The 54,363-nt window shown below is 71.1% G+C and carries 56 protein-coding genes and 2 tRNA genes (1 of these 58 only partly in view); 29 read left to right on the forward strand and 29 right to left on the reverse strand.

Translation table 11 applies throughout. The annotated features are described in order from the left end of the window. The 3 genes from Q0W60_RS01360 to sdhC all read right to left on the reverse strand — a co-directional run. The coding region (locus Q0W60_RS01360) for an FAD-binding protein (RefSeq protein ID WP_297691792.1) at positions 1-988 on the reverse strand (988 nt) is incomplete at its 3' end. Between the two features lie 7 nt (positions 989-995). After that, entirely contained in the window at positions 996-1,382 is a 387-nt protein-coding gene (sdhD, locus tag Q0W60_RS01365; protein WP_297691795.1) for a succinate dehydrogenase, hydrophobic membrane anchor protein, read from the reverse strand. Continuing rightward, the gene (gene sdhC / locus Q0W60_RS01370) at positions 1,382-1,795 is read right to left on the reverse strand and encodes a succinate dehydrogenase, cytochrome b556 subunit (RefSeq protein WP_297691797.1); all 414 of its coding nucleotides are present in this window, start codon (positions 1,793-1,795) and stop codon (positions 1,382-1,384) included. The genes sdhD and sdhC overlap by 1 nt, the downstream gene beginning before the upstream one ends. 171 nt (positions 1,796-1,966) lie before the next feature. Between sdhC and Q0W60_RS01375 the strand changes: the two genes are divergently transcribed. After that, the gene (locus Q0W60_RS01375; RefSeq protein WP_297691799.1) at positions 1,967-2,875 is read left to right on the forward strand and encodes a LysR substrate-binding domain-containing protein; all 909 of its coding nucleotides are present in this window, start codon (positions 1,967-1,969) and stop codon (positions 2,873-2,875) included. On the opposite strand, the gene Q0W60_RS01380 is transcribed toward Q0W60_RS01375, so the two are convergent. After that, positions 2,872-3,165, reverse strand: coding sequence for a hypothetical protein (locus Q0W60_RS01380; protein ID WP_297691801.1), 294 nt, complete (start codon positions 3,163-3,165; stop codon positions 2,872-2,874). The genes Q0W60_RS01375 and Q0W60_RS01380 overlap by 4 nt on opposite strands. Before the next feature lie 109 nt (positions 3,166-3,274). Beyond that, the gene (gene zapE / locus Q0W60_RS01385; RefSeq protein WP_297691803.1) at positions 3,275-4,399 is read right to left on the reverse strand and encodes a cell division protein ZapE; all 1,125 of its coding nucleotides are present in this window, start codon (positions 4,397-4,399) and stop codon (positions 3,275-3,277) included. 89 nt (positions 4,400-4,488) lie between these two features. Here zapE and Q0W60_RS01390 point away from each other — a divergent pair, with 89 nt between their 5' ends. After that, complete coding sequence (locus Q0W60_RS01390) at positions 4,489-4,935, forward strand: hypothetical protein (RefSeq protein WP_297691805.1); 447 nt, start codon at positions 4,489-4,491, stop codon at positions 4,933-4,935. A 1-nt stretch (position 4,936) separates the two neighbouring features. Here Q0W60_RS01390 and Q0W60_RS01395 read toward each other — a convergent pair whose 3' ends face one another. Beyond that, the gene (locus tag Q0W60_RS01395) at positions 4,937-6,433 is read right to left on the reverse strand and encodes a CoA-acylating methylmalonate-semialdehyde dehydrogenase (RefSeq protein WP_297691806.1); all 1,497 of its coding nucleotides are present in this window, start codon (positions 6,431-6,433) and stop codon (positions 4,937-4,939) included. Positions 6,434-6,511: 78 nt separating this feature from the next. Here Q0W60_RS01395 and Q0W60_RS01400 point away from each other — a divergent pair, with 78 nt between their 5' ends. From Q0W60_RS01400 to trxA, 7 genes are all read left to right on the forward strand, one after another. After that, positions 6,512-7,384, forward strand: coding sequence for a 1-acyl-sn-glycerol-3-phosphate acyltransferase (locus tag Q0W60_RS01400; RefSeq protein WP_297691808.1), 873 nt, complete (start codon positions 6,512-6,514; stop codon positions 7,382-7,384). Continuing rightward, on the forward strand, positions 7,381-7,836 hold the full coding sequence (gene tsaE / locus Q0W60_RS01405) for a tRNA (adenosine(37)-N6)-threonylcarbamoyltransferase complex ATPase subunit type 1 TsaE (protein ID WP_297691810.1): 456 nt from the start codon (positions 7,381-7,383) through the stop codon (positions 7,834-7,836). The genes Q0W60_RS01400 and tsaE overlap by 4 nt, the downstream gene beginning before the upstream one ends. Further along, the gene (amgK, locus tag Q0W60_RS01410) at positions 7,784-8,911 is read left to right on the forward strand and encodes an N-acetylmuramate/N-acetylglucosamine kinase AmgK (protein WP_297691812.1); all 1,128 of its coding nucleotides are present in this window, start codon (positions 7,784-7,786) and stop codon (positions 8,909-8,911) included. The genes tsaE and amgK overlap by 53 nt, the downstream gene beginning before the upstream one ends. After that, positions 8,908-9,633 carry a nucleotidyltransferase family protein gene (locus tag Q0W60_RS01415; RefSeq protein WP_297691814.1) on the forward strand — a complete coding sequence of 242 codons (726 nt, stop codon included), beginning with the start codon at positions 8,908-8,910 and terminating at the stop codon, positions 9,631-9,633. Before amgK ends, Q0W60_RS01415 begins: the two co-directional genes overlap by 4 nt. Next, on the forward strand, positions 9,630-12,632 hold the full coding sequence (gene addB, locus Q0W60_RS01420; RefSeq protein ID WP_297691816.1) for a double-strand break repair protein AddB: 3,003 nt from the start codon (positions 9,630-9,632) through the stop codon (positions 12,630-12,632). Before Q0W60_RS01415 ends, addB begins: the two co-directional genes overlap by 4 nt. 14 nt (positions 12,633-12,646) lie before the next feature. Continuing rightward, positions 12,647-16,117 (forward strand): double-strand break repair helicase AddA, encoded by a 3,471-nt coding sequence (gene addA, locus Q0W60_RS01425; protein ID WP_297691951.1) that lies wholly within the window; start codon positions 12,647-12,649, stop codon positions 16,115-16,117. Between the two features lie 87 nt (positions 16,118-16,204). Beyond that, positions 16,205-16,534: a thioredoxin gene (gene trxA, locus Q0W60_RS01430; protein WP_297691818.1), complete on the forward strand. Its 330-nt coding sequence runs from the start codon at positions 16,205-16,207 to the stop codon at positions 16,532-16,534. A 47-nt stretch (positions 16,535-16,581) separates the two neighbouring features. Here the strand turns inward: trxA and Q0W60_RS01435 are convergent, their stop codons facing one another. The 10 genes from Q0W60_RS01435 to aroA form a co-directional block, all read right to left on the reverse strand. Then, complete coding sequence (locus tag Q0W60_RS01435) at positions 16,582-17,898, reverse strand: folylpolyglutamate synthase/dihydrofolate synthase family protein (protein ID WP_297691820.1); 1,317 nt, start codon at positions 17,896-17,898, stop codon at positions 16,582-16,584. Between the two features lie 13 nt (positions 17,899-17,911). Then, positions 17,912-18,838: an acetyl-CoA carboxylase, carboxyltransferase subunit beta gene (gene accD, locus Q0W60_RS01440; protein ID WP_297691822.1), complete on the reverse strand. Its 927-nt coding sequence runs from the start codon at positions 18,836-18,838 to the stop codon at positions 17,912-17,914. A 5-nt stretch (positions 18,839-18,843) separates the two neighbouring features. Further along, positions 18,844-19,674 (reverse strand): tryptophan synthase subunit alpha, encoded by an 831-nt coding sequence (trpA, locus tag Q0W60_RS01445; protein ID WP_297691824.1) that lies wholly within the window; start codon positions 19,672-19,674, stop codon positions 18,844-18,846. Next, complete coding sequence (gene trpB, locus Q0W60_RS01450; RefSeq protein ID WP_297691825.1) at positions 19,671-20,903, reverse strand: tryptophan synthase subunit beta; 1,233 nt, start codon at positions 20,901-20,903, stop codon at positions 19,671-19,673. The genes trpA and trpB overlap by 4 nt, the downstream gene beginning before the upstream one ends. Before the next feature lie 16 nt (positions 20,904-20,919). After that, positions 20,920-21,561 (reverse strand): phosphoribosylanthranilate isomerase, encoded by a 642-nt coding sequence (locus tag Q0W60_RS01455; RefSeq protein ID WP_297691827.1) that lies wholly within the window; start codon positions 21,559-21,561, stop codon positions 20,920-20,922. A gap of 128 nt (positions 21,562-21,689) precedes the next feature. Beyond that, positions 21,690-22,151 carry a large-conductance mechanosensitive channel protein MscL gene (gene mscL / locus Q0W60_RS01460; protein WP_297691953.1) on the reverse strand — a complete coding sequence of 154 codons (462 nt, stop codon included), beginning with the start codon at positions 22,149-22,151 and terminating at the stop codon, positions 21,690-21,692. 29 nt (positions 22,152-22,180) lie between these two features. After that, on the reverse strand, positions 22,181-22,468 hold the full coding sequence (locus Q0W60_RS01465) for an integration host factor subunit beta (RefSeq protein WP_297691829.1): 288 nt from the start codon (positions 22,466-22,468) through the stop codon (positions 22,181-22,183). A 199-nt stretch (positions 22,469-22,667) separates the two neighbouring features. Continuing rightward, positions 22,668-24,377, reverse strand: coding sequence for a 30S ribosomal protein S1 (gene rpsA / locus Q0W60_RS01470; protein ID WP_297691831.1), 1,710 nt, complete (start codon positions 24,375-24,377; stop codon positions 22,668-22,670). A gap of 124 nt (positions 24,378-24,501) precedes the next feature. Beyond that, positions 24,502-25,149, reverse strand: a complete 648-nt coding sequence (gene cmk / locus Q0W60_RS01475; RefSeq protein ID WP_297691833.1) for a (d)CMP kinase — start codon at positions 25,147-25,149, stop codon at positions 24,502-24,504. Then, on the reverse strand, positions 25,150-26,475 hold the full coding sequence (gene aroA, locus Q0W60_RS01480; RefSeq protein ID WP_297691835.1) for a 3-phosphoshikimate 1-carboxyvinyltransferase: 1,326 nt from the start codon (positions 26,473-26,475) through the stop codon (positions 25,150-25,152). Between the two features lie 125 nt (positions 26,476-26,600). Between aroA and Q0W60_RS01485 the strand changes: the two genes are divergently transcribed. Beyond that, on the forward strand, positions 26,601-27,068 hold the full coding sequence (locus Q0W60_RS01485) for a TIGR02300 family protein (RefSeq protein WP_297691837.1): 468 nt from the start codon (positions 26,601-26,603) through the stop codon (positions 27,066-27,068). A 121-nt stretch (positions 27,069-27,189) separates the two neighbouring features. Continuing rightward, positions 27,190-27,265: transfer RNA gene (locus Q0W60_RS01490), tRNA-Ala, on the forward strand. 48 nt (positions 27,266-27,313) lie between these two features. Here Q0W60_RS01490 and Q0W60_RS01495 read toward each other — a convergent pair. Continuing rightward, positions 27,314-28,969, reverse strand: coding sequence for an isovaleryl-CoA dehydrogenase (locus Q0W60_RS01495; RefSeq protein WP_297691839.1), 1,656 nt, complete (start codon positions 28,967-28,969; stop codon positions 27,314-27,316). 142 nt (positions 28,970-29,111) lie between these two features. Between Q0W60_RS01495 and Q0W60_RS01500 the strand changes: the two genes are divergently transcribed. The 7 genes from Q0W60_RS01500 (at position 29,112) to Q0W60_RS01530 (ending at position 35,258) form a co-directional block, all read left to right on the forward strand. Next, a complete protein-coding gene (locus Q0W60_RS01500) occupies positions 29,112-30,866 on the forward strand; it encodes a thiamine pyrophosphate-dependent enzyme (RefSeq protein ID WP_297691841.1) in 1,755 nt (584 codons plus the stop codon). A 9-nt stretch (positions 30,867-30,875) separates the two neighbouring features. Next, positions 30,876-31,940: a glucose 1-dehydrogenase gene (locus tag Q0W60_RS01505; protein ID WP_297691843.1), complete on the forward strand. Its 1,065-nt coding sequence runs from the start codon at positions 30,876-30,878 to the stop codon at positions 31,938-31,940. An 80-nt stretch (positions 31,941-32,020) separates the two neighbouring features. Beyond that, positions 32,021-32,335: a hypothetical protein gene (locus tag Q0W60_RS01510; RefSeq protein ID WP_297691845.1), complete on the forward strand. Its 315-nt coding sequence runs from the start codon at positions 32,021-32,023 to the stop codon at positions 32,333-32,335. Between the two features lie 116 nt (positions 32,336-32,451). After that, positions 32,452-33,045, forward strand: coding sequence for a hypothetical protein (locus Q0W60_RS01515; protein ID WP_297691847.1), 594 nt, complete (start codon positions 32,452-32,454; stop codon positions 33,043-33,045). A 55-nt stretch (positions 33,046-33,100) separates the two neighbouring features. Beyond that, positions 33,101-34,096 (forward strand): glycosyltransferase family 2 protein, encoded by a 996-nt coding sequence (locus tag Q0W60_RS01520; protein ID WP_297691849.1) that lies wholly within the window; start codon positions 33,101-33,103, stop codon positions 34,094-34,096. Next, positions 34,096-34,827 carry a methyltransferase domain-containing protein gene (locus tag Q0W60_RS01525; RefSeq protein WP_297691851.1) on the forward strand — a complete coding sequence of 244 codons (732 nt, stop codon included), beginning with the start codon at positions 34,096-34,098 and terminating at the stop codon, positions 34,825-34,827. The genes Q0W60_RS01520 and Q0W60_RS01525 overlap by 1 nt, the downstream gene beginning before the upstream one ends. Further along, a complete protein-coding gene (locus Q0W60_RS01530; protein ID WP_297691853.1) occupies positions 34,824-35,258 on the forward strand; it encodes a GtrA family protein in 435 nt (144 codons plus the stop codon). Before Q0W60_RS01525 ends, Q0W60_RS01530 begins: the two co-directional genes overlap by 4 nt. A gap of 13 nt (positions 35,259-35,271) precedes the next feature. On the opposite strand, the gene Q0W60_RS01535 is transcribed toward Q0W60_RS01530, so the two are convergent. Continuing rightward, positions 35,272-36,552: a phytanoyl-CoA dioxygenase family protein gene (locus Q0W60_RS01535; protein ID WP_297691855.1), complete on the reverse strand. Its 1,281-nt coding sequence runs from the start codon at positions 36,550-36,552 to the stop codon at positions 35,272-35,274. Positions 36,553-36,751: 199 nt separating this feature from the next. On the opposite strand from Q0W60_RS01535, the gene Q0W60_RS01540 reads away from it, so the two are divergent. Beyond that, complete coding sequence (locus Q0W60_RS01540; RefSeq protein WP_297691857.1) at positions 36,752-37,171, forward strand: Hsp20 family protein; 420 nt, start codon at positions 36,752-36,754, stop codon at positions 37,169-37,171. Positions 37,172-37,283: 112 nt separating this feature from the next. Continuing rightward, on the forward strand, positions 37,284-37,538 hold the full coding sequence (locus Q0W60_RS01545) for a DUF1150 family protein (RefSeq protein WP_297691859.1): 255 nt from the start codon (positions 37,284-37,286) through the stop codon (positions 37,536-37,538). A gap of 86 nt (positions 37,539-37,624) precedes the next feature. On the opposite strand, the gene ptsN is transcribed toward Q0W60_RS01545, so the two are convergent. From ptsN to rpoN, 3 genes are all read right to left on the reverse strand, one after another. Continuing rightward, positions 37,625-38,098, reverse strand: coding sequence for a PTS IIA-like nitrogen regulatory protein PtsN (gene ptsN, locus Q0W60_RS01550; protein ID WP_297691955.1), 474 nt, complete (start codon positions 38,096-38,098; stop codon positions 37,625-37,627). 74 nt (positions 38,099-38,172) lie between these two features. After that, positions 38,173-38,802, reverse strand: coding sequence for a ribosome-associated translation inhibitor RaiA (gene raiA / locus Q0W60_RS01555; RefSeq protein WP_297691861.1), 630 nt, complete (start codon positions 38,800-38,802; stop codon positions 38,173-38,175). A 74-nt stretch (positions 38,803-38,876) separates the two neighbouring features. Further along, positions 38,877-40,367, reverse strand: coding sequence for an RNA polymerase factor sigma-54 (gene rpoN, locus Q0W60_RS01560; protein ID WP_297691863.1), 1,491 nt, complete (start codon positions 40,365-40,367; stop codon positions 38,877-38,879). A 137-nt stretch (positions 40,368-40,504) separates the two neighbouring features. On the opposite strand from rpoN, the gene Q0W60_RS01565 reads away from it, so the two are divergent. The 4 genes from Q0W60_RS01565 to Q0W60_RS01580 all read left to right on the forward strand — a co-directional run bounded on the left by Q0W60_RS01565 (position 40,505) and on the right by Q0W60_RS01580 (position 43,669). Further along, positions 40,505-41,227, forward strand: coding sequence for a YafY family protein (locus tag Q0W60_RS01565; RefSeq protein ID WP_297691865.1), 723 nt, complete (start codon positions 40,505-40,507; stop codon positions 41,225-41,227). Positions 41,228-41,305: 78 nt separating this feature from the next. Next, positions 41,306-42,190 carry a phytanoyl-CoA dioxygenase family protein gene (locus Q0W60_RS01570; protein ID WP_297691868.1) on the forward strand — a complete coding sequence of 295 codons (885 nt, stop codon included), beginning with the start codon at positions 41,306-41,308 and terminating at the stop codon, positions 42,188-42,190. An 11-nt stretch (positions 42,191-42,201) separates the two neighbouring features. Further along, entirely contained in the window at positions 42,202-43,182 is a 981-nt protein-coding gene (locus tag Q0W60_RS01575; RefSeq protein WP_297691870.1) for an aldo/keto reductase, read from the forward strand. A gap of 145 nt (positions 43,183-43,327) precedes the next feature. Beyond that, positions 43,328-43,669: an MliC family protein gene (locus Q0W60_RS01580; protein WP_297691872.1), complete on the forward strand. Its 342-nt coding sequence runs from the start codon at positions 43,328-43,330 to the stop codon at positions 43,667-43,669. A 14-nt stretch (positions 43,670-43,683) separates the two neighbouring features. On the opposite strand, the gene lptB is transcribed toward Q0W60_RS01580, so the two are convergent. The 5 genes from lptB to Q0W60_RS01605 form a co-directional block, all read right to left on the reverse strand. Then, positions 43,684-44,484, reverse strand: coding sequence for an LPS export ABC transporter ATP-binding protein (lptB, locus tag Q0W60_RS01585; RefSeq protein ID WP_297691874.1), 801 nt, complete (start codon positions 44,482-44,484; stop codon positions 43,684-43,686). Next, complete coding sequence (locus tag Q0W60_RS01590) at positions 44,447-45,007, reverse strand: LptA/OstA family protein (RefSeq protein ID WP_297691876.1); 561 nt, start codon at positions 45,005-45,007, stop codon at positions 44,447-44,449. The genes lptB and Q0W60_RS01590 overlap by 38 nt, the downstream gene beginning before the upstream one ends. 20 nt (positions 45,008-45,027) lie before the next feature. Further along, the gene (gene lptC / locus Q0W60_RS01595) at positions 45,028-45,642 is read right to left on the reverse strand and encodes an LPS export ABC transporter periplasmic protein LptC (protein ID WP_297691877.1); all 615 of its coding nucleotides are present in this window, start codon (positions 45,640-45,642) and stop codon (positions 45,028-45,030) included. A 9-nt stretch (positions 45,643-45,651) separates the two neighbouring features. Continuing rightward, complete coding sequence (locus Q0W60_RS01600) at positions 45,652-46,269, reverse strand: ribonuclease D (RefSeq protein ID WP_297691879.1); 618 nt, start codon at positions 46,267-46,269, stop codon at positions 45,652-45,654. Positions 46,270-46,356: 87 nt separating this feature from the next. Then, a tRNA-Leu gene (locus tag Q0W60_RS01605) sits at positions 46,357-46,443 on the reverse strand. Between the two features lie 148 nt (positions 46,444-46,591). On the opposite strand from Q0W60_RS01605, the gene Q0W60_RS01610 reads away from it, so the two are divergent. Continuing rightward, positions 46,592-47,560, forward strand: a complete 969-nt coding sequence (locus tag Q0W60_RS01610; RefSeq protein ID WP_297691881.1) for a complex I NDUFA9 subunit family protein — start codon at positions 46,592-46,594, stop codon at positions 47,558-47,560. A 38-nt stretch (positions 47,561-47,598) separates the two neighbouring features. Here Q0W60_RS01610 and Q0W60_RS01615 read toward each other — a convergent pair whose 3' ends face one another. Both Q0W60_RS01615 and Q0W60_RS01620 read right to left on the reverse strand, forming a co-directional pair. After that, a complete protein-coding gene (locus tag Q0W60_RS01615; RefSeq protein ID WP_297691882.1) occupies positions 47,599-48,399 on the reverse strand; it encodes an undecaprenyl-diphosphate phosphatase in 801 nt (266 codons plus the stop codon). A 93-nt stretch (positions 48,400-48,492) separates the two neighbouring features. After that, complete coding sequence (locus Q0W60_RS01620; RefSeq protein WP_297691884.1) at positions 48,493-49,656, reverse strand: citrate synthase; 1,164 nt, start codon at positions 49,654-49,656, stop codon at positions 48,493-48,495. Positions 49,657-49,735: 79 nt separating this feature from the next. Between Q0W60_RS01620 and Q0W60_RS01625 the strand changes: the two genes are divergently transcribed. From Q0W60_RS01625 to queG, 4 genes are all read left to right on the forward strand, one after another. Beyond that, the gene (locus tag Q0W60_RS01625; protein WP_297691886.1) at positions 49,736-50,833 is read left to right on the forward strand and encodes a citrate synthase/methylcitrate synthase; all 1,098 of its coding nucleotides are present in this window, start codon (positions 49,736-49,738) and stop codon (positions 50,831-50,833) included. A gap of 185 nt (positions 50,834-51,018) precedes the next feature. Then, entirely contained in the window at positions 51,019-51,957 is a 939-nt protein-coding gene (locus Q0W60_RS01630; protein WP_297691888.1) for a cation diffusion facilitator family transporter, read from the forward strand. Positions 51,958-52,022: 65 nt separating this feature from the next. Continuing rightward, positions 52,023-52,709 (forward strand): glutathione S-transferase family protein, encoded by a 687-nt coding sequence (locus Q0W60_RS01635; RefSeq protein WP_297691890.1) that lies wholly within the window; start codon positions 52,023-52,025, stop codon positions 52,707-52,709. After that, the gene (gene queG / locus Q0W60_RS01640) at positions 52,690-53,868 is read left to right on the forward strand and encodes a tRNA epoxyqueuosine(34) reductase QueG (protein ID WP_297691892.1); all 1,179 of its coding nucleotides are present in this window, start codon (positions 52,690-52,692) and stop codon (positions 53,866-53,868) included. Before Q0W60_RS01635 ends, queG begins: the two co-directional genes overlap by 20 nt. Positions 53,869-53,907: 39 nt before the next feature. Here the strand turns inward: queG and rfbC are convergent, their stop codons facing one another. Further along, positions 53,908-54,363: the 3' portion of a dTDP-4-dehydrorhamnose 3,5-epimerase gene (gene rfbC, locus Q0W60_RS01645; RefSeq protein ID WP_297691894.1), read on the reverse strand. 99 nt of this gene lie beyond the right edge of the window; 456 of the gene's 555 nt are visible here — the last part of the coding sequence; its start codon lies beyond the right edge, outside the window; it ends in the stop codon at positions 53,908-53,910.

Genomic DNA, 54,363 nt, shown 5'->3' on the forward strand with positions numbered 1-54,363 from the left:
CGGGCAACCGTTCGTGCAAGACGGCGGGATCGAGGTGATCGAGATGCAGGAAAATGTGATCCTTCTTTGGGCCGACACCGCGGCCCTCGCGGATCTCGATGGTCATGGCGCGGCTGACCATGTCGCGCGGCGCGAGGTCCTTCACCGAGGGGGCATAGCGCTCCATGAACCGCTCGCCCTCGGAGTTGGTGAGGTAACCGCCCTCGCCTCTGGCGCCCTCGGTGATCAGGCAGCCGGCGCCATAGATCCCCGTCGGGTGGAACTGCACGAACTCCATGTCCTGCAGCGGCAGGCCGGCGCGCAGCACCATGCCGTTGCCGTCGCCGGTGCAGGTGTGCGCCGAAGTGCAGGAGAAGTACGCCCGGCCGTAGCCGCCGCTCGCCAGGATGACCAGCTGCGCCTGGAAGCGGTGCAGGGTCCCGTCGTCGAGCTTCCAGGCGGTGACGCCGCGGCAGACGCCTTCGTCCATGATCAGGTCGAGCGCGAAGTACTCGATGAAGAACTCGGTCTCGTGCGCCAGCGACTGGCCGTACATGGTGTGCAGCATGGCGTGGCCGGTGCGGTCGGCCGCCGCGCAGGTCCGCTGGATCGGCGACTCGCCGTAATTGCGGGTCATGCCGCCGAAGGCGCGCTGGTAGATCTTGCCGTCCTCGGTGCGCGAGAAGGGCACGCCCCAGTGCTCCAGCTCGTAGACCGCCGCCGGAGCGTTGCGGACCATGTATTCGATGGCGTCCTGGTCGCCCAGCCAGTCCGAGCCCTTGACGGTGTCGTACATGTGCCAGCGCCAGTCGTCCTCGCCCATGTTGCCGAGGCTGGCGGAGATGCCGCCCTGCGCCGCGACCGTGTGCGAGCGGGTCGGGAAGACCTTGCTGATGCAGGCGGTCTTCAGCCCGGCCTGGGCGCAGCCGAGCGCCGCGCGCAGTCCCGAGCCGCCGGCTCCCACCACGACGACGTCGTACCTGTGATTGATGAACTCGTAGGTCGCCATGGGTCCCTCACGCGCCGCTGAGCGCGACCTTCAGGATGGAGAAGACGGCGAGCGCACCGGCCAGCCCGCAGACGAAGAGGTTGAGGACCAGCAGCGCCGTCTTGCCGACGCCGGTCTCGACATAGTCCTCGATCACCACCCGCAGCCCGGCCTGCATGTGCCAGAAGCTGACCACCAGGGTGAGCGCCATCAGCACGGCGTTCAGCGGCTGGGTGATCCAGGCCACTGCGAAGCCGTAGTCGCCGGCCGCGAGCCTGAGGACCGCGAACACCGCCCACAGGGTCAGCGGCACGAGGGCGATCGCGCCCACCCGCTCGGAAATCCAGTCGCCGACGCCGTGCTTGGCCGATCCCAGTCCGCGGGCGCGCGACAAGGGGGTGCGATAGCTCGACATCAGATCGCTCCGGTCATGGCGGCGATCACCCAGATCGCGATGGACGCGGCGAGCGCGAAGGCGATCACCAGCACCGCCGAGGCGTTGGCCGTCTTGATATCGAAGCCCCGGCCCGTGTCCCACACCAGGTGCCGCACGCCATTCGCGAGATGGTAGAAGAAGCTGACGGTCAGACCGAACATCACCACCAGGCCGATCGGCGAGGCCATGACCGCCTTGAAGGCGGCGTAGGCGTCGGGGCCGCTGGCGAGCGAGATCGCCCACGCCGCAGCGATCAGCGCCGCGACGTAGAGCGCGACGCCAGTGACCCGGTGGGCGATCGAGGCGGCCATGGTGATGTGCCAGCGCCACACCGAGACGAAGGGGGAGAGCGGGCGTTCGCGCCCTGCCTTGGTGGCGTCCGTCATGACCATCGGGCCTCCCGCACCCGCTTGACCCCGGCTTTTAAGCGCAAGCCCCGGGGTGTCAACGAAGCCTCCAGCGCGCCCGTACCATCCTTCGCGAGGACCGAAACGAGACGCCGTTTCCACCTCTCGGACAATGCGTGATTGCTGTAGGTTTCCTTCGCAGATCGCGAAGGCCCCATGCGCTACGACCTCACCGACCTCAGGCTGTTCTGCGACGTCGTCGAAGCCGGCTCGATCACCGGCGGGGCGCATCGCAGCGCGCTCGCGCTCGCCGCCGCCTCGACCCGCATCCGCCGCATGGAGGAGGCGCTCGGCGCGCCGCTGCTGATCCGCTCGCGCCAGGGGATCACTCCCACCGAGGCGGGCCGCACGCTGCTGAGGCATGCGCGCGCCATGCTGGCCCAGAGCGCCCGCCTGCGGGAGGACCTGGGCGCGTTCGCCGGCGGCCTCTCCGGCGAGGTGCGGCTGCTGGCCAACACCAATGCGCTCACCGAATTCCTGCCGGAGGCGCTGTCGTCGTTCCTGGCCGAGCACCCGCAGGTCAGCGTCGACCTGGAGGAGCGGCTGTCGGACGAGATCGTCGGGCTGATCGCGGAGGGCGTCGCCGACGTGGGCATCGTGGCCGGCACGGTCGATATCGGCGCGCTCGCCACCTATCCGTTCCGCTCCGACCGCTTCGTGGTGGTGACGGCGGCGGACCATCCGCTGGCGGCGCGCGGCCGCGTCCCCTTCGCCGAGGTGCTGGACTGCGAGTTCGTTGGGCTCGACCGGGCGAGCTCCCTGCAGCGGTTCCTTGCCGCCCGCGCCGCTCGCGAGGGGCGCCCGCTGCGCCTGCGCGTGCAGCTCCGCTCGTTCGACGCGGTCTGCCGGCTGGTGGAGTGCGGCGTGGGCGTGGGCGTGGTGCCGCAGACCACAGCCGCGCGCGCGGCGAGAACCATGCGGCTGGGCGTCGTCGAGCTCGCCGACGAGTGGGCCGTCCGCGAGTTGAAGATCGTCATCCGCGCCGAGGCGGAGCTCCGCCCCTACGCCCGCCAGCTGGTCGAGAGCTTGAGAGCCTCAGACGCGCATCTCTCACGGCCAGGCTAGCCATAGGCGCCGCGCAGGACCCCGCGCAGCACGGCAATGGCCACCAGCACCGCGAAGCCCGCAGCCATTCGCGCCCCGCCGCGCCGGCCGGCATGGGCGTAACCAACGCCGAACATTCCGGTCAGCACCCAACCGAAGAAGCCGACGGTTGCAAAATTGAGACGGATCGCGTGGCCGAAAAGCTGGAAGAGCCCTCCCCAGGCGAAGAACAGCGCGAGCGAGGTCGCTATGATCAGGGCGCCGATCGTCTTTTGGCTTCGCGTCGCCGGAGCATCCATCTCCGCCTTCATGAGTCGAGCACTCCGGCATCCCATCTGCGCGCGTCCTATTCCGACACCGTTGATATTTGATGGAACGATGAGGCCCGGGACGGTCTCCTCACAGGTCGCAGTCGAAGGGCTACTCGCGATCCTCCAGCCACTCGGCCGAGCGCATCTCCTGCAGGCGCGAGGCGGTGCGCTCGAATTCGAAGGCGCCGTCGCCCGCCGGATAGAGCTGCGAGGGCTGACCATCGGCGAGCACGATCAGCTTCGTTCGCGCCTCGTAGAGCGCATCGATCAGGATCACGAACCGGCGCGCCTCCTCGCGCCGGTTGGACGTGAGCTTGGGCACATCCTCCAGGAAGACGGTGTGGAACGCCTCGGCCAGCGCCACATAGTCGTTGGGGCCCAGCGCGACCGAGCAGAGGCTCGCGAAGCTCGCACGCAGCAGCCCGCCGGCCGCGTGGGGCAGGATCATCTTGCGGCCCAGCACCTCCAGCGTCGCGCCGCTCTCCTCCTCCTTGCCCAGCATGTCGCGCCAGAGCCGATCGAAGCTGCGCTCGTTATCCGGATCGATCGCCGAGAACCAGGCGCCGGCCGCCCTCAGCCGATCGAGCCGGTAGTCGTGACGACCGCCCACCTCCACGATCTCAACCTTGGCCTTCAGGAGCTCGATGAACGGCAGGAAGAGCTGCCGGTTGAGGCCGTTCTTGTAGAGCTCGTCGGGCGGGCGGTTCGAGGTCGCGACCAGGGTCACGCCGGCTTCGAACAGGGCCTCGAACAGGCGGCCCAGGATCATCGCGTCGGCGATGTCGGTGACCTGGAACTCGTCGAAGCAGAGCAGGCGCGCCCGCTCGGCGATCAATGTCGCCACCGGCGGAATCGGATCGTCGCCTTTGGCCTGGCCGAAGCGCGCCCTGCGCTCGGCGGGCGAGCCCTTGCGCCAGGCGTCGATCAGCCTGTGGATTTCGCCCATGAAGACATGGAAGTGGGTTCGTCGCCGCGGCTCTGCGACCGCCGTCTCGAAGAACAGGTCCATGAGCATGGATTTCCCACGCCCTACGGGGCCGAACAGATAAAGCCCCCGCGGCGCCGCCTCCGACTTCCTGAACAGCCGCTTCAGACCCGTGGACGGGGCCGTGGCCTCCGCGAGCTCTCCCTCCAGCCGCAGGAGCGCACGCAAGGCCGCGTCCTGGGCCGCATCAGGCCGGATCTCGCCCGCGGCCAGGCGCTCGTCATAGGCGGCTCGCAGCGCGGACGGCATCGCGATCCCGCCTAGCCGCGCCGCGCCCGTTCGGCAAGGAACAGCGCGGCGCGCGGGGGGTTGAGGCCTCAGGCAGAAGGAGAGGTCCCATGGCCGAAGACGACCGCACCTTTCGCACCTCGACCCCAGCCGCCAACCGCGCCGAGAGGCAGGGCCTGGGCCTGGGCCAGAAGGAGCTGAACGCGCAGCGGGCGGCGAACCCCGACAAGCACGCGACCGACCCGCAGCGCCTGGAGCCGTTCGATCAGAGCCGGGAGGCGACGCCTGGCGACGACGCGGGCGGATCGGCTATCGATGACCGCGACGCCGCGGGGATCGACGACGCCGGCGACCTCGGCGCCAGCACGCCGGCGGGTGTCGACATCCACGATGTGGGCCAGGACGACGATCCCGAGCAGGACTGGGGCGAGGGCGGCGACGAGTCGATGACGCGCTCGGCCAATCACAGCCGCCGCGGCGTCAAGACCGAAGCCGAGCGCGGCCAGGGCCGGCGCACCCGCCAGCTCAACAAGGACATCGTCAGCCGGCGGACCTGAGCTACTGCATCGTCGGGATGACGAAGGCCTGCTCGTCCACGGCGCCTTCGGGCCAGCGGGCGGTGACGGTCTTGGTCTTGGTGTAGAAGCGGACACCTTCCATGCCGTGCTGGTTGATGTCGCCGAACGCCGAGCGCTTCCAGCCGCCGAACGTGTGGTAGGCGACCGGCACCGGGATCGGCACGTTGATGCCGACCATGCCGACGTTCACTCTGGAGGCGAACTCGCGCGCGGCGCGGCCGTTGCGGGTGAAGATGGCCACGCCGTTGCCGTACTGGTGCTCGGAAGGGAGCGCGATAGCCTCTTCCAGGCTGTCGGCGCGGACGATTTGCAGGACCGGGCCGAAGATCTCCTCCTGGTAGGTGCGCATCGAAGGCTTCACGCCGTCGAAGAGCGAGGGGCCGATGAAGAAGCCGTTCTCGTAGCCCTGCAGCTTGAATCCGCGGCCGTCGACCACGAGTTCGGCGCCCTCGTCGACGCCCATCTGGATGTAGTCCTCGATCCGCTTCTTGTGCGCCGCGGTGACCACCGGCCCATACTGCGCCGCCGGATCGGTCGAGAGCCCGACCTTCAGGGTCTCGATCTCGGCCAGAACCCGCTCGCGGATCTCGTCGGCCGCCTTCTGGCCCACCGGCACCACCACCGGCAGCGCCATGCAGCGCTCGCCGGCCGAGCCGTAGGCGGCGCCGACGATGTCCTTGGCAGCCTGCTCGAAGTCGGCGTCCGGCAGCAGGATGCCGTGGTTCTTCGCCCCGCCCATGGCCTGGACGCGCTTCCCGGTCGCGGTTCCGTGGGCGTAGACGTAGGCCGCGATGTCCGAGGAGCCCACGAAGCTCACCGCCTTGATGTCGGGGTGGTTCAGGATGGCGTCCACGGCGGTCTTGTCGCCGTGCACCACATTCAGCACGCCCCGGGGCGCGCCCGCCTCCAGCATCAGCTCCGCCAATCGCACCGGGACGGAGGGGTCCTTCTCGGACGGCTTGAGGATGAAGCTGTTGCCGACGGCGATGGCGACGCCGAACATCCACATCGGGATCATGGCGGGAAAGTTGAACGGCGTGACGCCGGCGACCACGCCCAGCGGCTGGCGCATCGAATAGACGTCGATCCCGGGTCCGGCCCCTTCGGTGTACTCGCCCTTCATGGCGTGCGGGATGCCGCAGGCGAACTCGATGACGTCCAGGCCGCGCTGCACGTCGCCGCGCGCGTCGGCCAGCACCTTGCCGTGCTCGGAGGAGAGCAGCTCCGCCAGCTCCTCCAGGCGGGCTTCCACCAGCCGCTTGAACTCGAACATCACGCGGGCGCGCCGCTGCGGGTTGACCAGCGCCCAGGTCTGCTGGGCGCGCAACGCCGAGGCGACCGCCTTGTCGACCTCGGCGGGGTTGGCGAAGGCGACCCGGGCCTGCGCCTCGCCGGTGTTGGGGTTGAACACCTCGCCGAAGCGACCGCTGCTGCCGGCGACCGAGGCGCCGTCGATGAAATGGGTGATGTCACGCATGGCCGGCGTTTTAGGCCCGCCGGGGGCGGACGGCTAGGGGAGTTGCCCGCCCGGCGCGACACGGCGCATCCTTCCCCCATGACGGCGCTCCCGCACGCCCAGGTCCTGCCCCGCGGCGGCGGCCATGACCACATCGTCGACGTGCTGATCGTCGAGCGGGCCCCGAAACTGTCGGCGACGCCGCTCTGGCCGATCCTCAGACCGCTGCTCTACCGGATGCTCGACTACGCCAAGGCGCGCCGAATGGCCGACGCCATTGCGCCGATGCCAGGACCTCAGGCGTTGGCGCACATATCGGAGCTCCTGAAGCTCGAGACCGCCACGACGGGCCTGAAGCGCATACCGCGCAGGGGGCGCCTCATCGTGGTGTGCAACCACCCGACCGGCATCGCGGACGGAATCGCGGTCTATGACGCTCTGAAGGCGATCCGGCCGGACCTGTGCTTCTACGCCAACTCCGACGCGCACCGCGTTTCGCCGCGGCTGACGGAGGTGCTGATCCCGGTGGAGTGGGTGGAGGCCAAGCGCACGCGCGAGCGCACCCGGCTCACCCTGCAGCTCACCAAGGAGGCGCTCGAGGCCGAGCGTTGCCTGGTCATCTTCCCGTCCGGGCGGCTCGCGCGGCGCGGCGCGGACGGCCGGCTCTCCGATCCGCCGTGGGCGCCGACGGCCATCTCCCTCGCCCGTCGTCACGAGGCGCCGATCGCCCCGATTCACGTGGCCGGGCCGTGGTCGGGCCTGTTCCACCTCTTCGACCGCTTCTCTCCCGAGCTGCGCGACATCACCCTGTTCCACGAACTGCTCAACAAGGAGGGCGGCGCGTTCCGCCTCACCGCGGGGCCGGCGATCCCGCCGGAGGCGCTCTACGGCGAGGCCGCAGAGGTGGTCGAACGGCTGAAGGGCTACGTCGAGCGGGCCCTGCCGCAGCATCCCGGCCAAGCCTTCGCATGAGGCTCGCCGACGAGGCCGCCACGGCCCGGCTGGGCGCCGCGCTCGCCGGCCTGCTCCGGCCCGGAGAGAGCGTCTGCCTGTCGGGTCCGCTGGGCGCCGGCAAGTCGACGCTGGCGCGCGCCCTGGTCCGCGCGCTGACCTCGCCGGCCGAGGAGGTCCCGTCGCCCAGCTTCACCCTGGTGCAGTTCTACGAAGGCCCGCGACTGCGTGTCGCCCATTTCGACCTCTATCGGCTCTCGAACCCGGACGAGGCCTATGAGATCGGTCTGGACGAGGCGCTGGAGGAAGGGGCCGCGATCATCGAGTGGCCGGAGCGGCTGGCGGGCCGCCTGCCCGCCGACCGACTCGATGTAGAGATCGCCTTCGAGGGCGCGGGCCGCCGCGCACGGCTGATCCCGCATGGCGCCTGGGAAGGACGCAAGCTTGAGTTTGGCTCCCGTTCCGCATCGTGACGCCGAGAAGGCCGGCTTCCTGCGGGCCCACGGGTTCGGCGCGGCGGTCCGCGAGCCGTTGAGCGGCGACGCCTCGACGCGCGCCTACGAGCGGCTGCGCCTGCCCACCGGCGCGAGCCTGATCTTCATGGACCAGCCGCCGGCGCTGGAGAGCGCGCCCTGTCCGCCGGACGCCACGCCGGCCGAGCGCACGGCGGCCGGCTACAACGCCCTGGCCCGGCTCGCCGCCGGCCGCGTCGACGCCTTCATCGCCACGGCCGGCTGGCTGCGCGCCCAGGGCCTCTCGGCGCCTGCGGTGCTGGCGTCCGATGCGGCGCGCGGGCTGGCGGTGCTGGAGGATCTCGGCGACGACCTGTTCGCCCGCCTGATCGAGGCCGGCCAGGCCGAGGCGCCGCTCTACGACGACGCCGTCGCAGCGCTCGCCAGGATGCACGCCGTCAGCCCGCCCGACGTGCTCGCCTACGACGGCGCGGTCTGGCCGCTCCTGACCTACGACGAGACGGCGCTCGCCACCGCCGAGCGGCTGTTCGTCGAGTGGCTGCCGAGGCTGAAGCCCGAGATCGCGCTCGGTCCCGACGCGGTCGCCGAGTGGGAGGCGATCTGGGGCCCGATCCGCGCCCGCGGCGCGGCCGGCGCGAGCGTCTTCTGCCATCGCGACTACCACGCCGAGAACCTGATCTGGCTCCCGGATCGGCAAGGCGCGGCCCGCGTCGGCCTGCTCGACTTCCAGGACGCGCTGAGGGCCCATCCGGTATGGGATCTCTCGATGCTGCTGCACGACGCCCGGCGCGATGTCTCGGCGGACCTCGAGACGCACGCGCTCGAGCGCTATTTCCGGCTGCGTCCGGAGGCCGACCGTGCGCAGATGCTGGCCGACTACCACGCGCTGGGGGCGCTCAACATCGTGCGCATCATCGGCATCTTCGCCCGTCTCGTGACACGCGACGGCAAGCCCCGCTACGCCAGCTTCCTGCCGAGGCTCTGGGGCTATCTCGACCGGTGCCTCGCCGATCCGGCCCTCGCCGACCTAAAGGCCTGGCTGGACCGCCACATTCCCGCCGAGGCGCGCGCATGACCTCGGGCCCGAAGACCGCCATGGTGCTGGCCGCGGGGCTCGGCACCCGCATGCGGCCGCTGACCGACCACAAGCCCAAGGCGCTGGTGGAGGTGGCCGGCAAGACGCTGATCGATCACGTCCTCGACCGGCTGCGCGACGCAGGCGTCGAGCGCGCCGTGGTCAACGTGCACCACTTCGCCGAGCAGGTGGAGGCGCACCTCGCCAGGCGCAGCGACCTGGAGCTGCTGATCTCCGACGAGCGGGAACGGCTGCTGGATTCCGGCGGCGGCATTCAGCGCGCCCGGCCGCTGCTGGGCGAGGCCCCCATCTGGGTCGCCAACATCGATTCGCTTTGGCTGGAGGGGGCGACACCCGCTCTGGAGACCGTCAAGCGCGCCTGGGCCCCCAAGGCCATGGACCTGCTGCTGATGGTGGTGCGCCGCGGCCACGGCATCGGCTTCGAAGGGCCGCAGGGCTTCTTCATGGACGCGGCGGGCCGGCTCACCCATTCGACCTCGCCGGAGGTGGTCACCCCGTTCGCCAATGTGGGGGTCGGCATCCTCAAGCCGCAGGTGCTCGATCCCGAGCCTGGGGAGGAGCCGTTCCCCATCCAGCCCGTCTGGCGCCGGCTGCAGGCGCAGGGCCGCCTGCATGGCGCGGCCATGGAGGCGTTCTGGATGCACGTCGGCGATCCCGCCGCGCGCGACGCCGCCGAGGCGAGGCTCAAGGAGCTGACGTGACCGGACCGGGCTTCCTGGACGGGCCCGCGCCGCGCTGGTTCACGATTCCCGCGCATCGCCCGTTCGTGCGCGACCTCGCCCGGGGCCTGCATGAGGCGCTCGCCGCCGAGGGACCGGAGGCGCTGTCCCAGGCGATCGTTCTGGCGCCGACCCGTAGGGGAGCCCGCGCCCTGGCCGACGCCTTCGTGGCGGTCGCCGAGGCCGGCGCGGTCCTGCCGCCGCAAATGCGGCCGCTGGGCGATCTCGACGAGGGCGAGCCGCCGTTCGAGCCGGGCGACATCGCTCTCGACCTCCCGGCGGCCATCGATCCCCTGGCGCGGCGCTTCGAGCTGACCCGGCTGGTGACCGCCGAGGCGCGCCACCTCGGGCGCGAGCTGACCGCCGCCGGCGTCCTGGAGCTGGCCGACGCGCTGGGCGGCCTGTTCGATTCCGCCCAGATCGAGGAGGTCGAGCTGGAAGGTCGGCTGGAGGCCCTGGTCGCCGACGATCTCGCCGAGCACTGGCAGGTCTCGCGGCAGTTCCTCGAAGCGGCGATCGTCGCCTGGCCCAGGCGGCTCGCCGAGCTGGGCCTCGTCGACGTGAGCGCGCGTCGGGTGGCGTTGCTGCGCAGGTTGGCCGAGCGCTGGGCCGAGGCTCCGCCGGAAGGGGTGCTGGTTGCCGCCGGCTCGACCGGCACGGCGCCGGCCACGCGCGAGCTGCTGATCGCCATCGCCAATGCGCCGCGCGGCTGCGTGGTGCTTCCCGGGCTCGACAAGGCGCTCTCCGACGAAGCCTGGGCCGAGGTGGACGTGCAGCATCCGCAAGGAGCGCTGAAGCGTCTGCTGGGCGATGCATGGATGGAACGGCGGCAGGTCGAGGATTGGCCCGCCTCCTTCGGGCTCGATCTCGGCGCGGGCGGCGCGCGCCAGCGGCTGATCAACGAGGCGCTCCGCCCCGCCGGCCGCACGGCGGACTGGCTGCAGGTGATCGAGGGCTTGAAGGCCAAGGATGAAGCCACAGGCCTGGACGGGATCGTCACCGGCCTTTCCGGCCTGTCGCTGGTGAGCGCGGCCTCGGAGGAGGAGGCGGCGACGGCGGCCGCGCTGCTGCTGCGCGAGACGCTGGAGACGCCGGATCGGACCGCCGCCCTGGTCACGCCGGACCAGGCGCTCGCCCGGCGGGTGACGGCGAAGCTGGCGCGCTGGGGCGTGGCGCCGGACAGCTCGGTCGGCGAGCCGCTCGCGGCCACGCCCTGCGGCGTGCTGGCGGGACTGCTCGCACGGCTGGCGGCCGACCCGCTGGACCCGGTCGCGCTGCTTGGCGTGCTGAAGCATCCATTTGCGCGCCTGGGGCCGGCTGCGGCGGCGGCGCGCCTGGAGACACGGGGGCTGCGCGGGCCGCGGCCGCACGACTGGGCCGGGCTGATCGCCGAGCTCAAGCACGACGGCGCCGCTGCGCTTGCTGCGCGCCTGCAGGCGATCGTCGAGAGCCTCGCCTGGCCGAGCGAGTGGGATCCCCCGGCCGCCGCGGCCAGGCGGCTGGCGGCGGCCATGGAGGCGGTCTGCGCCCGCGAGTCCGGCGGGACGGGGCCGCTCTGGACCGGCCACGCCGGCGAAGCGATGTCGCGGCTGCTGGGCGCGCTGATCGACGACGCCGCCCTGCCATTGGTCCGCCCCCACGGGTTCGCCGACCTGCTGGCGCGGCTGATGGAAGGCGAGACGGTCCGCGGCGGCGGCGCGACCCATCCGCGGCTGCGCGTCCTGGGCGCCATCGAGGCCCGCATGGTGCGCGCGGACCGTCTGGTGGTGGCGGGCCTGGAGGAAGGCGTCTGGCCGAGAGCCGCGCCGCTCGATCCCTTCCTGTCGCGGCCGATGCGCGCCGCGCTGGACCTGCCCTCGCCCGAGCGGCGGATCGGCCTCGCCGCCCATGATTTCGCGCAGGCCGCCTGCGCGCCGGAAGTGATCCTGCTGCATACCGAGCGGCGCGAGGGCGCGCCCTCGGTGAAGAGCCGCTGGCTGTGGCGGCTGGAGACGCTGGCCCGCGGCGCGGGCGTCGCCATCCCCGGCCGCCCGGCGGCGCTCGCCTGGGCGCGGGAGATCGACGCCGGCGGCAAGCCCGCTCCCGCGCCGCGGCCCTCGCCCAGGCCGCCCGCGGCGGACCGGCCGAGGGCGATGTTCGTGACCCGGGTGGAGGCCCTGACGCGCGATCCCTATTCCGTCTGGGCCCGGGACCTCCTGCAGCTGCGCGCGCTCGACCGGCCCGACCAGGCGGTGGACGCCCGCGCCCGCGGAACCGCCATCCATCGGGCCTTCGAGCAGTTCTCCGGGGCCTGGCGGAACGAACCCCCGCCACAGGCGGCCGAGCGGTTCGCGGCCCTCTATCTCGCGGCGCTGCGCCAGGAGGGGCTGACCAGCGAAGCGCTGGCGCGCGAGGCGGCGCTCGCCCGAGAAGCCGCGCAGTGGGTCGCCGAACTGGAGATGCGCCGGCGCGCCGACGGCCGCGCCGTGCACGTGGAGCAGACGGGCGCGACCGACCTCATCGTCGACGGCGAGGCCTTCCGGCTCTCGGCGAAGGCCGATCGCATCGAGATCGGGCCCGACGGTCTGGGCCATGTGCTCGACTACAAGACCGGCCACGCGCCGTCGCGGAAGATGGTGGCGTACGGCTTCTCGCCGCAGCTGACCCTGACCGCGGCCATCCTCGCGGAGGGCGGCTTCCAGGGCCTGCCGGCCGCCCAGCCCGGCGAGTTGATCTACCTGGAGGTCACCGGCCGGCAGCCGCCGGGCCGCGAGGAGGTGCGCGCCTCCTCCAGCGGCGACGGCGACAAGGTGCTGCAGAGCGGGGCCGCGGCCGCAGACGCGCTGGAAGGCCTCGCGCGGCTCGTGCGCCACTACCGGGACCCGGCCCACGGCTACACCTCGCGCACCGCGCCGCAATTCGTGCGCACCTACGCCTCCGAGTACGACCACCTGGCGCGGGTGTTCGAATGGTCCACCTCCGGCGAGGGGATGGACGATTGAGCCTGCTCGACCTGATGCTCGCTCCGGCCGAACCGCGCGACCCGCAGGCGCGGGCGGCCGATCCGTCGTTGTCGGCGTTCGTCACCGCCAACGCCGGCTCCGGCAAGACCAAGACCCTGATCGACCGGGTGGCGCGCCTGCTGCTGGCCGGGGCCGCACCGGAGACCATCCTGTGCGTCACCTACACCAAGGCCGCCGCCGCCGAGATGCAGCGCCGGCTCTACCAGCGGCTCGGCGGCTGGTCGGTGATGGCCGGCCGGGAGCTTGCCGAGCGGCTGACCGAACTCATCGGCGAGTGGGTCGACCCAGCCGATTCACGACGACTCTCCGATGCGCGGGCGTTGTTCGCCCAGGCCCTGGAGACGCCGGGCGGCCTCAAGATCCAGACCATCCACGCCTTCTGCGAGAAGCTGCTGCGCCGCTTCCCCCTCGAGGCGGGCGTTTCGCCGAGCTTCCGGGTGATGGACGACGCGGCCGCCGCGGCAGTGGCCGAGGCCGCCAAGCGGGCCGTGGCGCGCTACACGCTCTCGCACGACGACGCGCTCACCGAAGCTTACGGCCGCATGTCGGTGGCGCTGCATTTCGAGGCGTTCCAGGCGATGTTCGCCGAGTTCGAGGCGAAGCGCGGCGTGCTCGCCGAATTCTTCGCCGGCCAGGGCGGCCTGGAGGGCGCGATCTCCTGGGTCTGGGGGACGTGCCGCCTGCCGCCCGGCGCCGGCCCGGAAACGCTGGCCGCCCGCGCGATGGCGCAGCTGGACCGGGAGCTCTGGCGCGCCGCCGCTGACCTGCTCGCCGAGGGCGGCGCCCAGGACCGCGGGCGGGCGCAGGCGATGGCCGCCGTGCTCGGCGATCCCGAAGCCCATTTCTTCGAGGCGCTCGGCCTGTTCTTCAACCAGGACGGCGAGCCGGCGAAGTGGATCGGCGCCGCGAGGGCGTTGCGGCCGCGGCCGGACGTGCGCGCCGGCCTGCTGGCCGAGCAGTCGCGCCTCGAAGCCGTCCGCGAGGAGCTCAAGGCGGCGAACGTGGCGCAGGACACGATCTACGCGCTCCGGCTCGCCGACGCCTACCTCAAGGCCTACCGGATCGAGAAGGATGCGCTCGGCGCCCTGGATTTCACCGACCTGATCGAGAAGACCTGCCATCTGTTGCGGGACAGCGCGGCGGCCGCCTGGGTGCTCTACAAGCTCGACGGCGGCATCGACCACATCCTGCTGGACGAGGCGCAGGACACCGCGCCCGAGCAGTGGAAGATCGTGGATGCGCTGACCGACGAATTCTTCGCCGGCGCGGGCCGCGAGCGGCCGACCGAGCTCGCGCGCAACCTGTTCGTGGTCGGCGACGTCAAGCAGTCGATCTACTCGTTCCAGGGCGCGCAGGCCCAGCTGCTGCTCCGCAAGCGCGCCGAGTATGCGCAGCGCGCGGCCGAGGCGGGCCGCGAGCTGGCGCGGGTGGACCTGATCACCTCCTGGCGATCGACGCCCGAGGTGCTGGGCTTCGTGGACGCGGTCTTCGCGCCGCCCGCCCTGGCCGAGGCGATCCAGGGCGCCGGCGACGAGGTCCGCCACGATGCGGCGCCCTACCGCGCCGGCCATCGAGGCTGCGTCGACCTCTGGCCGCTGGAACCCGAGCCCGACGCGCCCGAGCGCAGCGCCTGGGACGCGCCGCTCGACGCGCTGCCCGAGCACAGCGCGACCAAGACGCTCGCCGGCAAGATCGCGCGCGAGGTGAAGGGTCTGATCGCCCGCGGCGAGGCGGTCTACGACAGCGAGCTCAAGGACTGGCGGCCGTCCCGCGCAGGCGACGTGCTGATCCTGGTGCGCCGCCGGCGCGCGCTGTTCGAGGAGATCCTCCGGGCGCTCAAGCAGGAGGGGGTGCCGGTGGCCGGCGCCGATCGGCTGGCGCTCTCGGAACACATCGTCTTCGACGATCTCCTGGGGCTGGCCAGGTTCGCCCTGTTCCCGACCGACGAGCTGACGCTCGCGGCCCTGCTGCGCAGCCCCTTCTGCGATGTCACCGACGAGAGCCTCTATGCGCTGGGAATCGGGCGCGATGAGAACCTCTGGACCCGGCTCGGACGCCGCGCGACGGAGCGGCCGGAATGGGAGGCGGCGCAGGCGTTCCTGGCCCAGGCGCTGGACGTCGCGCGGGAGAGCCGCCCGTTCGAGTTCTATGGCCGCGTGCTGGGCTTGACCGATGGCGACGGCCGCTCGATGCGCAAGCGCCTGCTGAAGCGCCTCGGTTCGGAGGCGCAGGATGCGCTCGACGAATTCCTGGCCCAGGTTCTGGCGGCCGAAGCGCGCGGCGTGCACGACCTCGAGCGCCTCGCCTTCGATTTCGCGAGCCTCTCGATCACCGTGAAGCGCGAGATGGAGCAGGCCCGCGACGAGGTGCGGGTGATGACCGCCCATGGCGCCAAGGGCCTCGAGGCGCCGATCGTCATCCTGCCGGAGACTACGCTCACCCAGACCCAGCGCGGCTCGCCGCTGATGGAGACGGAAGACGGCGGCTTCCTCTGGTGCTCCGCCTCGGGCAAGGACTGCGAAGCCTCGGGAGCGGCCCGGGCTCGGCGGGCCAAACGCGAGGAGGACGAGGCCTACCGCCTGCTCTATGTGGCGCTGACCCGCGCGCGCGACCGGCTGGTGCTTTGCGGCCGCCTGCCGAAGCGCACCGATCCGGCGAAGCTCAAGGGCTGGTGGGGCGCTGTCGCCGAAGCGATGGCGCATCAGGCCATCGCGCCGGAAGTCCGCACTGTCCGCTGCGGCGACATGGAGATCCAGCGCTACGGCCCCGATCCGCGAGTCCTCGGTCGCGCCGAACCTGCCGGCCCGGGAGCCGCGGGATTGCCCGACTGGGCTCTGCGAGCCGCTCCCGGCGAGCCGTTCGGCCGCTACGCCTCGCCCTCCGACCTCGGCGATGACGCCCGGGCGGCCGCCACGTCGCCGCTCGCCCGCTCGGGCGGCCTCGGCCGCTTCCGCCGGGGCGAGCTGATCCACAAGCTGCTGCAGCTGCTGCCCGATTTGCCGCCGGCCGAACGAGCGGCCGCCGCCTCGGCCCTCCTGGCGCGCGAACGCGATCTCACCGAGGCGCACAGGGCGGAGATGGCCGCCGCGGCGCTTTCCGTTCTCGAGGACGCCCGCTTCGCCGAGGTGTTCGGCGAAGGTTCGCGGGCGGAGGTGGCGATCGCCGGGGTGGCCGGGGCCCTCCCGGAGGGCCTCAGGGTCTCCGGCCGCGTCGACCGGCTGGTGGTGCTGCCCGAGCGCGTGCTGGTCGCCGACTTCAAGACCAACCGGCCTGCGCCCACGCGCATCGAGGACGCCGATCCCGCCTATCTGCGCCAGATGGCGATCTACTGGGCGGTGCTGGCTGACGTGTTCCCGGGCCGCCGCATCGACGCCGCCATCGTCTGGACCGACGGGCCCAAGCTCATGGCCGTGCCAGAAAACTTGATAGCCGCGACGCTTGCGGGACTCAGCGGCGCCGGTTGATACGAGGAATAGCGCCACCTACATCGGCGGATCGGAAGACGCGGGCCCGGCGTTTCGCGCCCGTCCTGCGGTTTAGGAGCCACCATCATGAGCAGCGTCAAGGTTACCGACGATTCCTTCGAACAGAACGTCCTGACCGCCGTCCAGCCCGTGCTGGTGGATTTCTGGGCGGAGTGGTGCGGTCCCTGCAAACAGATCGCGCCGGCGCTCGAGCAGATCGCCGAGGAGTTCGCCGGCAAGGTGACCGTCGCCAAGCTCAATATCGAGGAAAGCCCCATCACGCCCTCGCGCTACGGGGTGCGCGGCATCCCCACCATGATGCTGTTCAAGGGCGGCCAGATGGCCTCCATGAAGGTCGGCGCCATGCCCAAGCAGAAGATCGTCGAGTGGCTGAACGAGGTCGGCGTCTCGGCGTAGGTCTGGTCGAAGCTCGCGTTCGCGGGAAGAGCGGGTTCTTCACAGCGTCACGTCGGCCAGGTCTCGGGGCTCATCGCCAGCACCTCGCCGGCGAAGTGCAGCCCGCCGCAGACCAGCAGATGGGGTGGCGGCCCTTCGATCGCCAAGGCCCGGCGGACGCCCGCTTCGACGCTCGCCACGGTCTCGGCCTCGAGCCCCGCCGCCCGCGCGGCCGCGGCGATGTCGGCCGCCGGCGCGGCATTGGGGCTGTCGAAGGTGGTCGCGAACACCTTCGGGTGCATCTCGGCGAACGGGCGGAAGAAGCCCTCGGCGTCCTTCCGCGCGAACATGCCCGCCACCAGCACCAGCGGCCGGGGGTCGCGGTCGACCAGCCGCGAGGCGGCCTCGGCCAGCGCCCGGCCGGCATGCGGGTTGTGGCCGCCGTCGAGCCACAGGTCCGCGCCGCGTGACTTGGTGAGGCTGGCGATCGGGCCCTTGGTCAGCCGCTGGAAGCGCGCGGGCCAGCAGGCGGACGACACCCCCGCGGCGATCGCCTGGTCGGAGAGCTCCCGTTTCCAGGTCAGCGCGGCCGCCACGGCCAGACCGGCGTTCTCGAACTGGTGCCCGCCGAACAGCGCCGGCGGCGGCAGATCGAGCAGCCGGTCGGGCATCTGCACCATCAGCCGCCCGCGCTCCTCCCAGACGTCGAAGTCGCGGCCCATCAGGAACAGCGGGGCCATGCGGTCGTCCGCCTCCCGCTCGATCACCTCCAGCGCCTCGTCCATCTGCCGGGCCACCACCGCCGGCCGGCCGGCCTTGATGATCCCGGCCTTTTCCCAGGCGATCTTCCAGAGCTCCGGGCCCAGCATCTCCAGGTGGTCGTAGTCGACCGGGGTGATCACGCTGACGGCCGGCGCGGCGAACACATTGGTGGCGTCGAAGCGGCCGCCCAGCCCCACCTCGACGATGCAGAGGTCGGCCGGCGCCTCGGCGAACGCCAGCAGGGCGATCACCGTGGTGATCTCGAAGAAGCTGATCGGCTGGCCGGCGTTGGCGGCTTCCACGCGGTCGATGAGCGCAGCGAGCGCCTCGTCGCTGATCAGCGCGCCGGCCAGCCGGATGCGTTCGGCGAACCGCACGAGGTGCGGCGAGGTGATGGCGTGCACGCGAAGCCCCGCCGCCTCGCCGATGGCCCGCAGGTAGGCGACCGTCGAGCCCTTGCCGTTCGTCCCGGCCACGTGGATCACCGGCGGCAGCTTCCGCTCGGGATGGCCGAGCACGGCGAGCAGCCGCTCCACCCGCCCCGTGGTCAGGTCGATCAGGCTCGGATGGTTGGCGCGCAGCCGCTGGATCACCGCGTCCGACGCGCGGATCGGATCGTACATCGGCGGCTCTATATCAGGCGGCGTGCTGGCGGGCTCGCCCCATCGTCAGGGTTTGCAGGATGGAGGCCAGCACCTCGGGGAGGTCGGGGCGGGGGACGATCTTGTCGATCACCCCGTGCTCCTCCAGGAACTCGGCGCGCTGGAAGCCGGCCGGCAGCGTCTGGCGGATGGTCTGCTCGATCACCCGTCGTCCGGTGAAGCCAATCAGCGCGTTGGGCTCGGCGAGATGGATGTCGCCCAGCATGGCGTAGGAGGCCATGACACCCGCCATCGTCGGGTCGGTCAGCACCACGATGTAGGGCAGCCTGGCGGCCTTCACCTCGTTCACCGCCAGGGTCGTGCGGGCGAGCTGCATCAGGGACAGCGTGCCCTCCTGCATCCGCGCCCCGCCCGAGGCGGTGAAGATCACGAACGGCGCGCCCCGCCGCACCGCCTCCTGCGCCGCCTTGATGAAGGCCTCGCCCACCGCGCGGCTGAGAGAGCCGCCCATGAAGGCGAAGTCCTGCACGGCGACCACCGCAGGCTGGCCGCGGATGGCGCCATAGCCGATGCTGATGGAATCGTACTCGCCGGTCGCCTTGCGCGCGGCTTTCAGCTGGTCGATGTAGGCCTTATCGCCGACGAAGCCGAGGGGATCGTCCTTGAGCACGGGCGCGGCGATGGTCTCGAACTTGCCGCCGTCGAAGGTGTAGCGCAGCCGCTGCTGCCCGCCGATCCGCATGTGATGGCCGGACGGCGTCACCCACAGCGCCGCATCGAGATCGGGCCGATAGATCATCTCGCCGGTCTCGGGGCATTTCACCCAGAGGTTTTCCGGTGTTTCGCGCTTGGCGAACGCCTTGCGGACCCCCGGCGCAATCCGCGACAGCCAACCGGAGCGCTCGCGTGGAGCGGCGGCGGGACGTGCGGGCTTGTCGTTCTTCTGGTCAGCCATCGCCATGGGTCTTAGACCGTCGTTTGGCCGATGCGTGCGGAGCGCACAGCCTTAGCCAACGATTCGGCCTTGAGAAGAACCCGGCCGGTCACGTCTTCGTTCATCTCCGCCGCGTCGGCCACTTCATCCACCAACGCGGAGCCGACCACGACCGCATCGGCGACGCGGGCGATCGCCGCGGCGCGCTCCGGCGTCTTGATGCCGAATCCGACCGCCACCGGCAAGTCGGAGGCGCGGCGCACCCGCTCGACCATCGGCGCGACCGCCGTCGCGTCGGCCTCCTTGACCCCGGTCACCCCGGCCACCGAGACGTAGTAGACGAAGCCGGAAGTCCGCCTCGCCACCACCTGGAGCCTCGCATCGTCGCTGGTCGGCGTGGCGAGGCGGATCAGGGAGACGTCCGCACCGTCCAGCGCGTCGGCAAGCTCGCCCGCCTCCTCCGGCGGGCAATCGACGACGATCACGCCGTCGACCCCGGCCTCGGCCACGTCGCGGGCGAAGGCCGCGATCCCGCGGTGCAGGATCAGGTTCATGTAGCCCATCAGGATCAGCGGCGTCGCCCGATCGCCCTCCCGAAACCGCCGCGCCAGCTCCAGAACGCCCGAGAGCGTCATGCCGGCCTTCAGCGCGCGCTGCGCCGCCCGCTGGATCGGCGGCCCCTCGGCCATCGGATCGGAAAACGGGAAGCCCAGCTCGATCAGGTCGGCGCCGACGCCCGGCAAGCCCTTGAGGATGGCGAGCGCCGTCCCGGCGTCCGGGTCGCCCGCCATGATGTACGGCACGAAGCCCGCCCGGCCTTCGCGCTTCAGGTCGGCGAAGCGCGCCTCGATCCGCGATCTCAAATCCGCCGCCCCAGCGCCTGCGCCACCGTGGCCACGTCCTTGTCGCCACGGCCGGAGAGGTTCAGCACCACGATCCCGTCGGGACCCACCTCGCGGCAGATCTCCGGCAGCCGCGCCAGCGCGTGAGCGCTCTCCAGCGCCGGGATGATGCCCTCGAGCTCGGCGCAGAGCTGGAAAGCCTCCAGCGTCTCCGCATCGGTGGCGGTCAGGTAGGTCGCGCGGCCCACGTCGTGCAGCCAGGAATGCTCCGGGCCGATGCCGGGATAATCAAGGCCGGCGGAAATCGAGTGCGCCTCGGTGATCTGGCCCTCGGCGTCCTGCAGCAGATAGGTCTTATTGCCGTGCAGCACTCCGGGGCGGCCGCCGTTGATCGCCGCGGCGTGGCGCGCGTCCAGCCCCTCGCCCGCGGCCTCCACGCCGAACAGCCTCACCCCCTCGTCGTTGAGGAATGGGTGGAACAGGCCGATGGCGTTGGAGCCGCCGCCGACGCAAGCCACCAACGCGTCGGGCAGCCGCCCCTCGGCCTCGAGGATCTGCGCCCGCGCCTCGCGGCCGATGACGCACTGGAAATCGCGGACCATTTCCGGATAGGGGTGCGGCCCCGCCGCCGAGCCGATCAGGTAGTAGGTGTCGTGGACGTTGGTGACCCAGTCGCGCAGCGCCTCGTTCATCGCGTCCTTGAGGGTGGCCGAGCCCGACGCGACCGGCCGCACCTCCGCACCCAGCAGGTTCATGCGGAAGACGTTCGGCTTCTGCCGCTCCACGTCCACCTCGCCCATGTAGATCACGCAGGGCAGGCCGAAGCGGGCGCAGACGGTCGCGGTGGCCACGCCGTGCTGACCGGCGCCGGTCTCGGCGATGATCCGGGTCTTGCCCATCCGCATGGCCAGCAGGATCTGGCCCATGCAGTTGTTGATCTTGTGCGCGCCGGTGTGGTTCAGCTCCTCGCGCTTGAAGTAGACCCGCGCTCGGCCCAGGTGCGCGCTCAGGCGCTCGGCGAAATAGAGCGGCGAGGGGCGGCCCACATAGTGCTTCAGGTAGCCGGCGAGCTCGGCCTGGAAGGCTGGATCGGCCTTCGCCGCCCGATAGGCCGCATCCAGCTCGTGGACCAGCGGCATCAAGGTCTCGGGCACGAAGCGACCGCCATAGTCGCCGAAGCGGCCCTCGGCGTCCGGATAGGCCGTGTAGTCGTTGGGCCGGCCTGCAGGTCTCGATGTGGGGGCGTTCACGGGTGCGCTTGGGGCGTCAGGCCTTGCGGGCGGCGTCCAGGAACGCCGTGATCAAGGCCGGGTCCTTTAGTCCGGGACCGCGCTCCACGCCAGAGGAAACGTCGACCATCGGCGCGCCGGAGCGCTGCACGGCCTCGGCGACGTTCCAGGGGTTGAGCCCTCCCGCCAGGAACCACGGCCGGCGGAAGGCCCGGCCGGCGAGCAGGCTCCAGTCGAACGGCGCGCCGAGGCCGCCGGCGCGCTCGGCGTCCTTCGGCGGCTTGGCGTCGAACATCAGGTGCTCGGCCACGGCCTCGTAGTCGGCCGCCGCCTCCAGGTCTGCGGGCTCCGCGACGGGAAGGGCCTTGATCACACCCGCGCCCGAGCGGGCGGCGACCGCCCGCGCGCGGGCCGGCGTCTCGCGCCCGTGCAGCTGGATGAAGTCGGGCCGAAGCCCTTCGGCGATGCGATCGACGTCGCCGTCGGTCGGATCGACCGCGACGGCCACGATCTTCGCCCGCCCGCGGACCGCTTCGGCCAGCCGGGCGGCCGCCTCGATCGGAAGCCTGCGCGGACTCGCCTCGATGAACGCGAAGCCCAGATAAGCCGCGCCGCCCGCCAGCGCCGCGCGGATCGCCTCGGGCGTGCTCACCCCGCAGATTTTCGCGCTGACCGCCATGGCCCCGATAAAGGCCCTCGACAGCCCAGCCGCAAGGCCGCGGGCGCCGGAACAGCCGCGACCGGTCGCCGGTTCTCTCCGAACGCCCCCGCCGGATCGATCGGGCGCGTGAGTTCTGGACGTCTGGACTAATGCCGCGTCGGCGTGCGGCTCTCGCCCTGGGTCTTCAGGAGATCGCGGATCTCCATCAGCAGCGCCTCCTGCGGGCCGGGCGCGGCCTTCTCGGAGTCCGGCTTGGCCGCATCGCGGCGGCGGATGGTGTTCACCAGCTTGACCAGCAGGAACACCACCCAGGCCACGATCACGAACTTGATCATGGTGTTGAGGAAGGCGCCGTAGTGCACCGCCACTTCCTCGTTCGCCTTGGTCGCCGGGTTGTCGGGCTTCAGCACCCACTTGAGCTGCGCGAAATCTATCCCCGATGTCAGCAGCCCGATCGGCGGCATCACCACCTCGTCGACCAGCGATTTGACGATGTCGCCGAAGGCGGCGCCCAGGATCACGCCCACCGCCAGGTCGATGACGTTGCCGCGGGCGATGAACTCGCGGAACTCGCCGAGGATCGGGACCCGCTTCTCCGCGGCCTGCAACGGATCGGGAAGTTTGACGGCCAAGGAAACTACTCGTCCGTCGCGTTGAGCCGCTCGCGCAGTTCCTTGCCGCTCTTGAAGAAGGGCACATGCTTGGCACGCACGGCCACCGGCTCGCCGGTGCGCGGATTGCGCCCGGCGCGGGCCTCGCGCGAGCGCACCGAGAGCGCCCCGAACCCGCGCAGCTCGACGCGGCCGCCTTGCTCGAGGGCCTGGATCATCCGCTCCAGCACGACGCTCACCACGCGCTCGATATCCCGCTGGGTGAGGTGGGGGTTCTCCTCGGCGAGTTTGGCGATCAGTTCCGACTTGATCATGCGGGCCCCTCGAACGGCGCGACCATGGGCGAACCAGCCATTGTATTCAAGGCGGAATTCGGGCTGACGCCCGATCACGGCGAAGCTTGCCCGGATTTGTGGCCGCCACAACCCACGCGCGTGGGTCGCCCACGCACACGCAAACGGCGGACCGGTTCCCCGATCCGCCGTCCGGCCGTGAACCCGCTGAGGAACGCGGTCAGTCCTTCTGGGCCTTCTCGCGCAGGGCGGCGCCCAGGATGTCGCCGAGCGATGCGCCGGAGTCGGAGGAGCCGAACTTCTCGATGGCCTCCTTCTCCTCGATCATCTCCAGCGCCTTCACCGACAGCGAGACGCGGCGCGCGGCCTTGTCCACGTTGGTGATCATGGCGTCGATCCGATCGCCCACCGCAAAGCGTTCCGGCCGCTGGTCGGCGCGGTCGCGGGAAAGGTCCGACTTGCGGATGAAGGCGGTCATCGGCGCTTCGTCTTCGCCGAACTTCACCTCGATGCCGCCCGAGGTGACCTCGGTGACGGTCGCGGTGACGGTCTGCCCCTTGCGGTAGCTGTCGCCGGACATCGGATCGCCCGCCAGCTGCTTGATGCCGAGCGAGATGCGCTCCTTCTCGACGTCGACGTCGAGCACCCTGGCCTTGACCTGCTCGCCCTTGGTGTAGCGCGCGATGGCCTCTTCGCCCGGCGCCGTCCAGTCGAGGTCGGAGAGGTGCACCATGCCGTCGATGTCGTTGTCGAGGCCGATGAACAGGCCGAACTCGGTGGCGTTCTTGACCTCGCCTTCCACGGTCGAGCCGATCGGGTGGGCCTCAAGGAAGGCTTCCCACGGATTGGCCATGGCCTGCTTCAGGCCCAGCGAGATGCGCCGCTTGGAGGCGTCCACGTCGAGGACGACGACTTCCACTTCCTGCGAGGTGGAGACGATCTTGCCGGGGTGGACGTTCTTCTTGGTCCAGCTCATCTCGGAGACGTGGACCAGGCCCTCCACCCCCGGCTCCAGCTCCACGAAGGCGCCGTAGTCGGTGATGTTGGTGATGCGGCCCTTGAACTTGGCGCCCACCGGATACTTGGCCTCGACGCCGTCCCAGGGATCGGACTGCAGCTGCTTCATGCCAAGCGAGATGCGCTGCGTCTCGGGATTGATCTTGACGATCTGCACCTTGACCGTGTCCCCCACCGCCAGCACCTGGCTCGGGTGCGAGACGCGCTTCCAGCTCATGTCCGTGACGTGCAGCAGGCCGTCGATCCCGCCCAGGTCCACGAAGGCGCCGTAGTCGGTGATGTTCTTGACCACGCCTTCCCGGACTTCGCCCTCCTGCAGCTGGCTGACCAGCTCGGTGCGCTGCTCGGCGCGGGCCTCCTCCAGGATCGCCCGGCGGGAGACCACGATGTTGCCGCGCGGCCGGTCCATCTTGAGGATGGCGAACGGCTGCTCGCGGCCCATCAGCGGGCCCACGTCGCGCACCGGGCGGATGTCCACCTGGCTGCCCGGCAGGAAGGCCGAGGCGCCGCCCAGGTCGACGGTGAAGCCGCCCTTCACGCGGCCGACGATGACGCCCATCACCGGCTCGTTCTTTTCATAGACGGCTTCCAGGCGCGTCCAGGCCTCTTCGCGGCGGGCCTTCTCGCGGCTGATCACCGCCTCGCCCAGCGCATTCTCGACGCGCTCCAGGAACACCTCGACCGTGTCGCCCGGCTTCAAGGCGGTCTTGCCGTCCTCGCCCTGGCCGAACTCCTTCAGCGGCACGCGGCCCTCGGTCTTGAGGCCCACGTCGACAATGGCGAAGTCCTTCTCGACGGCCACGACCTTGCCGTGGACCACCTGGCCCTCCATGAGATCGCGCCCGCCAAGGGATTCGTCGAGCAGCGCGGCGAAATCGTCGCGCGAGGGATTGAGGCTTAGGTCGTCAGCCATGTTCTCTTTCGTTTTCAAATGGCGGCAAGGCCCCGCTGCAGCCGCAGTCGGGCGCCTGGCGCCGGTCCAAGGTGTGTGATCTGCCCGCAGCCGTCTTTCGCAGGTGAGGCGCGGTTGGATTTGCTCAGCTGGTCTCCCAGCGGGCGCGCGCCGCCTCGACGATGCGGCGGGCCGCATCGGCGGCCTGCTCTATAGTCATTTCGGAGGTGTCGAGCAAGGTTGCGTCGTTCGCGGGGCGCATCGGGGCGGCGTCCCGGCGGCCGTCGCGGGCGTCGCGGCGGCGGATGTCGGCGCGCACCTCGTCGAGGCTCACAGCCTCGCCCTGGGCCCTGAGCTGCTTCCAGCGACGCTCGGCGCGGACCTCGGGCCGGGCGGTCACGTAGAGCTTGGCCGGGGCGTCCGGGCAGATCACCGTGCCGATGTCGCGGCCGTCGAGCACGGCGCCGCCCTCCTGGCCGGCGAAGGTCTGCTGGAAGGCCAGCAGGGCCTCGCGCACGTGCGGGTGCACCGCCGCCCGGCTGGCGAGCTCGCCCGCCTCGCGCGTGCGCAGCGCCGGATCGGCGAGCTGGTCGGCGGTCAGCGTCGCGGCGGCGGCCTTGCAGGCGGCAGGATCATCGATATCCCCCGCCTTCTGCGCGAGCACGCCCACCGCCCGATAGAGCAGGCCCGTGTCGAGCACCGGCAGCTCGTAGGTCTCGCCGAGCCGCTTGGCGATCGTCCCCTTGCCTGAGGCCGCCGGACCGTCCACCGCGATGACGAACGGGCCCTTCATCTAGCTGGAGATGTCCCCGCCCAGGCCGCGCATCAGCTCGGCGAAGCCCGGGAAGCTGGTGGCGATCATGCCGGCCTGGTCGACCGCCACGGGAGCCTCGCTCGCGAGGCCCAGCACCAGATGCGACATGGCGATCCGGTGGTCTCCGTGGGTGGCGACCAGCCCGCCGCCCGCCACGGCGTGGTTGCCGCGCACCGAGCCCACGACGGTCAGCCCTTCCGGCTCTTCCTCCACGCCCACGCCGCAGGCCGAAAGGCCCTGCGCCATCAGTGCGATCCGATCGCTTTCCTTGACCCTGAGCTCCGCCAGGCCGCGCATCACGGTCGCGCCCTCGGCGAAGGCCGCGGCGACGCCGAGGATCGGATATTCGTCGATCATCGAGGGCGCGCGCTCGGGCGGCACGACCACGCCGCGCAGCTGCGAGTGGCGCGCGGTGACGTCGCCCACCTGCTCGCCGCCCTCTTCGCGAACGTCCGAGACGCTGAGGTCCGCGCCCATCTCGCGCAGGGTCTCGATCAGGCCGGTGCGCAGGGGATTGAGCAGCACCCCCTCCACCGTGACCTCCGAGCCCGGGGTGATCAGCGCCGCCACCAGCGGGAACGCCGCCGAGGAGGGATCGCCGGGGACCCGCACGAGCGTGCCGCGCAGCGCCTGGCCGCCGGCCAGCGAGATCCGCCGGCCGCCCCCCTCTTCCGCCACCTCGACCCGGGCCCCGAAGGCGCGGAGCATGCGCTCGGTGTGGTCGCGCGTCGCCTCCGGCTCGACCACTTCGGCTCCCCCCTCGGCGTGCAGCCCCGCCAGCAGCACGGCTGATTTCACCTGCGCCGAGGGCTCGGGCAGCCGGTAGCTGATGCGCTTCAACCCGCCCCCCTGCAGGGTCAGCGGCAAGCGATCGCCGCTGCGCGCCGCCCATCGCGCGCCCATCTCCCCCAGCGGCTTCAGCACCCGCCGCATCGGCCGTTCGCGCAGGCTCGCGTCGCCGGTGAAGGTCGCCGCCAGCGGGAAACCCGCGGCGGCCCCGAGGATCAGCCGCGCGCCGGTGCCGGAGTTGCCGCAGTCGATGACGTCGGCCGGCTCGGCGAAGCCGCCGGCGCCGACCACCCTCCAGCGCCCCTCGCCCCGCCGCCTCGCCTCGGCGCCGAAGGCGCGCATGGCGGCGGCGGTGCGCAGCACGTCGTCGCCCTCCAGGAGTCCCTCGATCTGCGTCTCGCCATGCGCCAGCGCGCCCAGGATCAGCGCCCGGTGCGAGATGGATTTGTCCCCCGGCGCGCGCACGCGGCCGGTCAGCGGACCCGCCCGCCCGACGGTCAGTCGCCGCGCCGTCATGGGTGGAAAACGAGCCTCCCGAGGCCTTCTAGATTCACGAGGGGGAATGCTTTTGACAGTCGCCTCCCTCCATGGCAAGGGAGCCCGCTTTCCGCGACCCCCGAGACGTTCAGAGGCTTCCGACATTGGCCAATCCCGAGCTGGGCGCCAAACAGATCTGCCCGCACTGCCAGGCGAAGTTCTACGACCTCAACAAGCGGCCGGCCCATTGCCCGAAGTGCGCCACGGAGTTCGATCCGGACGAGGCGATCCGCAATCGCCGGGTTCGCGCGCGCGTCGCGGCGCCGGAAGCCGAGGTCGAGGAGGAGCGCGAAGACCAGGTCCTGGAGCCTGCGGAAGCCGAGGAAGAGGAAGAGGAGGACGTCGCCGCCCCCGAGCTGGACGAGGTGGCCGACGAGCCGCCGCTGGCCGGCGACGAGGACGAAGAGAACGGGGTCGAGCCGGGCGTCAGCCCGGTGTCGGAGGACCTCGGCGAGTTCGCCGACGACGAGGATGTCGAGGACGACGCCGACGTGCCCTTCCTGGAAGAGGACGAGGACGAATTCGACGACTCCGAAATCGAAGGCCTTCCCGACCAGGGCGACGACGAGTAGCCGAGGACCCCGGCGCCTTTGCGCCGCGGCAAAATCGTCCCGCAGCGGTCTTGATCGCGTCCGGCTGTTTGAATAGGTTCCGCGCCTCCCGGCGGCCGTGGTCGCAGGGCCCGACGACCTCGGGGCTATAGCTCAGTTGGTAGAGCGCTTGAATGGCATTCAAGAGGTCAGCGGTTCGACTCCGCTTAGCTCCACCATGAACCCCGCCCGCAAGCCGCTGGCGGGGTTCGCCTCTTCCGGGAGGCTCACGGGAAGGCCACGGCGGCGCGCTCGACGATCGGGCGCAGATCTGCGTCTTCGACGGTCAGGCCAAACGCATCGCCACCACCACCGAGCCGGCTGGCGATGAAGCCCTCGGCCACGAAGCTCGGCGCGTGCCGCAGGAGCAGCGCCGCCTGCAGCGTCACCACCAGCTCGCGGCAGAGCCGGCGGGCGGCGCTTTCGGGAACCTCGGCGCGGGCCGTGGCGAGCAGGGCCTCGATCCGGGCGTCCAGCCGCGGATCGCCACGGGCGGCCGCCAGCTCGGCCTCCAGCGCGGCCAGGGTCTCAGGCTCGCGGCGGAGCGCGCGCAGCACGTCGAGGCAGACCACGTTGCCGGAGCCTTCCCAGATCGAATAGACCGGCAGCTCGCGATAGAGGCGCGGCATGCCGCTGTCCTCGACGTAGCCGTTGCCGCCCAGCACCTCGAGCGCCTCGGCGGCCAGCATCGGGCCGCGCTTGCAGACCCAGAACTTGGCGGCCGGCGTGACCAGGCGGCGCAACAGGCCCTCGGACGCGTCGTCCTGCGCGTCGAAGGCGCGGGCCAGCCGGAAGGCGAGCGCCGTGGCGGCCTCGACCTCCAGCGCCATGTCGGCCAGCACGGCGGCCATCAGCGGATGGTCGACGAGCCGCTTCTGGAAAGCCGTGCGGTGGGCGGCGTGGTGGATCGCCTGGGCGAGCGCCTGGCGCTGCACGCCGGCCGAGCCCAGCACATTGTCCAGCCGCGTGTAGCCGACCATCTCGAGGATCGTGGCGATCCCGCGTCCCTCCTCGCCGATCAGCCAGCCGAGCGCAGTGTCGAACTCCACCTCACTGGAAGCATTGGAGCGATTGCCGAGCTTGTCCTTCAGCCGCTGCAGGCGGATCGCGTTGAGCTCGCCGGCCGGTGTCCATCGGGGCATGAAGAAACAGGAGAGCCCGCCCGGAGCCTGGGCCAGGACCAGGAAGGCGTCGCCCATCGGCGCGGAGAAGAACCACTTGTGGCCGGTGATGCGATAGGCCTCGCCCGGCCCGCTGCGGGTCTCGGGTTCAGCGCGCGTGGTGTTGCTGCGGACGTCGCTGCCGCCCTGCTTCTCGGTCATCCCCATGCCCATCAGCGCGCCGGTCTTCTCGGACATCGGGCGATGCGCCGGATCGTAGCGGCGCGACAGGAGCTTCGGGAGCCACGCCTGGACCTCGGCCGGCGCGCGCCGCAGCACCGGGATCGCCGCATAGGTCATGGAGATCGGGCAGCTGGTCCCGGCCTCCACCTGGCCGCTCATGTACAGGCCGGCGGCACGGCGGACATGCGCGCCCGGCTGCGGGTCGGACCACGGCGAGGCGTGGATGCCCTGCGCCACCTGCAGCGCCATCAACTCGTGGTAGGCGGGATGGAACTCCACCCAGTCGATGCGCCGCCCGAAGCGGTCGAAGGCGTGCAGCCTGGGCGTTTCGCGATTGGCCAGGGCGCCCAACTCGAGGACCTCGGGCGTCCCGAGCTTCGCGCCATACCGGGTCAGGTCGGCGATCGCCCAGCCGGCCCCCTCGCGGACCACCGCCTCGGTGAGCGCCCGATCCGAGGTGAACAGATTGTAGCCGACCAGCGGCGGCGGCTGGTTGAACACCTCCTGCGTCGCCAAGCCGGCGGTCGCGGGTCCGTCCATCGCTGGCCTCCTCTCGCGGGCCGCGGTCCGCCCGCGCACCCACCCTGGGGGGAACGTTCAAGCCGGCATTCGGTTATCGGAGCGGGGCAGCCCGCCGCCGCCGCGCGGCTCGGCGCCGCTTGCCAACGAAAGGCGTTTTCCCATGGCTTCGATGACCGCCGCCGATGTGCTCGTCCAGTCGCTGATCGACTGGGGCGTGGACACCATCTTCGGCCTTCCGGGCGACGGCATCAACGGCATCATCGAATCGCTGCGGCGGCGCAAGGACGAGGTCCGCTTCATCCAGACCCGCCACGAGGAGGCCGCCGCCTTCATGGCCTGCGGCTACGCCAAGTGGACCGGTCGGCTGGGCGTCTGCATCGCCACCTCCGGGCCGGGCGGGATCCACCTGCTGAACGGGCTCTACGACGCCAAGCTCGACGGCCAGCCGGTGCTGGCGATCACCGGGCTGCAGTTCCACGACCTGCTCAACACCCACACCCAGCAAGACGTCGAGCTCGACAAGCTGTTCATGGACGTCGCGGTCTACAACAACCGGATCATGGGCGCCGCGCACGTGGAGAACGTGATGGAGCTGGCGATCCGCACGGCGCTGGCGCGGCGCGGGGTCGCCCACGTCACCATGCCGGTCGACCTGCAGGACGAGCCGGTGAAGAAGGACCTGCGCTCCAAGCGCAACGTGCCGCATCACGTCTCGGAGGTCGGCGTCTGGGCGCGGCCGCTGCCGCCCGAGCCGCTGCTGGCCCGCGCCGCCGAGATCCTGAATGCAGCCAAGAAGCCGTGCATCCTGGCCGGACAGGGGGCGCTGGGGGCCGGCGATCTGCTGGCCGTGGCCGCCGACCGGCTGGGCGCGCCGGTGGCCAAGCCGCTGCTCGGCAAGGGCGCGCTGCCCGACGACAATCCCTTCTGCCTCGGCGGCGTCGGCCTCCTGGGCACCAAGCCTTCGCAGGAGGCGCTGGCGGAATGCGACGCCCTGCTGATCGTCGGCAGCTCCTTCCCCTACATCGAATACTACCCCAAGCCGGGCGACGCCCACGCCGTGCAGATCGACATCGACGCCGCGCGCATCGGCCTGCGCTGTCCGGTGGAGGTCGGCCTCGTCGGCGATTCCAAGTCGGTGCTGGAGGCGCTGATCCCCAGGCTCCGCCGGGAGGACCGCAGCTTCCTCGAGACGTCGCAGCGCGCAATGGCCGACTGGCGCGCCCTGATGACCGAGCGCGGCACCCGCCAGGACATGCCGATGAAGCCCCAGGTGGTGGCCCACGAGCTCAACAAGCTGCTGGCCGACGACGCCATCATCGCCACCGATTCCGGCACCATCACCTGCTGGATCGCGCGGCACCTGTCGATCCGCGGCGATCAGATGTTCTCGTGCTCGGGCAACCTGGCCACCATGGCCTGCGGCCTGCCCTATGCGGTCGCCGCGGCGGTCGCCCATCCCGATCGCCAGGTGATCGCGTTCGTGGGCGACGGGGGCCTGACCATGCTGATTGGCGAGCTCGCCACCTGCGCCAAGTACAAGCTCAACGTGAAGGTGGTGGTGATCAAGAACGACGAGCTCGGCCAGATCAAGTGGGAGCAGATGGTGTTCCTGGGCAACCCGGAATACGTCTGCGACCTGCACCCGGTGGACTTCGCCGCCGTGGCTCGCGGATTCGGCATCCCCGGGTTCAGCGTCGAGGACCCCGCCCACTGCGCCGAGGCGCTGCGCCAGGCGCTGGAGACCCCCGGACCGGCGCTGATCCAGGCGATCGTCGATCCGAACGAGCCCCCGATGGCGCCGAAGGTCACCTTCGATCAGGCCCGGCACCTCGCCGAAGCCCTGGCCAAGGGCACGGCGAACCGCGGCGCGATCGCGCGAAGCATCGCGGTCGACAAGGTGCGCGAGCTGATCTGAGCCGGCGGCATGCGGGCCCTCACGGTCGAGCCCGGCCGCGCAAACTCCCTGCGGCTGGACGAGCGTCCCGAACCGGCGCCGCGCGAGGGGACGCTGCTGGTGCAGGCCGTGGCGCTTGGGATCTGCGGCACCGATCGCGAGATCATCGCGGCGAAGTACGGCGCCGCGCCGCCCGGCGAGCGCCGCCTGGTCCTGGGGCACGAATCGCTCGGCCGGGTGATCGAGGCCCCCGACGGCTCGGGCTTCTCGACAGGCGATCTGGTGGCCGGCGTGGTCCGCCGGCCCGACCCTGTCCCCTGCCCCGCCTGCGCTGGCGGCGAGTGGGACATGTGCCGCAACGGCCGCTACACCGAGCGCGGCATCAAGCAGGCGGACGGCTACGGCGCCGAGCGCTTCCGGCTGCGGCCGGAGTTCGCGATCCGCATCGATCCCGCGCTCGGCGTCCTGGGCGTCCTGGTCGAGCCGGCCAGCGTGCTCGCCAAGGCCTGGGACCACATCGAGCGGATCGGCGCCCGGACCCGGACCTGGCGGCCCCGTTCGGTGCTGGTCACCGGCGCCGGACCGGTGGGCCTGCTGGCCGCCCTGATGGCGCGGCAGCGAGGCCTGGAGGTCCACGTCTTCGATCGCCATGCGCGCGGGCCGAAGCCCGAGCTCGTGGCAAGCCTGGGCGGGGTCTATCATTACGGCGGCGTCGAGCAGCTCCCCGACCTGCAGCCCGGGGTGATCATCGAATGCACAGGGGCCGCCGCGGTCGTGGCCGAGGTGGTCCAGCGGTGCGGCTCAGACGGGATCGTCTGCCTGGCGGGGATCTCCTCGGGCGGCCGAACCCTCGACTTCGACATCGGCGGGTTCAACCGCCAGACGGTGCTGCGCAACGACGTGATCTTCGGCACCGTCAACGCCAACCGGGCGCATTACGAGGCGGCGGTGGCGGCCCTCGCCAAGTCCGATCCCGCCTGGCTCTCGCGGATGATCTCGCGCCGCGTGCCGCTGGAGCGTTGGGCCGAGGCGTTCGAAGCGCGGCCCGACGACGTGAAAGTGGTGATCGACTTCGGGGCCGGTCCGGCGTCTTAGTCTCGCCACGGAACAAGCCGAGGCTGCGCCCGGTTCGTTGGGCCAACCGATCCCAGTCAAGTGAGAAGAGGAAGTGGCCGATGTCTGTGACCGATATCCAGGATGCCGGCCCGCAGGGCGGGCGAACGGCTCAGCTGCGCGCCAAGGGCGAACGGGTGGCGCAGGCGGCGAAGGCCAAGACCGCCCAGGCGCGGGCTGCGCTCAACGACGGCGCGCGCCGCAGCGTGCAGGTCGCGCGCGACCAGGCCGCCGCGACCGGCCGGAAGCTGTCCGCCGTCACCCAGGAGCGGCCGTTGACCAGCCTCTCCACGGCCATCGCCGTCGGCCTCCTCGTTGGCGTCGCGCTCGGGCTGTTTGCGAGCCAGGCCAGCGCAGGCTGGCGCTCGGGCCGCTAGGCTAAACGCGAGGCCTCGGGATCCGCAGCCGGACCGCGGCGGAGCCTGCGGCTTGACGACCGTTGCCCCGATGCGCCGGGCGGCGCTATCCAGGCTGCTCCAAAGGGGGGCGCCTCATGCGATGGACCGGGTCCGCGGCGGCGGCCGTGATAGTGACGGCGACGCTGGCCGCGCTCGCCGGATGCGATAAGCCGAAAGCGCGCGCCCCGGCGTCGAGCGAGGGCCTGCCTCCGATCGCCGGCTCGCAACCTTCGCCCGCGGCGCAGCCGGCCTGGCGGCCGCCGCCGGCGAAAGCCTCCACCACCCCCTTGCCTGCGGAGCCGGACTGGGCCGGCGCCCTGCTCGGCAAGTCGGTGAAGACGGCGTTCCCGAAGAGCGGCGCCGGCGACTGCGTCGGCAACACCGACCTCGTGGACTTCCGTTACGTGGGCGCGACGCCCGGCGTCATGATCGAGGGCTGGGCCTGGGACAGGGTCGCCAGGCAGCCGGTCGCCCACATCATCCTGGTGGACAGGGATGGCCAGATCGTCGGCGGCGGCGAAACCGGAACGCCGCGTCCGGACGTGACCGCATCCCAGAAGACCGTCACCTCGCCCCGCACCGGCTGGAAGGCGGTGACGCCGGTCACCACCGGCGTGCTGCAGGCGTTCGGCGTGGTCGGCGACGGCCGCACCACCTGCACGCTCGGCCAGATCGATCTTGGCCATTGACCGAAGCGCCGCTCTGGCGCCGCGGGCGCATCCAGGGCTTAGTGACGGCACACGCATGACGCCCGCCCGACGCACCCGAACCGCGCCCTCGGCCAGCACCTCCGGGCGCTCCCGCAAGGATCGCACGCTGTCGCTGGTCGTGCCGATGCACGACGAGGCGCCGGCGCTGGAGGCGCTGTTCGGGCGGCTGGACGAGGCCCTTGGCGGGCTCGGGCTGAGGCTCGAGATCGTCTGCGTGGACGATGGCAGCCGCGACGACACCCTGGCGCAGCTCGTGGGCCGGGCCGCGCAGGACCGCCGCCTGCGGATCGTCGCGCTGTCGCGCAATTTCGGGAAGGAGGCGGCGCTCACCGCCGGCCTTGACGCCGCAACCGGCGATCTGGTCGTTCCGCTCGACGCCGACCTGCAGGACCCGCCGGAGCTGATCGGCGAGTTCGTCGACCTCTGGGAGCAGGGCTACGACGTCATCTATGGGGTGCGCACCGACCGCACCAGCGACACGGTCGCCAAGCGGACCTCCGCCAGCCTGTTCTACCGCATCTTCAACTGGCTCTCCGACTACCCCATCCCCGCCTCGACCGGCGACTTCCGGCTGATGGATAGGGCGGTGGTCGAGGCCCTGAAGCGGCTGCCCGAGCGCAACCGGTTCATGAAGGGCCTGTTCGCCTGGGTGGGCTTCCGCCAGGTCGGCGTGCCCTACGTGCGGCCGGCGCGGATCGCCGGGACCACCGCCTGGGGCTACCGCAAGCTGTTCCGCTTCGCCCTCGACGGGCTGACCGCCTTCTCCACCCTGCCGCTCCGTGTCTGGACCATGGTGGGGGCGCTCGCGGCCGTCCTGGCGCTGGCCGCCGGCGTGTTCCTGATCCTGCGGGTGCTGATCGTCGGCCGCGACGTCCCCGGCTACGCCTCGCTGATGGTCGTGGTGCTGTTCGGCTTCGCCCTGCAGATGATCGCCCTGGGCGTGCTCGGCGAGTACATCGGGCGCATGTACCAGGAGGTGAAGGGCCGGCCGACCTACCTGGTGCGCGAGCGGATCGGCTTCGAGGACTGATGGAACGGGCGATCTACGACCAGATGCGCGTCCTGCAGCAGGACCACTGGTGGTTCGCTGCACGCCGCGAGATCCTCGCCGCCGAGATTGCGCGCCTGCCGCTGCCCCGTCCCGCCCGCATCCTCGAGGCCGGCTGCGGCCCCGGCGGCAACCTCGAGATGCTGAAGCGCTTCGGCGCGGTTCAGGCGATCGAGCCCGACGCGGATTCGCGGGCCTATGCGGCGGAGCATTTCGGGGTCGAGGTGGAGCCGGGCCTCCTGCCGCAATCCCTTCCCGACTTCGGCGCGCCCTTCGATCTGGTCGCCGCGTTCGACATGATCGAGCACGTGGACGACGACGCTGGCGCCGTCGCCGCGCTGGCCGGCCTGCTCGCCCCCGGCGGCTTCATGATCGCCACCGTGCCGGCCTATGGCTGGATGTGGAGCGAGCACGACGCCGCCCACCACCACAAGCGCCGCTATGGCCTCGGCGGATTTCGCCGACTGTTCCAGGACGCCGGGTTGGAGGTGCGCCGCGCCAGCCACTTCAACAGCTTGCTGTTTCCGCCGATCGCCGCCGTGCGTCTGGCCAAGACCGCGGCCCGCCTGCAGGGGAGCGACGAGGCGGCCATGCCGCCCCGCGCCCTGAACGCGGCCCTCAAGAGCGTTTTCGGTCTGGAGCGCGGACTCCTCAAGGCCATGGATCTGCCGTTCGGCGTCTCGATCCTGCTGACGGCCCGGCGGCCCGGATGACCCCGCTCGCCCCGCACCGCGAGACGATTCGCCAGGGCGGGACGTTCCTGGCCGTGGGCCTGGCCGCGACGGCGGTCCACGCGCTGGGCGCGACCGCCGCCCGCATCGCCTTGCACGCGAGCGCGGTCGCGGCGACGACCGCCGGGTACCTCTGCGCGGTGGGCGTCTCCTATCTCGGCAATGCGCGGTTCACCTTCGGACGCCCAGCGCTGCACGGGGCCCAGTTCGCCCGCTTCCTGGTGGTCTCTCTGTTCGGCCTGGCCGCCAATCTCGCCATCACGCACTGGCTCGCGGACCGCCTTGGCTGGCCGTTCCCCGCGACGCTCGGGGTGATCGTTGTGGTGATCCCGGCGCTCTCGTTCGCAGCCGCCAAGCTCTGGGCCTTCGCAATTCCCCTCTCCCCAGACCGGATCGAGCGCGGGAGAGGATAGGGGAGAGGAGGCGCTACGCCGGCAGCTCGCCCTCGTAGAGCAGGCCTGGCCTGCCGCTGGAGTCGTAGTAGACGACCGAGCCCTCGGCGAAATAGTGGCCCACGATCGAGCGGCGGGACTTCGACTTGTCGAGCCGCATGGAGCCGGCGTGCATAAGGTTCTCGTGCCAGATCAGCGCGGCGCCCGCCTTGGGCCGGTAGACCTCGCGCCGGAACCGGCTGGAGTCGAGGAGTTCTGTCCAGCGCGGCACGACCGTCTCGCCGAACTCGGTCCAGTCGCCGGTCACCTTCTTCGCGCCCACGTCGCTCATGTAGATCCGCGGCAGGCGGTGGCTCTTCGGGAACACCACCAGCTCGCCGCTGTCCGGCTGCACGTCCTCCAGCGCCGTCCAGACGCCGCACATCCGCCCCGCCGGGAAGGAGGTCAGGTGAACCGTGTCCTGGTGGTGCTCCTGCTCGGAGCCGAACACATAGGTCAGGGACTGGCAGGGCCGGCCGTCGCCATCGAAGATCAGGCGAAGCATGCGGATGATCTTCGGATGCAGCCACAGCTCTCGGATCGCGGGGTACTGGAGGTGCAGGTTGTGCAGCCTCTGGCTCATGCCCCACTCATAACCCTCGATCTTCTTCTCGACCGCATCGTCCAGCGCCGCATTGAGCCGCGCCAGGTGCTCGGGCCCGACGACGCCGTCGAGCGTCATGAACCCCTCGTCAACGAAGTGGCGTAGGGCGGCGATCTCGTCGGGCGCAGCCCGGCCCGTGTCGGAGAGCTTCGCCAGGTGCTCTTCGACCGCCGCGGGCGAGCGGTCGTACCAGGCCGTGAGCCGCTGGTCGTGGTAGGCGTAGAGGCGCGAATCGAGCTCGGTCACCACCAGCGGCGCCCCCGTGCGCCTCAGGCTCTCGCGCACCTCATCGGCGAGCGCGCCCTCGTTGCGGACGTGGACCGTGAGCGATGTGACGGCGAGTGGGCGTCCGCCGGCGTCGACCAGCTCCAGCCGGATGGCCGCGGGCCCATTCGGCATCAGGTGGCCGTGCAGGGCGAGCCAGCCGTGCTCGCCCTCCGCCGTCAGTGCGCGCGGCGTCTCCAGCGCCGGGCGCCGGGCTTCACCCACGAACACCCGAAGGCTTGCCGCGAGCGGCCGCTCGGCCCGCATGTGCGTCTCGATGACGATCAGGCCGCCGCTCGGGCCGGTTTCGGCCGAGGCGCTGGCCGCGAGGTTCACCCGAGGCGCCTCGGAGGGCGCGTCGGCGGGCTCGCCGCGTGCGCGGTCAAACAGGCGAAGGAGCGAGCGCACGGCGGGATCCGGGTGGCGCGCCGCGAGGCCGGCGCCTGGGCGCAAGCCAGCCCTGCGTCCGGGCTCTCGTCAAGCGGCGAAGGGTGCGGCGGCGTGTTGCAACGCACGGCTGCGCTCCCCACATAAGACATGTCCGGTCGGGCCGCGCCGCTCATGGGCGGCCCGGCCGGAGAGTCGCTTCGTCAAGGACTCTTCAGGAATGAATCGGTCGATCCTCTTCGACAGCCCGTTTCTCTTGGGCTTCGAGCATACCCGCGCCCTCGTGGAGCGCGCCGCCAAGGCGGCCGCCGAGAGCTATCCCCCCTACAATGTGGAGGATCGCGGCGCGGGCGCGATTCGGATCACCCTGGCGGTGGCCGGCTTCGCGCCGGACCAGCTGGAGGTGACCGTCGAGGACCGGCAGCTGGTCGTCGCCGGCAAGCGCGACGGCTCGGCCAGGACCGAGGACTCCTATCTCCATCGTGGCATCGCCGCCCGTGGGTTCATCCGGACCTTCGTTCTGGCCGACGGCATGGTGGTTGAGGGCGCGACCCTGGAGCACGGGCTGCTCCACATCGACCTCGCCCGCCCGGAGCCGGAGACGCGGATCGTCAAGGTCCCGATCCGGGGCGCCGGGTGAGCGGGATGGCCCGCGACAAGTCGGGGCCGCCGGATGGTCCGGGGTCCCAAGCGCCAGACGGTCGGCTGAACCGGCGACGGTCGGGCGCGTTCAGTTTTCGGAGGTGGTCATTATGACGCCAATGTTGTCCATGGAAGCCTTCGCCGCCTTGGGTGCGCCGCAGCTGGTCTACGTACGCCCGGTCAAGGCGGCCGAGATCCTGGCGAGCGTGCCTTCAGCGCAGATCCAAGGCATCGAGCTCGATCCCGAGCAGACCCTCTATGCGGTGCACCGCGCCGACGGCGAGCGCCTCGCCGTCCTCACCGACAAGGAATCCGCGGTCGCCGCCGCCGTCGCCCACGAACTGGCCCCCGTTTCGGTGCATTAGACCGACGCGCCCGCTTGCGGAGACAACGAAGAGCGCCGCCGGGACTTCCCGGCGGCGCTTCGCATTTCAGACGATCGTCGGCCGGCTCAGGCCGCCGAGGGCCGCGCCGCATCGGCCTCCTGGACCAACAGGGCGTGGATCGCATCGGCGGTCCGCGCCTGACGGAGCTGCTCGCGCATCTGCGGCTGGCGTAGCAGCCGGGAGACCCGGGCCAACGCGCGCAGATGCTCGGTGTTGGCGGCCTTGGGCGCGAACAGGGCGAACATCAGGTCGACCGGCTGGTCGTCCACGGCGTCGAACTCCACCGGGTGCTCCAGCCGCACGAAGACGCCGCGCATCCGATCGAGTCCTTCGAGCCGGGCGTGCGGCGCGGCCACCCCATGTCCGACGCCGGTCGAGCCGGCGGCTTCTCGCTCGGCGAGCGCATCCAGGAGGTCGCCGGCCTCCAGCCCGAAGCTGCGGGCCGCGATCTCGGCGATCACGGCCAGCGCCTGACGCTTCTTGGCGGCGCTCACGCGCAGGGCGATCGCGTTGCGGTCGAGTAGGTCGCCGATATTCAATTGTCTCAAGGTTACGCTCGCAAGTGTCCGCGGCCCGCGCCAACCGGGCCCGTTACAACGGTTACCTTCAGCGCTCAATGCGGCGCAGTGGTTCCGTCCGCCCCATCCCCCTCCGCGCCCTTCGCGCGCTCGGGGTCGATCCACCCGATATTGCCGTCGGGGCGGCGATATACCACGGACAATCCGCCGTGCGCGGCGTTCCGGAACACGATTGTTTGAGATTCGGTCAGGTCCAGCTCCATCACCGCCATCGCCACGGTCATTGAGCGGATCGGCTTCTCCATTTCGGCGATCACCACCGGCTCCGGGTAGCCCTGCGCGACCTCGCCCGTATCGTCCTCGTCCTCCGCCTCGACGGGTTGCAGGATGAAGTACGCCGCAGTCTCGGCCTGCTTGGCCTGGGCCTGCGTGTGGTGGTCCTTCAACCGCCTGGAGTAGCGGCGGATGCGCTTTTCCATCTTCTGCATGGCCGCATCGAAGGCCATGTGGGCGTCGCCGCCGACGCCATGGGTGGTGAGCTGGGCGCCGCTGGCCAGCGTCACGGCGCAGTCCACCTTGAAGGCCGCGCCCTCGCGGGTGACCACCACATCCGCCCCGCCGCCGCGGTCAAAGTACTTCTCGATGCTGTTGGCGATCTCGTCGGAGACCCGCGCGCGCAGGGCCTCGCCGACGTCGACGTGCTTGCCGGTGACCTGGACTTGCATGTCCTGATGAACGCGCCGGCCCCCGGATGGTGTCAACGCTGAAGCCCGGCGCTCACGGGCTCTTGTGGCGCTTGCTAGACCGCCGCCTTGAGCATCCGCCGGCGCTCGACCGAGGAGGGGATCCGCAGAGCCTCCCGGTATTTGGCCACCGTGCGGCGGGCGATGTCGACGCCGGCTTCCTTGAGGATCTCGACGATCCGATCGTCGGAGTGCACGTCGGCCTCGTCGCGCTCGGCCTCGATCAGCTGGCGGATCTTGTGGCGAACGCTCTCGGCCGAGTGGGCCTCGCCCCCCTCGCTGGACTGGATGGCCGAGGTGAAGAAGAACTTCATCTCGAACAGGCCCCGCGGCGTCGCCATGTACTTGTTGGTGGTGACGCGGCTGACGGTGGATTCGTGCATGCCGATCGCCTCGGCCACCGTCTTCAGGTTCAGCGGCCGCAGGTGCTCGACGCCGAACGCCAGGAAGGCGTCCTGCTGGCGCACGATCTCGGAGGCGACCTTCAGGATGGTCTTCGCCCGCTGGTCGAGGCTGCGGACCAGCCAGTTGGCCTGGGCCAGGCAATCGGAGACGAACGTCTTCTCCTGGTCCGAGCGCGCGCCCCGGCTGACCTGGGCATGATACCGCTGGTCGACCAGGAGCCGCGGCAGAGTGTCGGTGTTGAGCTCCACGTGCCAGAGCCCACCCGGTCCTTCCTTCACGAATACGTCGGGCGCGACGGGCTGGGCCGGCTCGCCGCCGAACGCCGCGCCGGGCCTGGGCGTCAGCGCCTTGAGCTCGGCGATCATCTCACGCAGGTCGTCGTCGTCGACGCCGCACGCCTTGCGCAGCGCCGCCAAGTCCCGCCGGGCGAGCAGCGGCAGGTTGGCCAGCAGCCGCTCCATGGCCGGATCGCAGCGGTCGCGCTCCACAAGCTGCAGCCGCAGGCATTCCTCGAGCGAGCGGGCGAAGACGCCGGTCGGCTCGAATCCCTGCAGCACGGCCAGCACCTGCTCCACCCGCGCCGCATCGCAACCGAGACGGCCGGCGACTTCGGCCGCCTCCAGGCGCAGGTAGCCGCCCTCGTCGACGCCGTCGATCAGCACGCTGGCGATCACCGCTTCGACGCCCTGCAGGCCGGCTCCGGCCAACTGGTCGTGCAGGTGCTCGGGCAAGGTCTTCTCGCGCGCGAAGGCGTCCTCCAGCCCCTCCAGATCGCCGTCGAAGCCGCCCTTGCCGGCCTTCGACCAGTCGACCGCGCCGCCCGCATCCGCGCCCTGCGGCGCGTCCGGCGCGTCGCCGGTCGCCCGCTCCCCGGGCGAGGCCTCGTCGTGCGTCATGTCGAGCTCGTGGGCCGCCTCGGCGGCGTCCGCCGCCTCGCCCGCCGCAGGCTCGGCCTCCGGTTCCGCCGGCGTTTCGGTCTCAGGCTCCTCGCGCTGCAGCAGCGGGTTGCGCTCCAGCTCCGCCTCGACGAACGCCTCCAGCTCCAGGTTGGACAGCTGCAGGAGCTTGATCGCCTGTTGCAGCTGGGGGGTGATGACCAGCCCCTGCCCCTGCCGAATCTCGAGCCGCGCGCTAAGCGCCAAGACGAATCCCCTATTGGCCTGTTTCTTGCTGGTCAGGCTAAGGGCCGAACCCCACCGATTGGTTAACTCCGCCCGCGGTTGACAGCGTCGCGCCGGCGCGGCCTCATCTCTGTCAGCAGGCTGGCGGGAGGGCCGAGATGCGCCGCGCGGACCGTCTGTTCCAGATCATCCAGATTCTCCGGCGCCATCGCAGCCCCGCCACCGCCGAGGCCATCGCCGGCGAGCTCGAGACCTCCAAGCGCACCGTCTATCGCGACATCGCCGACCTGATGGCTCAGCGGGTGCCGATCCGCGGCGAGGCCGGCGTCGGTTACGTGCTGGAGAACGGCTTCGACCTGCCGCCGCTGATGCTGACCGAATCCGAGGTCGAGGCCGCGGTGCTGGGCGCCCAGTGGGTGGCGAGCCGCGGCGATCCGGAGCTCGCCCGCGCCGCCCAGGACCTGGTCGCCAAGATCGGCGCCACAGTGCCCGAGCGACTGCGCCCGCTGATCCTCGAGCCGGCCACCCGCGCGGTGCCGAACTACCGCGCCGTGCCGGACCGGCTGGACATGGCCGCCGCGCGCCGGGCGATCCGCGCCGGGCGCAAGCTGCGCCTGGTCTATCGCGATGAGCAGGACCGCCGCACCGAGCGCACCGTCTGGCCGTTCGCCGTCGGCTACCACGAGACGGTGCGGCTGTTGATGACCTGGTGCGAGCTCCGCCAGGATTTCCGCAGCTTCCGCACCGACCGGGTGGACGAGGCGGCCTTCCTGGAGGAGCGCTATCCGGAACGGCCGGCCGCGCTGCGGGCCCGCTGGCGCAAGGCTGCGATGGCCGAGTACGAGCGCCGGCGCGCCGCGGAAACGCGGGCGGCCGAGTAGCGCCCGGCCCTAGCCAGCCCCGCGGATGCCGAGCTAACCTCCTGCTCAAATCCAAGTCCAATCCCGGAGGCAGCCGCCGTGCCCGTCCAGCTCGCCCAACCGACCACTGACCTAAATCAGGCCCGGCGGGACCTCGACGAGCGCGGCTACTGCATCGTGCCGGGCGTGCTGTCCCGGGGCGAGATCGAGGCCCTGAGGTCGCGCCTGCAGGCGCAGGCGCACGGCGAACGTGCGCGCGGCGTCGCCTTCCACGACGGCGGCCCGGCGCGTCCCAACCAGCGGATCTGGATGCTGCTCAACAAGGGCCGGGCATTCCGCGACCTGATGCTGCATCCGATCATCGCCGAGCTGATGGGCCACCTCCTGGGCCCCGACTTCCTGGTCTCAAGCTTCACCGCCAACATCGCCCACCCCGGCGGCGAGCCCATGGTGCTGCACACCGACCAGGGCTACGTCGGCTTCTGGACCCCGAAGCCGGTGGTCGCCAACATCGCCTGGATGCTCGACGACTTCTCCGACGCCAACGGCGGCACCCGCCTGGTTCCGGGCAGCCACCTCGACGCGGCGGCGACGCCGCGCTCCTCGGCGTACGCGCCCGACGAGCCCGCCAACATGCCGACGCTGGAGGACACCATCGCCGCCGAGGGCCCGGCCGGCTCGATCCTCTGCTTCGACGGGCGGATCTGGCACGGCACCGGGGCCAACCGCATCGACAAGCCGCGCCACGCGCTCCTGAGCTACCACTGCCGGCCGTTCATCCGGCAGCAGGAGAACTTCACCTTGGGTCTCGATCCGGCGATCCGCGACGCCGAGCGCCCGGCGCTGCTCAATCGGTTGGGCTTCGCCACCTGGGCGGGGCTCGGGCGCGTCGAACTTCCCCGGCCCGCCACGCCGCTGTTCGTCACGCCCGGCCGGGTGGGCCCGCTCGGCCCCGACGGCGCCCCGCTCGATCCGCTGACCTGAGGCGCGCCGGCGTGCAGCTCCGCCCGTTCGGCTCGACCGGCCTGCAGATCGGCCCGCTCGGTCTCGGCAGCGTCAACTTCTCGTGGCTGACCGACGAACGGAGCTCCTTCCGCATCCTGGACGCTGCCTTCGAGCGCGGCGTGAACCTCCTCGACACGTCGGACAACTACAACGCCGGCCAGTCGGAGGCCTTGATCGGCCGCTGGTTCGCGCAAGGGAACGGCCGGCGCGAGAAGACGGTGCTGGCCACCAAGGTCTACTCCGCGCCGATGGAGTGGGGTTCGCCCGATCCGGTCCGCCGCTCGGGATCCTGGGTCGGACCGAACCAGAAAGGGCTCTCGGCCAAGCACATCCGGGAGGCCTGCGAAGGCAGCCTGAAGCGGCTCAACACCGACTACATCGACCTCTACCAGATGCACCACGTCGATCGCGCCGCTCGCTGGGAGGAGATCTGGCAGGCGATGGAGGTGCTCGTCGCGCAAGGCAAGGTGCTCTACGTGGGCTCGTCCAACTTCGCCGGCTGGCACATCGCCCAGGCGCAGGAGAGCGCGAAAGCCCGCCGCTTCCTGGGCCTGGTCTCCGAGCAGAGCGTCTACAACCTCATGAAGCGCGCCGTGGAGCTGGAGGTGCTGCCGGCCGCCCGCGCCTATGACATGGCCTTTTTGCCCTACAGCCCGCTGGCCGCGGGCGCCCTCGCCGGCCAGCCGCAAGGCAACGACCGCGGTCGGCGCGCCTACGCCCGCAAGGACGAGCGGGTGGAGGCCTATGAAGCGCTGTGCGGGAAGATCGGCCATGCGCCGGCCGATGTGGCGTTGGCGTGGCTCGCCTCGCGTCCCGGGGTGACGGCGCCGATCGTGGGGCCCCGCACGCTCGAGCAGTTCGAGGCCAATCTGGCCGCTGTCGAGATCACCCTCGATGATGCAACGATGGCCGAGCTCGACAGGATCTTCCCGGGCCCCGGCGGCCCGGCCCCAGAAGCCTACGCCTGGTAGCGCCGCGTCCCGCCGCCTCAACGGCGAAAACGATCGTTCCGCGATGGGTCACGTTATCGGGAGCGAGCCCCCACGCGGCGAGAAATCGTCTACAATGCCAAAGAGCTCGCCAAGAGCTCGCACCAGCGTGGAAAGGAGCCTGGAAGTGAAGGCCTCGCCCGTGGTGGGAGGCGTGCTGGCATTGACCCTGGTTTGGGCGCAGGCCTCGGCCGCCTCTCCCAAGCAACCTCCGATGAACAACTTCGATTTCGCCTACTACACGTGCGCCGACGGCGGCGCGTTCCAAATGTCGTATGATTCGAGCACGCCGAAGACGGCGACGCTGACGACCAGCAACAACAATCGGCGATACGAGCTCGTGCGGACGCCGGTCGACCAGGGCGTGCAGTTCGCCAAGGGGCCCATCAAGTTCTGGACTGACGGCAAGAGCGTCGTGGTCGACGGAACGCAGGTCGCGTTCCGGAAGTGCCGGTTGAAGTCGAGCTGACGCCAGCGGAACGTTCAGGCGAAGGTGTCGCCCAGATAGACGCGGCGGACCTCCGGATCGTCGACGATCTCGTCGGGCCGGCCCTCGAACAGCACCTCGCCGGCGTGGATGATCGAGGCGCGATCGATGATGTCGAGCGTCTCGCGCACGTTGTGGTCGGTGATCAGGATGCCGATCCCGCGCTGCTTCAGGTAGGCGATCACCTCGCGGATGTCGGCGATGGCCAGGGGGTCGATGCCGGCGAACGGCTCGTCCAGCAGCATGAAGGCGGGTTCCGAGGCCAGCGCCCGGGCGATCTCCACCCGCCGTCGCTCGCCGCCCGACAGCGAGATCGCCGGCGCGTTCCGCAGGTGCTCGATGTGGAGCTCCTCGAGCAGCTCGGTGACCATGGCGCGGGCCTGCTTGTGGTCCTTCAGCCGCAGCTCGACCACCGCCATGACGTTCTCGCCGACCGTCATGCCGCGGAAGATCGAGGTCTCCTGCGGCAGATAACCCACGCCCATCCGGGCGCGCTGGTACATGGGAAGCTCGGTGATGTTCGCGCCGTCCAGGTAGATCGCGCCGTAATCGACCGCGATGAGACCGGTGATCATGTAGAAGCAGGTGGTCTTGCCCGCCCCGTTCGGGCCGAGCAGGCCCGCCACCTCGCCGCGGCGCAGCCGCAGCGAAACGCCCTTCACCACCGGTCGGCCGCGGAACGACTTGCCGACGTTGTCGACGACCAGCCCCTCACCGGCCTGGCCGGGACCGCTCGCGATCCGCTCAGGCTTCAAAATGTCACCGGCGCTCGCCGGCGCCGGCCGGCTGTTGCGCATTGTCGGTCTTGTCGTTCGGATAGAAGACGCCGCGCACGCGGCCCGGCCGGTTGCGGCCGGTCACGTCGCTCTCCATCTGGCCGTCGCCGGTCTTGACGTTGATCACCATCCGCTTCCCGCGCATCACGTCGCGGCCGCGCACCGCAACCACGTCGCCGGTCACGGTGATGGTGTCGTTGGAGGCGAGGTACACGGCGTTGTCGCCCTTCACGCGCTGCTGCGGGGTCACATAGTAGACCGAGCCCAGGGCTTCCATGCGCACGATGTCGCCGCAGCTGTTGGTCGACGAGCCGGCCTTGGCGTTCCGGGCGGAATAGAGCTTCAGCACATCGGTGCGCAGCCGGGCGTTGTCCTGCAACGCCTCGACGTTGCCGGTCCAGGTGGAGACGCAGTCGCTGTTGCTCGCCTCCGCGTGGTCGGAGGTGATGTCGATCGGCGCCTTCGAGTTGGTGGCCAGTTGCTGGGCGAGGGCCGGCGCGGCGACGGCGAGGGCGATCGCCGCAAGGGTGGAGAGGCTCTTCATCGGGCGGGCTTCCAACGCTGTCATTTCGGAATCAGGCGCGTGTGGACGCGGCCATTGAAGACCATGCGGTCACCTTTGTCATAAACCGCATAGGACTTCGCATCGATTTCTCCAAGTGGACCGGAGCCGTGAACCGGGCCTGAACCCACCAGCTCGCCGCTCTTGGTGTCGAACTGCGAGGCGGCGGTTTCGAAGGCGCCTTTGTTGGAGGCGAGCCGCACCCCGCCGCTCACTTCCAGCTTGCCGGTGTTCTCGTGGAAGACTCCCCTTCGGGCGATGATCCGCATGGGATCGGGCCCCTGCTCGTCGAGCACCAGGGCCGGACGGTCGAGATAGACCTTCTGGTACTCCTGCGGATCACGCGTGGCGCTGGCGGCGGTCAGCGCGAAGGCTCGGCCGCGGTCGTCGCGGCCGACGAAGCGCGGATTGATCAGCCGGATCGGCTGGTTGGTCTCCTGGCTCGCCTCAGGGCCGGGTTTGGAGGCGTTGTAGACCACCGACGCTCCCAGCCCGAGGAGGATCAGGAGGATGATCCCGGGCACGACGAGGCGCAGGGCGCGGACCACGCGCGAGCGCCGCCGCCAGCGCTCGATGCCGCCGCGGACCGGCTCCCCCAAGCTCTCGGGCGCCGCCATCCCCAAACCTCAGGCGTGAGCGAAAATGTCGATGTCCTCCCAGCCCGCCACGTCCAGCAGCGAACGGTTGGGCAGGAAGGCGAAGCAGGCCTTGGCGAGCGCGTCGCGGCCCTCGCGCGCCAGCATGTGGTCGAGCCGCGCCTTCAGCGCATGCAGGTGCAGCACGTCGGAGGCGGCGTAGGCGACCTGCTCCTCCGAGAGCTTCGGCGCGCCCCAGTCGGAGCTCTGCTGCTGCTTGGAGAGGTCGACGCCCAGGAGCTCCTTCACGACGTCCTTCAGCCCGTGGCGGTCGGTGTAGGTGCGCGCCAGCTTGGAGGCGATCTTGGTGCAGTAGACGGGGCCCGTGACGACGCCCAGATGCAGGTAGAACATGGCGATGTCGAAGCGGCCATAGTGGAAGATCTTGGTGACGGCGGGATCGGTCAGCAGCCGCTTCAGGTTGGGACAGGCATAGTCGGGCCGGCTCAGCTGCACCACGTGGGCGTCGCCGCGCCCGTCGGAGAGCTGCACCACGCACAGCGGGTCGCGGCCGAGGCGGAGGCCCATGGTCTCCGAATCGATCGCCACCTCCGAGGCGCCGGCGAGCGCGTCGGCGGGCAGGTCTCCGTCGTGCAGGAAGGTGGTCACGTTGTCCGCTCTCCAGCGATCTGGCCCTCACTATAGAGAGCGGGAAGGCTCGCGGGAAAGCACCGGCCGCGATTGGCGGCGATCCGATGGTGCCCAGGAAAGGACTCGAACCTTCACGGCCGTTAAGCCACTGGCACCTGAAGCCAGCGCGTCTACCAATTCCGCCACCTGGGCCCGACCCGTCGGGTCGCGCGAGCGGGGTTGCTTAAAGCTCCGACCCGCGACGGTCAACGGCGCCGGCCCGATGACCCCTCCGCATTGCGGCGGTGAGCCGCATCGTCTATCGGCATCCCGCGCGCCCGGCGCAGGCTTCGGACCCGTCATGCAGGATCTCGTCACCGTGTTCGGCGGCTCGGGTTTCATCGGAACCCAGGCCGTGCGCCAGCTCGCCAAGGTCGGCTGGCGGATCCGCGTCGCGGTGCGCCAGCCGAATCTCGCCTACGCCATGCGCCTGCACGGCGACGTGGGCCAGATTGACGTCGTCCAGGCCAATGTCCGCAACCCGGCGTCGCTGCGCCGGGCGCTGGACGGTGCGACCGCCGCGCTCAATCTCGTCGGACTGCTCTACGAGCACGGCCGTCAGGGTTTCCAATCCGTCCACGTCATGGGGGCGCGCAACGTCGCCGAGGCGGCCAGCGCCGAAGGCGTCACGCGCCTCGTGCAGATCTCGGCCTTGGGCGCCGATCCCGTGTCGTCCGCCAAGTACGCCCGCAGCAAGGCCGAGGGCGAGGCGGCGGCTCGCGCGATCTACCCCGACGCGGTGATCGCGCGGCCGTCGATCGTGTTCGGCCCGCAGGACAGCTTCTTCAACCGCTTCGCCGGCCTGGCCCTGGTGAGCCCGGCGCTGCCGCTGATCGGCGGCGGGCGCACGCGCATGCAGCCGGTGTTCGTGGGCGACGTCGCGCGGGCGCTGACCAAGGCGGTCACCTTGGCGGAGTGCGCCGGCCAGACCTACGAGCTCGGCGGCCCGGCCATCTTCACCTTCCGGGCGCTGATGGAGATCCTGCTGGCCCAGATCGAGCGGCGGCGCATGCTCATCCCCGTGCCGTTCATCGCCGCCGACCTGCTGGGCGCGCTGGGCGACCTCGCCGCCGGCGTCGTCGCCCCGCCGATCACCTCGGACCAGGTGCGGCTGCTCCGGACCGACAACGTCGTCTCCGGCCAGCACCCCGGCCTCGCCGAGCTCGGCATCACGCCCACGACGCTGGAGGCCGTGCTGCCCAGCTATCTCTACCGCTACCGCCGAGGCGGCCAGTACGCCGACCAGGAAGACGGCGCGCTCGCCGCCTGACTCCCGCTTCTCCCCTTGCGGGAGGTGGATCGGATTCTTCACGCGAACTGCAGCGCCAGCAACCCCGCTGCGCCCACCACGATCCGCCACCAGCCGAACACGGCGTAGCCGCGGCGGGTGACAATGGCGAGCATCGCCCGGATCACGCCGATGGCCACGATGAAGGCGACCACGAAGCCGATCGCCACCAGCTCGATGTTGTGGCCGGTGAGCTGATGGCGACTCTTCCAGCCATCCAGCACGAAGCTCCCGAACATGATCGGGATCGCCAGGAAGAAGGAGAATTCGGCCGCGGCCTTCTTCTCCACGCCCATCAGCATGGCGCCGACGATCGTGGCCCCGGAGCGCGACACGCCGGGCACCAGCGCCAGGCACTGGAAGACGCCCACCGCCAGCGAGGTCCAGATCGGCAGGTCGAAGGCGTCGTCGCGGCGCGGCTTGGGCGCCACGCGATCGATGATCAGCAGCAGGATGCCGCCGATGACCAGGGCGGTGCAGATCACCCGGGGGCTCTCGAACAGGATGGTCTTGATCGCATCGTGCAGCAGGAAGCCCGCGATGAAGGCGGGGATCGAGCCTACGACGATGGAGAGCGCAAAGCGCCGGGCGTTCGGGTCCGTCGGAAGGCGGATCAGCACGTCCCAGAAGCGGACGAAGTAGAGCGCGACGACCGCCAGCACGGCCCCCAACTGGATGAGCACGTTGAAGGTGTCCCAGAAGGGGTCCTTCAGACCCATCAGCTCCTTCACCAGCAGAAGATGGCCGGTGGAGGAGACCGGGATGAACTCCGTCAGCCCCTCGACGACGCCCAGGATGACGGCGTTGATCCAGTCGGGCACGGCGGCGCTCCCCCGGGGCGGCTTTGCCCTGGCGCATTAAGGTGAGCCGCGGCACGGCTCAACCGCCGAATGGTCGCGGCGCTGCAACCGGCGTCAGCCGAACTCCGGCTCCGGGCCCACGTAGCGGGCGCGCGGCCGGATCAGCGCCTCCGACTGGCCCTGTTCGATGGCATGCGCGATCCAGCCGGCGCAGCGGGCCACCGCGAAGACCGCGAACGGCGCGTCCAGCTGCAGCTTCAGCGCCTCGCAGGCGGCGACCAGGGCGAAGTCGACGTTCGGCGCAAGCCCGGTTTCCTGCCGCACCGCCGCCTGCAGCGCCGCCAGCTCCCGCGGCGGATCGAATCGCGACAGCAGCGCCGCGGCGCGCGGGTCCCCGTCCGGATAGAGCGGATGGCCGAATCCCGGCAGCGCCCGGTCCTCGGCCAGCCGGTTGGCGATCGCCTGGGCCGGGCCGAGCTGGGCGGCCTCGGCGGCGAAGGTCCTGACCGCGGCGGTGGCCATCCCGTGCCGCGGGCCGCTCAGCGTCGCAAGCCCCGCGAGCGCGGCGGCCGCCAGCGACGCGCCCGTCGAGGCGGCCACCCGCGCGGCGAACGCCGAGGCGTTCAGTTCGTGGTCGGCCACCAGCACCAGGCAGCGGCGGATCAGGTCCGCGCCGGGTCCGCCGGGGCCTTGGCCCCAGGCCAGCGCCAGCCGGTTGTGGATCGCCCCGCCGCCCACCTCACCGGCGATAGCGTCCGTCAGCACGTCGAGCAGGGTCGCCGCTTCGACCGCGAGCGCCAGGGGATTGCGCCCGCGCGCGGGCGGATCGCCGCCGGCCCGCGCGGCGAGCGCCAGGAACCCGCGGGTGCGCATGTCGGGCGCATCCGGCGGGGCGGGCCGGTCGGTTCGCTTAAGCGCCGCGCCGTGGCCGCCGCGCAGCAGCCGCGCCACCGACTCCAGGATCTCGGTCTCGGCGAGCAGGATCGCGTCCCGCCCGCGGTAGAACAGCCGCCCGCCGGCGACGGTGGTGATCTCCGAGGCCAGCACGGGCTCGCCCCAGGCGATCGCGCCGGCCGCCACCTCGGAGACCTTGCGGCTGCGCGACTTGCGCTGGCTGAGCGCGGCGATGTCGGCGGCGCGATAGAGGCTGCGGCGCGGATCGCGCGGGTCGGGCCGCATCTGCACGCGTCCGCGGCTCACATAGGCGTAGAGCGTCTGGGCCCTCACCCCCAGGCGGGTCCTGGCGTCCTCCGCAGCGATCCAGTCCCGATCAGGCATACATTGATCATATTGATCAAGATTGACGGACCTAGATTGCCGGCAAATCTCTGGCTCTGCAAGCAGGAAGGAGCGCGCCATGACCCCGCATGTTTCAGACGGCCTGGAAGACGTCGTCGCCGCCGAAACCGTGCTGTCGGAAGTGGACGGCCAGGCGGGACGGCTGATCATCCGCGGACGCTCGCTCGACGAGCTCGCCGGCCGGGTCGGCTACGAGGATGTGGTGCGGCTGCTGTGGGACGGCTTCCTCGACGGCGTGCCCGCCGATCTCGGTCCGGCGCTCGGGGCCGCGCGCGCGGAGGTTTTCGGCGAGGTCTCCGCTCTCGACACCGGCCTCCTGGACCGCTCGCCGATAGAGGCGATGCGCGCGCTCACCGCGAGGCTCGCCGACGGCGACGACCTCGGCGTCGCGCTTCGCCTCACCGCCGCCCCGGCCGTGTTCACCGCCGCCGTGGTCCGCGCCCAGGCCGGCGAGGCGCCGGTCCGGCCCGACCCCAACCTGCGGCACGCCGGCGACATCCTGCGGATGATCAAGGGCCGGCCGGCGAGCGCCGCCGAGGTCGACGCCCTCGACACCTACCTCGTGACGGTCAGCGACCATGGCCTGAACGCCTCGACGTTCGCCGCGCGGGTCATCGCCTCGACTCGCGCGGGCCTGGCCTCGGCCGTGCTGGGCGGGATCAGCGCGCTGAAGGGGCCGCTGCACGGCGGCGCGCCCGGCCCGATCATCGACATGCTGGACGCCATCGGCCGGCCGGAGAACGCCCGCGCCTGGATCGAGTCCGCGCTTGACCGCGGCGACCGGCTGATGGGCTTCGGCCACCGGGTCTATCGCGTGCGCGACCCGCGCGCCGATGCGCTGAAGAAGGCGGTGCGCCGGCTGGGCGAGGGCTCCAATGTGCTGCCGGGGCGGTTGGCTTTCGCCGAGGCCGTCGAGCAGGCGGCGCTCGCCATCCTGAAGGCGCGCAAGCCGAACCGCCCGCTCGACACCAACGTCGAGTTCTACACAGCGCTCCTCCTGGAGGCGCTCGCCTTCCCGCCCTCGGCCTTCACCTGCGTGTTCGCCATGGGCCGCGTCTCGGGCTGGATCGCCCACGCCCGCGAGCAGCTGGCCGGCGGCCGGCTCATCCGCCCGCAGTCGCGCTACGTCGGGCCGATGCCGCGGGAGGCGGCGTAGCCGGCGGTCAGCGGAGCGGCGGCGATGGTCGCCTGGGGCCACTCGCGCAGCGCCACGACCTTGGCCGCGCGACGGCGATCGTTCCCGCCGCAGATGATTTCCGCCGTCTCGGCCGGGCTGTCGCGACCTTGTCTTGCGAGTCGTTTGCGCTGGCCTGGCGCGGCGGGCTCGCTAACCTCCGGCCGATGGACGTCCACGGCCTCACCGCCGGCGAAAGCGCCGCGCTGACCCGTCGGGTCACCCTGCTGTCGGTGGCGACGGCGAGCATCCTGGCGGCGATCAAGCTCGCCGCCTGGCTGACCTCCGGCTCGGTCGCGCTGCTGGCCTCCATGGCCGATTCCGGCCTCGACCTGCTGGCCTCGCTGGGGACGTTCTTCGCGGTCCGCTACGCCGTGGCGCCGCCGGATCCCGAGCACCGCTTCGGCCACGGCAAGGCGGAGGCCTTCGCCAGCCTCATGCAGGCCGGCCTGGTGTTCGCCTCCGCCGCGCTCATCGCCCGTGAGGCGATCGGCGATCTCCTGGGCCCGCACCCGTTGAAGGACGAGGACTGGGCCATCGTCGTGATGCTGGTCTCGACGGCGCTGACCGGCGTGCTGATCGCCGCCCAGACCCGCGTGCTCCGCAGGACCGCGTCGGTGGCGGTCTCCGGCGACAGGGCCCACTACGCTTCCGACCTGGCGTCCAACGTCATCGCGCTCGTGGGGATCGGAGCCTCGGCGTGGCTGGGCTTCAACAGCCTCGACGCCTGGGCGGCGCTCGCCGTCGCGGCGCTGCTGCTCTGGGGCGCGGTCAGCGTGTTCCGCGAGGCTTCCGGCCAGCTCATGGACCACGAGCTCTCCGACGAGGCGCGGGCCTGGATCGTGCGGCTGATGACCGAGGATCCGAGGCTCACCGACGTCCACCAGCTCCGCACGCGCGCCTCGGGCCCTTACGTGCACATGCAGATGCACGTCGACCTCGACCCTGAGCTCACGCTGGAAGCGGCCCACCAGGTCATCGTTGCGGCCGAGAAGCGGGTGCTGGCCGCCTTCCCCGCGGCCGACATCATCATCCACGCCGACCCGCGCGGCCGGGCCGAGCCGCACGGCGGCGCCTTCGCCGAGGTTCCGGCCACGGGAGCCTAGAGTAAACGGCTGCTTAAGGGGTGCAGCCCATGGACTCACCGGAGCCCGCCTTCTAGCCGTCGGACATGAGCCCCGAGCGCACCCTGCACCACTTCCCGCTCGATCCGGCCTCGCGCCAGGTGCGGCTGGCGCTGGGCGAGAAGCGGCTGCCGTTCGGCGAGGTCCAGGTGCGCTACTGGGAGCGGCCTAAGGCCTTCGCCGAGCTCAATCCCTCCGGCATGACCCCTGTTCTGGTGGAAGCCGCGGGCGAGGCGCGGCTGGTGCTCTGCGAGAGCCGCGCCATCCTCGACTGGCTCGAGGAGGCTCATCCGGAGCCGGCGCTGCTGGGCCGCGACGCCGCGGAGCGGGCCGAGGCCAGGCGGCTCATCCAGTGGTTCGACCGCAAGTTCGAGTACGAGGCCGGCGGCTTCCTGCTGCACGAGAAGATGGAGAAGCGGCTGCTGGGCCTGGGCGCGCCGGAGCTCGCCAACCTGCGCCGCGGCCGCGAGGGCCTGCGCAGCCACCTGGGCTACGTCGAAGGCCTGCTGCAGGCCCGCGAGTGGCTGGCCGGGAAAAGGCTGTCGCTTGCCGATTTCGCCGCCGCCGCCCATCTGTCGGTCATCGACTACTTCGGCGACGTGTCCTGGGCGGACTATCCCGCGGCCAAGACCTGGTACATGAAGCTGAAGTCCCGACCGGCCTTCCGGCCGCTCCTCAACGACCGCTGGCCGGGCCTCGCGCCGGCCAGGCATTATGACGACCTCGACTTCTGAGACCGCCGAGCTGATCCGCGCCGAGGCCAAGGCCCTCGGCTTCGACCTCTGCCGCTTCACCGATATCGACGAGGCCTGGCCCGCCGCCGCGCGGCTGGAGCGCTACGTCGCCGAAGGCCGCCACGGCGAAATGCAATGGATGGCCGAGACCCTGCCGCGCCGCGTCCATCCCCGCGCCATGTGGGCGGACGCCCGCTCGGCCGTCATGCTCGGCCTGAACTATGGCCCGGACCGCGACCCGCTCGCCATCCTGCGCGAGCCGGCGAAGGGCGCGATCAGCGTCTACGCCCACGGCGACGACTACCACGAACTGATCAAGGTCCGGCTGAAGGCGCTCGCCCGCTGGCTGCAGGCGCGCTTCGGCGGCGAGCTCAAGGTGTTCGTCGACACCGCCCCGCTCCTGGAGAAGCCGCTGGCCGAGCGCGCCGGCCTCGGCTGGCAGGGCAAGCACACCAACCTGGTCTCGCGGCAGTTCGGCTCCTGGCTGTTCCTGGGCTCGATCCTGACCAGTCTCGAGCTGCCGCCCGATGCGCCGGAGCCGGAGGCCTGCGGCTCCTGCCGCGCCTGCCTCGACATCTGTCCGACGGCCGCCTTCCCGGCTCCCTTCCAGCTCGACGCCCGGCGCTGCATCTCCTACCTGACCATCGAGCTGAAGGGGCCGATCCCGCGCGAGTTCCGGCAAGCCCTGGGCAACCGCATATTCGGCTGCGACGATTGCCTCGCGGTCTGCCCCTGGAACAAGTTCGCGAGCGCCGCGCGCGAGCAGAAGCTCGCCGCTCGCGAATCCCTGCGCGCACCGTCGCTGGCCGAGCTCTCGCGTCTGGACGACGCCGGCTTTCGCGCCCTGTTCGCCAGGAGCCCCGTCAAGCGGGCCGGCCGCGACCGCTTCGTCCGCAACGTGCTCTACGCGATCGGCAACTCCGGCGAACCGACGCTCGCCGCCGAGGCCCTACGCCTTCTGGGCGACCCCTCGGCCCTGGTCCGCGGCGCCGCGGTCTGGGCGCTGTCGCAACTGCTGGATCCGGCGGAGTTCGGGCGCGTGCGCGCAATCCGCCTGCCGGTGGAGAACGAGCAGCCCGTTCGCGACGAATGGGAGGCGCGCCAATCGCCGCTCGTCCCCGCGAAGGCGGGGACCCAAACCGAGTCCGTCGGACGCTGACAAACCGCGTGGATTCCCGCCTGCGCGGGTATGAGCGGACTAAAAAAGCGTTGGCGGCAAGTCGCTGAGCCTAGGCAGCTTGCGGTCCTTGTCCGACAGCACCGGCTCGCCGGCGCGCGGCCAGGGGATGGCAAGGGCGGGATCGTCCCAGGCGACGCCGCCTTCCAGCTCCGGCGCGTAATGGCCGTCGACCTTGTAGAACAGCTCGGTGTCCTCCCGCAGCGTGCAGTAGCCGTGGGCGAAGCCGCGCGGCACGAAGAGCTGCTCGCCGCTTTCGGCGGTCAGCTCCGCCGCCACCCAGCGCCCGTAGGTGGGAGAGCCCGGCCTGACGTCGACGGCCACGTCGTAGATCGCGCCCTTCAGCACCCGCACCAGCTTGCCCTGGGCGTGCGGCGCCTTCTGGAAATGCAGGCCCCGGACGGTGCCGGCGCGGGCGTTGAAGGCCTGGTTGTCCTGCACGAAGGGGTGCTGCAGCCCGGCTTCGGCCATCAGCCT

This window comes from Phenylobacterium sp. (genome assembly GCF_025934275.1).
GTDB lineage: Bacteria > Pseudomonadota > Alphaproteobacteria > Caulobacterales > Caulobacteraceae > Phenylobacterium.

What these genes read in the sequence shown, in the direction of transcription:
- sdhD (WP_297691795.1), bottom strand. Translation starts at nt 1,382, where the DNA reads ATGTCGAGCTATCGCACCCCCTTGTCGCGCGCCCGCGGACTGGGATCG.
- Q0W60_RS01500 (WP_297691841.1), top strand. Translation starts at nt 29,112, where the DNA reads ATGGCTTCGATGACCGCCGCCGATGTGCTCGTCCAGTCGCTGATCGAC.
- Q0W60_RS01630 (WP_297691888.1), top strand. Translation starts at nt 51,019, where the DNA reads ATGGACGTCCACGGCCTCACCGCCGGCGAAAGCGCCGCGCTGACCCGT.
- Q0W60_RS01530 (WP_297691853.1), top strand. Translation starts at nt 34,824, where the DNA reads ATGACCCCGCTCGCCCCGCACCGCGAGACGATTCGCCAGGGCGGGACG.
- amgK (WP_297691812.1), top strand. Translation starts at nt 7,784, where the DNA reads ATGGCGCCTGGGAAGGACGCAAGCTTGAGTTTGGCTCCCGTTCCGCAT.
- Q0W60_RS01495 (WP_297691839.1), bottom strand. Translation starts at nt 28,969, where the DNA reads ATGGACGGACCCGCGACCGCCGGCTTGGCGACGCAGGAGGTGTTCAAC.
- Q0W60_RS01435 (WP_297691820.1), bottom strand. Translation starts at nt 17,898, where the DNA reads ATGTACGATCCGATCCGCGCGTCGGACGCGGTGATCCAGCGGCTGCGC.
- rpsA (WP_297691831.1), bottom strand. Translation starts at nt 24,377, where the DNA reads ATGGCTGACGACCTAAGCCTCAATCCCTCGCGCGACGATTTCGCCGCG.
- raiA (WP_297691861.1), bottom strand. Translation starts at nt 38,802, where the DNA reads ATGCAAGTCCAGGTCACCGGCAAGCACGTCGACGTCGGCGAGGCCCTG.
- Q0W60_RS01505 (WP_297691843.1), top strand. Translation starts at nt 30,876, where the DNA reads ATGCGGGCCCTCACGGTCGAGCCCGGCCGCGCAAACTCCCTGCGGCTG.
- Q0W60_RS01400 (WP_297691808.1), top strand. Translation starts at nt 6,512, where the DNA reads ATGACGGCGCTCCCGCACGCCCAGGTCCTGCCCCGCGGCGGCGGCCAT.
- Q0W60_RS01415 (WP_297691814.1), top strand. Translation starts at nt 8,908, where the DNA reads ATGACCTCGGGCCCGAAGACCGCCATGGTGCTGGCCGCGGGGCTCGGC.
- accD (WP_297691822.1), bottom strand. Translation starts at nt 18,838, where the DNA reads ATGGCGATGGCTGACCAGAAGAACGACAAGCCCGCACGTCCCGCCGCC.
- Q0W60_RS01545 (WP_297691859.1), top strand. Translation starts at nt 37,284, where the DNA reads ATGACGCCAATGTTGTCCATGGAAGCCTTCGCCGCCTTGGGTGCGCCG.
- Q0W60_RS01510 (WP_297691845.1), top strand. Translation starts at nt 32,021, where the DNA reads ATGTCTGTGACCGATATCCAGGATGCCGGCCCGCAGGGCGGGCGAACG.
- Q0W60_RS01540 (WP_297691857.1), top strand. Translation starts at nt 36,752, where the DNA reads ATGAATCGGTCGATCCTCTTCGACAGCCCGTTTCTCTTGGGCTTCGAG.
- Q0W60_RS01515 (WP_297691847.1), top strand. Translation starts at nt 32,452, where the DNA reads ATGCGATGGACCGGGTCCGCGGCGGCGGCCGTGATAGTGACGGCGACG.
- Q0W60_RS01465 (WP_297691829.1), bottom strand. Translation starts at nt 22,468, where the DNA reads ATGATCAAGTCGGAACTGATCGCCAAACTCGCCGAGGAGAACCCCCAC.
- Q0W60_RS01375 (WP_297691799.1), top strand. Translation starts at nt 1,967, where the DNA reads ATGCGCTACGACCTCACCGACCTCAGGCTGTTCTGCGACGTCGTCGAA.
- Q0W60_RS01455 (WP_297691827.1), bottom strand. Translation starts at nt 21,561, where the DNA reads ATGGCGGTCAGCGCGAAAATCTGCGGGGTGAGCACGCCCGAGGCGATC.
- tsaE (WP_297691810.1), top strand. Translation starts at nt 7,381, where the DNA reads ATGAGGCTCGCCGACGAGGCCGCCACGGCCCGGCTGGGCGCCGCGCTC.
- Q0W60_RS01625 (WP_297691886.1), top strand. Translation starts at nt 49,736, where the DNA reads ATGACCCCGCATGTTTCAGACGGCCTGGAAGACGTCGTCGCCGCCGAA.
- lptB (WP_297691874.1), bottom strand. Translation starts at nt 44,484, where the DNA reads ATGCGCAACAGCCGGCCGGCGCCGGCGAGCGCCGGTGACATTTTGAAG.
- cmk (WP_297691833.1), bottom strand. Translation starts at nt 25,149, where the DNA reads ATGAAGGGCCCGTTCGTCATCGCGGTGGACGGTCCGGCGGCCTCAGGC.
- sdhC (WP_297691797.1), bottom strand. Translation starts at nt 1,795, where the DNA reads ATGGTCATGACGGACGCCACCAAGGCAGGGCGCGAACGCCCGCTCTCC.
- Q0W60_RS01525 (WP_297691851.1), top strand. Translation starts at nt 34,096, where the DNA reads ATGGAACGGGCGATCTACGACCAGATGCGCGTCCTGCAGCAGGACCAC.
- aroA (WP_297691835.1), bottom strand. Translation starts at nt 26,475, where the DNA reads ATGACGGCGCGGCGACTGACCGTCGGGCGGGCGGGTCCGCTGACCGGC.
- Q0W60_RS01565 (WP_297691865.1), top strand. Translation starts at nt 40,505, where the DNA reads ATGCGCCGCGCGGACCGTCTGTTCCAGATCATCCAGATTCTCCGGCGC.
- Q0W60_RS01635 (WP_297691890.1), top strand. Translation starts at nt 52,023, where the DNA reads ATGAGCCCCGAGCGCACCCTGCACCACTTCCCGCTCGATCCGGCCTCG.
- addA (WP_297691951.1), top strand. Translation starts at nt 12,647, where the DNA reads ATGCTCGCTCCGGCCGAACCGCGCGACCCGCAGGCGCGGGCGGCCGAT.
- Q0W60_RS01620 (WP_297691884.1), bottom strand. Translation starts at nt 49,656, where the DNA reads ATGCCTGATCGGGACTGGATCGCTGCGGAGGACGCCAGGACCCGCCTG.
- Q0W60_RS01520 (WP_297691849.1), top strand. Translation starts at nt 33,101, where the DNA reads ATGACGCCCGCCCGACGCACCCGAACCGCGCCCTCGGCCAGCACCTCC.
- lptC (WP_297691877.1), bottom strand. Translation starts at nt 45,642, where the DNA reads ATGGCGGCGCCCGAGAGCTTGGGGGAGCCGGTCCGCGGCGGCATCGAG.
- Q0W60_RS01610 (WP_297691881.1), top strand. Translation starts at nt 46,592, where the DNA reads ATGCAGGATCTCGTCACCGTGTTCGGCGGCTCGGGTTTCATCGGAACC.
- Q0W60_RS01590 (WP_297691876.1), bottom strand. Translation starts at nt 45,007, where the DNA reads ATGAAGAGCCTCTCCACCCTTGCGGCGATCGCCCTCGCCGTCGCCGCG.
- queG (WP_297691892.1), top strand. Translation starts at nt 52,690, where the DNA reads ATGACGACCTCGACTTCTGAGACCGCCGAGCTGATCCGCGCCGAGGCC.
- Q0W60_RS01395 (WP_297691806.1), bottom strand. Translation starts at nt 6,433, where the DNA reads ATGCGTGACATCACCCATTTCATCGACGGCGCCTCGGTCGCCGGCAGC.
- trxA (WP_297691818.1), top strand. Translation starts at nt 16,205, where the DNA reads ATGAGCAGCGTCAAGGTTACCGACGATTCCTTCGAACAGAACGTCCTG.
- Q0W60_RS01380 (WP_297691801.1), bottom strand. Translation starts at nt 3,165, where the DNA reads ATGAAGGCGGAGATGGATGCTCCGGCGACGCGAAGCCAAAAGACGATC.
- zapE (WP_297691803.1), bottom strand. Translation starts at nt 4,399, where the DNA reads ATGCCGTCCGCGCTGCGAGCCGCCTATGACGAGCGCCTGGCCGCGGGC.
- Q0W60_RS01390 (WP_297691805.1), top strand. Translation starts at nt 4,489, where the DNA reads ATGGCCGAAGACGACCGCACCTTTCGCACCTCGACCCCAGCCGCCAAC.